We start from the raw sequence: 57,671 nt of genomic DNA on the forward strand, positions 1-57,671 counted from the left end.
CCGCGGCGCACGATCTGCACGCTGCGTTCGTCGATCGGCAATCCCCATTCGATGTCCGGAAACGCGGTCGGCGCATCGGCTTCGAGGCAGTACCACTGCACCGAGGCGCCCATCGTCATGCCGTCCGCCGTGTCGGGTGCCGACGGCTCGCCGTATTTCGAACGGGCCTCGCGCCCCATGCTCCACTCGGCACCGGCCAGCACGCCCAGCGTCGCATCGCCCGTACAGTCGGCGAAAAGGGGGCCGCGCACCACGATCTGGCGGTAGGTATCGACGTCGGTGGCCACGATCGACTCGATCGTGCGCGGCGTGCGCTTGTTGACCTTCGTGACCTTGTATCCCAGCAGCAGCGTGATACGCTCCTCGGCCAAGATCGCGCGGAGCTTCTTCTCGTCTTCGTAGACCTCGGGGGTACGGGCGTTGCCCTTCGTGGAGGGGCCGAACTCGTTGAGCAGATAACCCAGCGACGGGTAGGCGCCGATATTGAGCCGGCCGCCCAGCCCTACGCGCACCTCCGACGAGTTGTTGCCGCCCAACACCTTGCGGTCCTGGATCAGCGCCACGCGCAACCCCTGCCGCGCCGCCGCGATGGCGGCGCACATGCCGGCCACGCCGCCGCCCGCGACGACGAAATCGAACGTCCCCCGCTCTTCGGGTTCGGCGGGCAGGCCGAGCAGGTTGTTGCGCAGCCGGAAGACCGTTTCGAGCGAATCGTCGGGCGCCACGTCGTGCAGCGTGAAGAGGATGGCGTCGCAACGCGCGTCGAATCCCGCCAGATCGTGCAGCGCGACTTGGTGGACGCCCTCCGTAAGGTAGGTCGTACCGCCCGCCTGCCAATGCCATTCGGGATCGCCCGTACCGAAGAGCGTGTCGCAGTCGCGGCCGTCGATGCGCAGGCGGAAGGCGCCGGGGGCATGCTTCTCCTTGTCGGCCCAGTGGGCCGTCCAGTTCTTCGTCCGCACGAAGATGCGGTACTGGCCGCTCTGCGGAATTTCGATCTTCGTCACGGCGTCCTCGACCGGCGTACCCAGACCGTGTGCCAAGAGGTAGCTCGACCCCATCTGCTCCATGAACTGGGGATCGGCCGTCCAGCCGCCCTTGTGCCGGAAATAGGTTCCCGGGAGCAGTACGGAGTCGCGCGGCGTCAGCTCCGCGACGCCCGCAGCATGTTCCCTGCCCGCCTCGACCCGTTCGGGATGAATGCAGGCGGTAGATCCCCCGACGATCAGTTCGGGTTCGATCACCACGCTGCGACAGTCGTCGTCGCCGGCGATCATGCGCCGCAGCATCTCGAACGACTGCTCGCCCAGCCTGCGGGTGGATTGGGTGATGTAGGTGACCGAAGGTTTGTAGAGCGAGAAGATCTCGCTTTCGTCGAAGCCCACCAGCGCGAGGTCTTCGGGCGCCGAGAGGTTCAGTGCGTTGAGCGCCTGCAAGCCCAGCAGGGCCAGCGTATTGGTCGGCAGCAGGAACGCCTCCACGCCCCGCCGCACGGCGTCCTCGAAGATGCGCACCGTATCCTCCTGCGCATGGCCGTAGACCGTATAGTGGATCTGCGAATAGCCCTCCAATCCGTAGCGGCGCATGGCCTCGCAATAGCCCCGTTCGCGCTCCGAAAGGCTCGAAATACCCAGCGTGTAGGAGATCATCTCGATACGGCGGTAACCGTTCTCGTAGAGGTGTTCCACGCCCATCCGCCCGGCCCGCTCGTTGTCCAGCATCACGCGCCCGACATCGAGTCCCGCGATGTCGCGGTCGAGCAGCACGGTGGGAATGCCGGCGTCGAGCGCCTTGCGGAGCACCTCCTCGCTGCCCGAACAGGGCGCGACGATCAGCCCTTCGACGCCGTTGCCGATGAAGGTGTCGACGATGTTGTCGAGCTTCTCGGCATTTTCGTCCGAACTGCCGAACAATACCGTATAATTGTAGTTGTGCGCGATGTTCTCGATGTAGCGGGCGATATCGGCGAAGAACTGGTTGGCGATGTCCGACGTCACCATGCCGATCGTATAGAAGCGTCCGCTGCGCAGACTCGCCGCAGCCTTGTTGGGGCGGTACCCCAACCGTTTGGCCACCTCCGCGATGCGGCGGGCCGTATCCTTGTTGACGTTGCAGTCCAGATTCCCTTCGGCGTCGCGCTTGGCGTTCATCACCAGCGACACGAGCGAAATGGAGACGCCCGCCTCCCGGGCGACGTCGCGTATGGTTATTTTTCCCATGATTTCGGATTCGCAGTTTTAAGTCTTCGCAAATCTATGAAACGTTTTAATAAAATCCAAATATTCGATCGAAAAAATAAATTTCCCGTCCCGAATCGAAACGAATTCTCGTCTTTCCCCCTCTTTCTATCCTTGATTCACATGCAGGGAATCGAACTTTCTACCTCCCTGATTAAACGTTTCATATCATTAATATACAATGATCTATACACAACGTATAGATTCTGTTTCCCGCCTTCCGGAAGGTTCCGCGGCCCCGAACCGCTTCCGGTTCCCCGCCGGTCGATTTCGTTTACTTCCGATCAGAAAATGCGAAATCGAAGCCCGGCACACGCCGAATCTCAAAAAATAGTTAATTTTGAACGGATTTTTCCGGAAACGACCCTCCGGAAACCTCCCGCCCGCTTTCGGAACGGACATGAAGACAACCGCATCGTGGGGATCATCCGCCACCGTGCAGCGAAGAAAAGGGGGCTGAGGCCGGACGAGTAACCTTCCCGTACGGACGACGAAAAGGGCTTACGGAATCCGCAAGCCCTTTCAACCATACGCCAGCCGGAGACGCCCCGTCTACTCGCCCAACACGGAGAAGATGAACGCCGCCGTCTTGCGGGTGACCTCCTCGTGGTAGTCGGACTTCCCGTAATTGAAGAAGCCGTGGCGGGCGTCGTCGTAGAGAACGATCTCGGCACGTCCGTCCGCCGCACGAACCGCATCGCAAAACAGCTGCGACTGCTTCCACGAGATCGTGCGGTCGGCCCGGCCGTGGAACAGCGCGACGGCGGGCGGATCGGCCCCAATCCGGTTCACGGGCGAAAAGTCCCGCAGCTCCCCGTCGGAGAAGGGCGCCAGATAGGGCGTCCCCTCTTCCGGAAAACGCGAGCCGTCGATCCGGCGCGTCAGGTCGTAAATCCCGTTGTATCCCACGAAAAAACGGCAACCTGCCTGCGACAGCGCCTCGTCGGCCGCCAGCGGCGTTCCAGCCGACGCCGCGACGTAACCGAACCGCAGCGTATCCAGCCCCAGTTCGCCGGCGCATGCCGCCACGAGGTCTCGGGCCGCCTGCAACTCCTCCAATCCCGCGCTGAAATCGGCCCCGTCGCCGACGAGCGAGTAGACGATCCGTACGCCCGCGATCCCCTGCGAAGCCAGATAGGCCGACTGGCGGCGGAAGGCGCCGATGCCGCATGTTCGCCAGCTGCCGCCGGGAACGTAGACGACGAACGGCCGGGGCCCGCCGGCATCGCCCCGCTCGGGCAGGTCGATCTCCAATACGAGCGTCCGGTCGCCGCGGGTTGCGAAGGTATACGACCGCGTAGTGAAGCCGTCGTAAGTCAGGTCGGCGCAATAGAGTTCGGGATCGGCAGCATACGCGCCCGCACAGAGGAGCGTCGCGGCGAAAGTCAGTAATAATGTTCTCATCATCTGCTTTTCGGATTAAACGCGAACTCGGACTATCGCTTGTCGCCCGTGAAATTCGGGTTCGGCTCCGGCATGGAAGCGCCGACCGACTCGCGCCACGCGTGCAGCATCTTACGCAGCTTCTTCACCACGCCGGGCTTCTCGGCCGACAGGTCGTGCTGCTCGCCGAGATCGGTTTTCAGATCGAACAGCTGGACGGTTCCGTTCTCGAAATACTCCAGCAATTTGTAATCGCCGTACCGAATCGCACCGCCGGGGCTCTGCATACCGTGATTGCTGTAATGGGGGAAGTGCCAGTAGAGCGCACGCTTCTCGATCTTCCCGCCTTCGAGCAACGGTACGATGCTCTCGCCCTCGCAGACCTTCTCCTTCGGGACATCGACCGAAGCCATGTCCAGCAGCGTATAGTAGAAGTCGTTGCTGATGACCGGCACGTCGCACTCCGTCCCCGCGCGGCCGACGCCCGGATAGCAGACGATCATCGGCACGCGGATGCCGCCCTCGTACATCCACCCTTTGGCGCCGCGCAGCGGCAGACTCGACGTGGCATAGGCCCTGTCGAGCGCATCCTTGGCGATCCTGCGGTCGGGACGGCCGAAGTTGGCGCCTGCCATGCCGCCATTGTCCGAATAGAAAATCACGATCGTGTTGTCCGCGATGCCGAGCTCTTCGAGCTTCCGGCGGATGACGCCCAGGCTCTCGTCCATCGCTTCGACCATGGCTGCGAACTCGATATTGTCCTGATGCTGCTTGATCTTGACGGTGCGCTGCGGCAGGACGCGGTAGCCCTGGTAGGCTTTGGTGTGCACCAGCGAATCCAACTCCCCGCGCGTCAGCGGATCGGGATCGTCGGGATTGCCTTCGAGAATATAGGGATCGCCCTCGTAGTGCATCGTCGCCAGCTTCCTGCGGTACTTCTCGACCAGATCCTTCCGCCCCTGGATGGGATCGTGAACCGCGAAATGCGACATGTAGAGGAAGAACGGGCCGTCCTTGTGCTCCTCGATGTATTTGGTAGCCTCGCGCGTCATCACGTCGGTCAGATATTCGCCCTCCTCGCCTTCGTAGCCGTTCAGCCGGAACGGTGCGTAGTAACCCTGTGGCCAGCCTTCGTTATACCCCAACGGAATATGCTCGTCGAACCCGTGCGCCAACGGATTGGAATCGCCCTTGCCGAGGTGCCACTTGCCGATGATCGCCGTCGCGTAACCGTTGTCGCGCAAAGTCTCGGCCACGGTGATCTCCTCGAAGGGAAGGTGTTGCTCGACAGGAGCGTTGAGCAGACGCTGGAAGGGCCAGTTCTTACGGCCGGGCAACCAGTCGGTGAGGCGGATGCTCGCCGGATAACGCCCCGTCATGAGGCTCGCCCGCGTCGGCGAAGAGACGTGGCAGGCCGCATAGGCGTTCGTAAAACGCACTCCCTCCTCGGCCAGCCGGTCGATATTGGGCGTTTCATGGAACCGGCTGCCGAAACAACCGATGTCGCTCCAACCGAGGTCGTCCACGAGGAAAAAGAGAATATTGGGCTTCTTCGGCGCCTCGCTGCCGTTCCTGCCCTCGGCCGAAGCGGCCTCCGTGCCCGCGAGCGTACCGGCCAGCGTGCCGGCGCTCAACAGGGCCAGATTTCTGAATCTATCCTTACCGCACATTTGTCTATGAGATTGTTAAAGAGGTTTTTCAGGATTGTTTTTCAAGGTCGGGTAGCTGCCGCTTTCGAAGTTCCATACCGAAACGTCCCAGTCCGTGAAGGCTTCGGCCGACGGGGCGGCTACCTGCATCTCGGCCTGGCTCAGCGCCTTCACGCGCGAAACGTCGTCGGGCGACGTGCCGTTCTGACCCAGATCGTTACCGTTACCGGAAAGGTAGTAACATCCCGACACGTTCGTGCCGTTGTTCTTCGCACCGCCGTTGATCGCGCCGCCGGTCGTACCGAGCGCCGTGCCCGACGCATCCTTCTGGGCGCGGCCCGCATTGTAGCAGTTGACGATCTTGGAGCCCGCGGCACTCTTGTTGCCGACCAGCGTTCCGCTGTTGGCGGCCGTATAGGTGACCGTTCCCTTGTTGTAGGTATTCGACACGACTGCACTGCCGCCTACCCAGCCGACGATGCCACCGGTATTGTTGCCGTTGGCGGGACTGCACGAAACGGTTCCCAGATTGAAACACTCGTCGATCACGCCGCTGCTGCCGCCCGCTACGCCGCCCGTTCGGCCGTTGCCGGCGGTGGCAGCCAGCGCGCCGTAGTTTCCGCATCTGCGCAGCTGGATGTTGCCGTTGCCGACGTTGCCCGCGACACCGCCGGTATTGCCGATGAACGAAATATCGCCGTAATTGTAGCACTCCGCAACGATGGTCGGCCGCTCCTCGCTGCCGCCGGACATATTGCCGATCACGCCGCCGACGTTGTTGACCAGCGTATTGCTTGCGCTGTAAACCACGATTTTGCCGTAGTTCACGCACTTGTCGATCGACACGTCCGTGCCGCCGACCTCACCGATCACGCCGCCGCTGTTGCCCGCGCCGTTGGCTCCGGTGGAGATCGTCACCCGCACATGGGCGTAGTTCCGGCAGTTCGAAACGACGGTATTGCCCGTCACGTTCGCCGCGATACCGCCGACGAAGCCGGCCGTCGCCGTAATGTCGAACCCTGCGTCGGAGTCGTTGTCCGAAGGCGTCGAACCGGCGCCCTTGACCGTGATGTTCCTGAGCGCCGCTGCGACGGCCGGCGTCGTCCCGTCCTCCGAGGCCGCGACGCCGCCGACATAGCCGAAGAGTCCCTGTCCGGCCGCGGTGGCTGCGATCTTCAAGCCGGTGATCGCGAAATTGCGGCCGTCGTAGTTGCCGCTGAACTTCTTATCGGAAGTGCCGATCGCCGTCCAGCTGCCGCCCAGCGCGATATCGGCCGTCTGCACGAAATAGATGCCCGCATAGGACTCGCCCGCATTGACCGACGACGCCAGCGCTTCGATATCCGATCTCTTCCCGATCGCGATCGGGCGCTCCTCGCTTTCGCCACCGAAACAGCCGAACGCGGGATTCCATCGCTCGACATAGCTGATCTGGCCGTTGCTGAGCGTGAACAGGGCATTGATCTCCACCGATCCCACCCTTTTCAGTTCGTACTCCCCGTTGGGAATCTCCTCCATGTAGTACACGGTCGTAAGGTCGGTGCCGACCTCCACCTCCACGTCGTTCAGGATCACGCTCTCGCCGCCGCCGACAGGTGCGTATTCGAGCGTCGTATTGCCGTCGTTACCGAGCAGCGTGGTCATGCCCGCGAATTCGATCCGGTGGCGTTCTCCCTGTTTCTGCTGGTTGATCGTCAGTTCCGCCTTCACGGTCGGATCGTCGACATAGACCACCGTCAGCTTCGCCTGACGGCTCTCGGTCGATTCGTTCTCGGACACGGAGAGCACCACGGCGCCGTCGCCCTCGACGTCGGCCGCAGGCGCAGTCTTGGCGATCCAACCCTCGCCGCCCGACACGACGGTCAGTTCGGCGCGCCAGTTCACGTTGGAGACGATCTGCACCGTATAGGCCTCGGCGCCCGTCCACGGCAGCGACACGCTGCCGACAGGCTCCATGACGATCGTCGGCTCCGAGCCCATCTGCTCGACCGTCACCGTGCCGGAAAGCGTCCGGGAATCGCGCTCCGAAGTGCCGGTCACGGCGATCGTGGTCGAACGCCTGCCCGGCGTATCCTTCTCCGTGAGCGTGAAGACGATGTTGCCGTTACCCTTGCCGCTGGCCGACGTGATCGTCAGCCAGTCGGCCTGTTCGTCGGTCTTGGCCGCTGTCCACGACACGTCGTGCGACGCCACCACGGTGATCGTATTGTTCTGCGAGGCGTAATTGTTCTTGATGACGGGCTGCTCGGGCAGCGTGAACGTCGGGATGAAGGCGTCGTCGCCGGTATCGTCGTCCGAGCAGCTCCACGCGAGCGATGCCGCACAGACGAGCAGTACGGCTGAAATAAGTTTCGGAAAAGATCTGAGACTTTTCATATCGTCTGAAGTTTTGGGTATTGGTTACTTGAATGTAGGCGTTTCGATGAACTGCGTCTGCATGTTCATCAGCTGTTCCCAGTTCTGGGCAGTCAGTTTCGTGCCGTTGAACACGAAGTTGTCGAAGACGATGTTGCGGAACGGGTGGTCGGGCGACGAACAATAGAGATAGTTCTTGTAGCCGTTGTCCCTTTGGCGGACGTTCCAGTTCCTGAGCGTCAGTCCGTCGACGGTCGAGACATAACCGGCCTGCGGCGACACGCGCAGGACGACCGGCACGGGCGTCTCGGTGACGACGTCCTCGATGAGATAGTTCTCCAAGTAATTGTCGTTGTTTTCGTACTCGTAGCGATTCCCCACGAATCCGAGGACACCACGGTTGAACTGGTTGTTGTTCCAGTCGGCATGCAGGATGTCAACGCGGCGGACCGTCACGTCCTTCGCGTCGGCGTCGTTCCATGCCATCTGGATGATATTGCCGTTGGTGAGCTGCCAGCAGACGATATCTTCGAAGGTGATCCCGTCGCGGTAAACCTTGATGCTGTCGTCGTTGGCCCAGATGAAGCAGTTTTTCACCGTCGAATAATGAAACACCGAGATACCATCGCAGTTGTAGGTCCACGCGCCGATCGTCTTCACCCACTCCACACGGTTGTTGGTCGTAATCAGGCGTACCGAGAAATGGGTGAAGTCGGCGATCGTGATCCCCTCGACGACCATTCCGTTGCTGTCACCCGTAGCTTCGATGCTGTGGGAGGCACGGTAGGGAAGGCGTGCAGCCGAAAGCGTACCGCGCCCGAAGATTCTCACGCCGGGGTTGTTCTCCACGACGAGGGTGCCGTAGACGTAGGCGTCGCCCGGGATGTAGATGTTCTTGACGTGTGCCGGCACGATGTACTTGCCGATGTCGTGCACGCCCCGGGCGAAATAGATCCCCGACCGGTCGGCCGGCAGGGCGGCCATGTCGGCCGCCGTCGCGTTTTCGACGCGCCGATAGGCGGCATCGTCGGACTTCGGGGCATCCTTTTCGAGCGGGTTGGCGAAGATCATCAATCCGTTCCGATAGCCCTCCGCGCCGACCTCCACCGAGTATTGTCCGGGTTCGGTCAGGGTGAAGGTCACGGACTGGCCCGAGAGCGAAGGCGACACGTGCTTGCGGCTCGGGTAGACGGCCACCGACGACGACATCGGCACCCGCGACGGATCGAGAATCCGCGCCGTCACCGTCACCTCGCCGTCGAACGAGAAGTTCGCCCAGCTGATCGTGCGGCCGGCCACCAGTTCGAGCGCCGTGCGGTCGCTGCCGATCATCCCCTTCGAGGGATCGTATACGGGACAGGTGCTCTGGAAAACCATGCACTCCTTCTCCACCCCGTTCTGGGAAAGCGTCACCTCCCACACCGTCGAAACGTTCACGTCGGGCGAGTCGGCCAAATGGTTGTACACGACGAACGAAACGTCGTCCGGTTCCTCGGGTTCCTCCGGATCGGTCTGCTGCGGAGGGTTCCACAGCGGTTCGTAGGTCGACGAGTTGGAGCATCCGATCCCTGAACACAACAGGCACAGAGAGGCCCACAACAGAAATGTGAAATTGGACAATCGCATATATCGGTCAGTGTTATAAGGTTATTACTTAATCGTAGGACGATCGGCCTCGAAGACGATACCGCGGTCGCGGAAGACCAGCGTATCGAGCACCTCGCACCGCTGCCCGTTCTCCCGTTCGTAAAAATAATTCAGGTAGACGGCATCGCGCGGCGTGGGATTTTCGGGAGTTCCGCCCCAGCTGTCGCCATTCTCCTTGTAGGAACCCGTGCCCGACACCTCAATGGCCGAAGCGGGCGTCGAAGCGACGGTCATGCGGCGGGTCTGCTCGTCGACCGAAAGCGCCAGCGTCCAGCGTTCGGCGCCGACCGACAGTTCCGTTTCGAGCGAGGTCAGCGACGTGGTGGTCAGCTTCACGACCTCGTCCTGCTCGACGAACTCCTCGCGGTAGGTAACGCACTCCTCCTCGATGACGGCGCCGCTGCGGTCGCGCACGATGAGCGCACCGCGGCGAAGCCACGACCCGTGCCACGGATTGACGTACTTGACACCGAACAGGGCGAAATGCATCGGTTTCTCGCTCCAATCCTCCGAGACGTGGATATCGGCCGAATCCTCCTTCCCGTCGACCGGTTTGCCGTAGAGAATATTCTCGGTATCGGGCGATCCCGTAATCCGGATCGGGATCACGTAAGCGCCGGTCAGCGCCTTCGGGTCCTCGAAGAAGGCGTCGGTGAGCTGCACCTCGATCAGACCGCTGAACGACCCCTTGGGGATGATCGCGCGGGACGACGGCGTGAGCACGTAATACTCCTCGGGCAGCGCCTCCACCTTCGCGTCGCCGCGGTAGAAATAGTCGGGCACCAGCGCGGGGTCGATTTCGAAATCGACCCGCCAGTCCTGCTTGTTGCTGTTGTAATATCCCCCGACGCAGACGCCCATGTTGAACTTATGCTGCCGGTCGAGCGAATTGTCGATGCGGTCGTTGCCCAGCGACAGCGTTCTGACCGGATACTGATAGGGCATGTAGATCGTCTGCCGCTCGAAATCGTCGAAAGCGATCGACTCGTTCGTGCAGGAAGCCAACAGCGATCCGGCGGCGGCCAATGCCATAATTGCTTTTTTCATAAGCTATGCGATGTTTTAATTGTTACCATCCTCGGTTCTGTTCGAGCCCCTTCATCTGTTCGTCGTAGGGGATCGGCCCGTAGATCATATAATCCATGAAGACGCGGGACTCGACCTCGAATGCGGTCTTGCCTCCGTCGCGCGTACCCGTTGCGGCCCGCATCATGGCCTGTTCGTCCTTCCAGCGGCGGACATCCCAGAAACGCTGGTTCTCGAAGGCCAGTTCCAGCCGGCGCTCGTTGCGGATCAGTCTGCGCATATCGGCCTGCGTAGCCACCGTAGGCAGGTACTGGTCGGGAGTAATGCCTCCCGTCGAACGGATCCGGGCGATCACGTCGCGCGCGGAGTAGCCCACGGTACCCTGTCCGTCGGGACCCCACGCCTCGTTGGCCGCCTCGGCGAAGATCAGGTAGACCTCGGTCATGCGCAGCAGCGTGTGGAAGTGGCGGGTAGTCACGACCGATCCCGTAGTATGATTCACGCTGGGGTTCATCAGTTTCTTCATGTAATAACCCGTGGTCGTCGAACTCGACGGCTTGCGGTCGATCCCGTCGACGTCGCCGTCGACCGTATTGATGACATTGTCCTTGAACAGGCTCCCGTTGCGGATCAGGTACTCGTCCAGCCGCGGGTCGCGTCCGGCGTACGGGTCGTCGGGATCAGACGGGTTTCCGGGGACGTAGGGAACGCCGTTTCGATAGGGAAACGCATCGGCGAAATCCTGCGTAGGGTTCATGCGGCCGTTGCCGAGCAACGAGGGCGGAAAACACGTCGTCTCCCAGTCGCGACCGGTATAGTAGTCCTTGCGCCACACGATCTCCCGGCTGGTGTCGTCGAGCCAGAACTTGATGCGGCTCTTGTCGATGGCGTCGATGCCGCCCGACGCATCGATCAGCTCGGCGGCGGCGACGGCCGCCGCCTCCCATTTCGCCGCATCGTTGTCGGGATTGAAGGCCGGACTTGCGGCCTGCAACAGCAGACGGGCCTTCAACGCCATGGCGATGCGACCGCACAGGCGATTGGCGAAGCGCGCTCCGTAGACCCGATCCTCTTCGGGTTTCTCGCTGTTGTTTTTGTACTCGTAGGGGAGATGATCGATGGCGAATTGCAAATCTTCGAGCACGAGCGCCACGCAGCGTTCATACGTGTCGCGCGGAAAATCGAGATCGCCCTCCTCGACGTCGATCGGGTGCATGATCATGGGCACGCCGAGCAGACGGCCCGTATTGACGCCGACACCGGAGTGTGCCGTCAGCAGTTCCATGTAGTAGTAGGCGCGCAGTCCGCGGGCCTCGGCCGTGAGCCGTTCGCGGAACGCTTCGCACAGCCATGCGTCGGAGTACGACCACTCCACCCGATCGACGAGTTCATCTAAAAACAGGTTGCAGTAGCCGATGGCCGTGTAGGCCGACGACCACTTGTCGAACGGATTGTTCGTGGAGCTCCACTCGCCGCTGACGATATTGCGGAAAGCATTGCCCGACGAGGTGTTCCACACGGCGTTGTCCGTCGCCACGTCCGTCATGACGCTGATCTGGTTGGCGTTCGGGACGGAGGCGTAGGCGTTGAGCAGAACCCCCTCCGCACGCTGGATGTAGGTCAGCAGTTCGTCGCCCTTGTAGCTGTTGTCGTCGTCGGGATCGAGGAAATCGTTGCAGCCCGCCGCCGACAGCAGGGCGAAAGTCAGAAACAGGTGATATAGCTTTTTCATAGTAACGATCTTGATTTTGCGGTCAGAATTTCAGTTTCACTCCGAGGTGTACCCATGCGTACTGGAACTCGCTGCCCACGTTCAGGATCATCCGATCCCGCGAAGGCGAGAGCAGCAGGATGTCGGTGGCGCGCGCATAGATCGTCACGTCTTTCAGGCGCAGCGTCTTCATCAGCTTGTCGCCCAAATGGTAAGAGAGCTGGACAGCCGGAATCGAGAAGTAGTTCTGCCGGGCGAGCCAGAACGTCGACGTCTTGCCGTAATTGTGCGTCGTCCCCGACGAGCTGGCCGTCAGACGCGGATAGGTCGCCGTAGCGCGCGTATCGATCCCGAGGCTGGGATCGTAGGCCCAGCGGCCGATCAGGTGTACCGGATACTTGGCGTTGGGCCCGTAGACCGCATAGTACGCGTCGCTCCGATAGTCTTTGGTCGCCCCCGTCTGGGCGCTCATGTAGGCGAACAGTTCGAAATTGCGCCACGTGAGGGTGACTTTGAGTCCGTAGGCGAACCGGGCGTGCGTATTGCCGATCACGGTGAAGTCCTCGTCGTCGATGCGCATGTCGCCGTTGACGTCGCGATACTTGATGTCGCCTGCCTGCACCGTTCCGTAGGTGGGACGGGCGATCGCGCCGCCGGCGTTCATCAGGTCGATCTCCTCCTGCGTATAGAACCCGTCGGCTTGCAGGCCCCAGATCGCATCGGTCGGCCGGCCCGCCCGGCTGAGGTAGCTCAGGTGCTCGGGATAGTCGATCTCCGAATATTTGACATATCGGGGCTTGTACCAGATCATGTCGGCGCCCACTTCGAGCCCGAAATCGCCGAAGTGCCGGCGATAGGTGATCCGAGCTTCGATACCGCTCTGGCGGCGGCTGTTGTAATTCTCGTTCGGAATGAACACACTACTGCCGAGCACGCCGGGCAGCTGCGAGGTACGCCGCGTAATCTCGTCGAAACGCAGCGAGTTGAAATAGTTGACCTCACCCGAGAGTGCATGGCGGAAGAGCGAGAACTCCATGCCGACGTTGACGTCGTGCCGCTGCACCCACGAAATGGCGGGATTACCCCGCTGGAGCGTCATCAGAGCGTTCTGGCCGGTTCCGTCGCCGTAGTTGTAGTTGGCACCCGGATCGTAAATATCCGTGTCGATGTAGTTCGACATGCCCGAATCGGATTTCGTATTGGCATACGAAACCTTGATTTTCAAATAATTCAACCAACGGCTTCCGCGCAGGAACTCCTCCTCGGAGACGATCCACCCCAGACCTCCGCCCTGCGCGTAGCCCCAACGGTTGCCGCGCGACAGGAAGGTCGAACCGATATAGGCGCCGCTGTACTCCGCCACGTACTTGTCGGCGAAGGCGTAGTTCACGCGGCCGCCGAAATTCACCGATTTCTCGGCGTGCGTGGCCCCGCTCTCCTTGTAGTGGTGCATGGTCGACATCAGCACGGCGCTGAGCTGGTGACGGCCGGAGAAGGTCCGGTCGTACGACAGCGCGTTGTTCCACCCCAGACGGCGGTAGAAACCCGTGTCGGTCATGGTCTGGCTGCCCACGAAATCGTTCGAGCCGTAGATGTTGGCGATCCGAATGGTGCCGTCGTCGCCGAACGCGGGTTCGTAGGAGGCGTAGCTGTTATTCTGCGTGGTGGTGTACTTGTTGTAGTTGTCCGTACCGAAATAGGTTTTGAACGACAAGCCCTCGGTCAGCCACGAGAAATCGACGTCGATGCCCACGTTGATATGTGCCATGCGGTCCATCGTGTTGGCGTAACCGCCCAGATAGAGGTCGCCGTAGGGATTGCGCAGGTAGTTGGGATTATTGTTGTTGTTACCGCCCACCAGATATTTGCCGCCGATCACCGAGCGTTGCAGCTCCGCGTCTTCCAGTGCCGTCTTGGTGTATTCGTCTTCCATATCCAGCCGGTCGACGGGGATCAGGAACGGATAGGAGTTCACCGGATTCTCGGTCGACAGCCGCCAGAAATTGCCGTTCTTCCAGTTCGGCCCGTGGTAGGAGTTGAAGATCGCGGCGGCATCGAGCGACACCTTGATATATTTGTTGATGTTCACGTCGACGTTGCCCCGGACATTGAACCGGTTGGTGCGCTGCTTGTCCGATTCGCCCATCGAGACGATGGATTTCGTGTTGTAGAACCCTGCGTTCAGATAATACTGTGCCACGCGGCTGCCGCCGATGAACTCGGCCGAGACACGATTCTGCGGCTTGAAACCACGCAGGAACTCGCTGCTGTAATAGTCCTGATCGGGATATTTGACCGGATCCACGCCCGCCCGCGCATTCTCGATATCCTGATAGCTGTACATCGGATTGCCGCCGTCATTGCGCAGCGCTTCGTTGTAGAGGATCATGTAATCCGCCGCACGCAGGTATTCGGGTTGTGCCTTGGGAATGCCGAACGACGTTTCGTAGGAGAAATTCATGATGCGCTTGTGGGCTTCGCCCCGCCGCGTCTTGATCAGGATGATGCCCTTGTCGGCATACGAACCGTAGAGGAGCCGCGACGCGGCATCTTTGAGAACCGTGATCCGCTCGACCTCATCGGCGTTGAGCATGTCGCTCAGCGAGGCCACCGAATTCGAACCGTCGCGCACCAGACCGTCGATCAGAATGGTGTAACCCATGCCGCGGACGTCCTTCGCGCCGAACACGCCGAATCCTTCGGCCTGCAACACGCCGTCCAGACCGTAGTCGCTGAGTTTATCCTTATAGCGGTCCATATCGATGTCGTTGACCGCACCGACCACGCGGCGGTCGGTCAGTGTCCCGAACGGCAGTTCGACCCGGTCGGCGCTGCCGCTGCGATACGGCGAAGCTTCGAGTGCGATCGCCTGTCCGGCGGCCAGATCGGGCAGATAGACCTCCTTCGGTTCGTACCCCTCGGCCTCGATCAGAATGTAATCGGCCGCACCGCTCTTCACGCTGAATGCGCCGTCGGCGTCCGTACGGGCGAAATAGGCGCCCTCCATAGCCGTAACCAGCGCTCCGGCGACAGGAATCCCGGACGAATCGACCACCTGCCCCGACACGACGGAAATCTCCTGCTTCGCCTTTTTCGGCTTTTTCTGGGCCGACAGTTCCGACGTGAACCCGGCGAGCAGCAGCAGAAATACGAGTATGTATGTTCGTTTATTCATAATGGATTCATTTAGTTTGGGATTCTGGGAATGTTACCAACCCGGATTCTGTTCGAAACCCTCGTACTGCTCCACGTCGCTGCGGCGGAACGGGAACCAATAGTGCTTGTCGTCGAACTGCGCGGTGAATAGCTCCACCTCGCGGTAGAAGGTGTGCTCCTTGTCGAATTCGGCCTTGTAGCGGATCTTGTACTTGTCCAGATGCGCCACGTACCAACGCCGTATATCGTGCCAGCGGTGCCCCTCGAACGCCAGTTCGACGGAACGCTCGTTGCGGATCCGCTCACGGAACGTAGCGGCGTCGGCCGTGAATTTCGGCAACACGTCGGGCAGCGACTCGCTGCCGTAGGTCTGCAACTCGGAGGGCAGAGTGACATTTTCGGCAATCGGCAGCTTCACGCGGCGGCGAACCGTGTTGACCGCCTCGACTGCGGTCAGCCCGTTCGCGAAATCGGGCGCCGTATTCGGCCCCCAAACCTCGTTCACCGCTTCGGCGAAGGTCAGGTAGACCTCCGGCAAGCGGATGAACGGGCAGGAGAAGCGGAAATTGTTCCAGGCCGTATTGTCCGATTCGCGGTTATTGACCATATAGGGCGTGAATTTGCGGATCAGATAACCCGACAGCGAAGCGTTGCCGTCGCGGTCGAGACCGGGGTTCGGACTCGAATAGAGCTGCGTATAAGCGCTGGCGTCCGAAGCACTCGACACCCACTTGACCCCGTCGGTCAGGATCGTCTTCATCAGACGCGGATCGCGGTTGGCCCAGGGCAGCTTTTCGTCGAAATCGCCGGCCGGCAGATCGGGATCGTCAATCGGATAGCCCGTCGCCGTCTCGTAGAGGTTCACGAAGTTGGCCGTCGGGAACGTGCATACGTTGTTGCCGCCGAAACGACCGCTGGTGTGGACGCGGCCGATTCCGTTGATTACCTGGTTCTGACCGCCGCGGCTGTTGTGAATCTTCTGGAAAATGGTCTCCGAGGAGTAGACCACGTTCGTACCGGGGCGGGTATCGGTGAAGATATGGTCGTAATCCTCCCACGGCACGAGCGAATAGACGCCGGAGGCGATCACCTCGTAGGCGGCTTCGGCCGCCTGCCGGCACAGCTCCTCGTCGTACACCGCGCCGCGCCCCTCCATCCGGGAGGTGAGCGGGCTGGCCGCATAGAGCAGCGCACGGGCCATGAGCGCATAGGCCGCGCCGCGCGTGACGCGTCCCGTATTGACTTCGGGATTGTCCCACCTGTCAGGCAGGTTCTGCGCAGCCAGTCCGAGGTCTTCAACCACGTTCATCAGCGTCTCCCTGTACGAAAGGCGCGACAGTTTCAGATTGTCGCCGGCGCCCAGCAGCACCTTCACGTAAGGGATTCCGCCCCAGAACCGGGCCACTTCGAAATGGTTCCACGCCCGGAAGAAATAGATCTGTCCCAGCAGCAGCTTCCGCTCCTGGTCGGTGGCGTCGACCAGCAGATCGAAGTTTTCGAGCCCCTCGTTGCAGCGGCGGATATTGCGCCACGCCTGATGCCACAGTCCTGCGTGCGAGAGCGAACCGCTGGCGTTGACCATATCCATGAAGGGATTGTGGTCGCGGTTGCTGTAAATCCACATGTAATCGCCCCGGGTCAGCGCGTACGAAACGGGAAAGGTCTGGTTGCAGTAGGTATCGTCGCCGAAATCGAAGCTCGACGTCCACGGACTCGAACCCGTCACGTAATAGGAGATCAGCCCCTTGCCGTAGAGTTCGTCGAGATACCCCTGGAAATTGCGGTAGTTGCCGAAGACGATCTTCTCGTCGACGTTCGAATCGGGGGTCTTTTCGAGATAGTCTTCGCACGAAGCCAGAAGCAGGGCTCCCAGAGAGCACACACCCCATGCGATATTCCTGAATGTATTCAATTTTTTCATCTTTTTGGCCTTTTGCACAGTTAGAATTCGATCTTCACCCCGAACGTGTACCGTTTGGTGAGCGGGTACTTCATCACATTGTCGTTGGTGCGCGTACCGCCCGTTTCACGGTCTTCGTTCAGGTGCGAGAAGAGCCAGAGGTTGTTGCCCGATATGTAGAACCGCAACGAGGTGATTCCCGCCTTGCGCAGCCGCTCCGCCGTGAGGGTGTAGGCCAGTTCGGCGTTCTTGATACGCCACTGCGTGCCGTCGACCATGTTGAAGCTGCCCGAATGGACGCTCGCGCCGGAGCCCTTGTACACGGGATGATGATAGGTTCCGCCCTCCTGCGACCCCGGAAGCCACATGTCGCCCATGATGCTCGTGTCGAGTACGGTATAGTAATGCGGCGACGAGAATTCGCCCGCGCTTCTGACCAGCGTACAGTTGCGTGTACCGTAGAACTGCACCGAGAGACTGATGCCCTTCCACTCCGCGCCGACGGTGAAATTCATCGTATACTGCGGACGGTTGGGATAACCGTAGGGAACGATGTCGTTCGTATCGATCACGCCGTCGCCGTTGTAGTCGATCAGCTGGAGCATACCGACGTTGTTCCCCGACGTATTCTCGACCGCTGCCCCCGTATACATCTGGTCCCACGAGGTGATTACGCCGCTGTGGAGATAGGAGGTCTGCTGGCCGATCTGGTAACCGGCCTTCTTCTGGTATGCCGGCGTGAACTCGGGATCCTCCATGTAGACGATCTCGTCCTTTCCGTGCGAGAACATCGCCGTCGCGTAGTATTTGAGGCCGAACTTGGTCGAGTTGTTGTAGCGCATTTCGAGCTCCCAGCCGCGCTCCTTCGTCTTGCCGATATTGGCGGCCACGGGATCTGCACCGAACCAGGGCGGAATGTTGCGCTGGCTGGCGCTCATGAAGATGTCGTAGCGGCGCCCCCAGTAGTAGTCGAAGGTCAGCGACAGCGTATTCTTGAAGAAGGAGGCCTCCACGGCGAAATCGTTCTTCACGGCCGTCTCCCACTTGGCGTCGGGATTGCCGATGTTGGTGATGTGGAACCCCGAATACTCGGGCCGCGAAGCGCTCGGACTACCCAGCCACGCTGTCGAGGTGGCCTTGCTCCACTGCGTCATGTAGAGCCAGCGGTTGATTCCCGAATCGCTGCCGACCTTTCCCCACGAGTAGCGGAACTTGAAGAGGTCGACGAACCGTTTGAGTTCGCTGCGGCGGAAGAAGGGCTCCTCGGAGAGTATCCAGCCGACGGCCGCCGACGGGAAGAACCCGAACTTGTTGCCTTTGGCGAATTTCTCGGAGCCGTTGTAGGCCGCATTGAACTCGAACAGGTACCTGTTGTCGAAGTCGTAGGTCGCACGCCCGGCCCACTCCTCGCGGTAGCTCGGGAAGGCGGAGCCCGCCGCATTCTCGATGCGCTTGAACAGGATCAGCCCCGACACTTTGTGGAGCCCGAACGTGCGGTTGTAGTTGAACTGCGCCTGGTACATCAGGTTCTTCGACATCTTGGGCGAGCCGCCGCTCGACCAGATGTTTTCGGTCGAAAGCGTATATTTGCCGAGCACGTAGTCGAAGCCGTATTTCGAGTTCGTATAGTCCGAGGGATAGTTGATCGTCTCCTCGCCGGTTTTCCAGTCGATGTATTTGGTAATGGGGCGCGAGGCCGTGATGTTGGGCCCGATGCTCCAGTAGTAGTTCTGGAAATTGGCCATCGCGCGGAACGAAAGCCCCTTCGTCACGAAATCGAGTTTCTGGTTGAGCGTGAACGAGGTGTTGATGTCCATGCGCGTATGCCGTTCGAGACCGCTGAAATTGAAATACTCCACGGGGTTGTACATCGCGTATCCCGATTCGTTGTTGGCGAACGTCCCGTCCTCGTAGCGCACCGGATACTGGTCGGGACCCTTGGAGTAGATGCCGGGCCACAGGTAGGCCGGCGTGGCGGTCGTCGTGCGCTCGATGCCCCACGCGCCGTCGATATCCACGCTGATCGTCGTGGTGGCTGTGGGCTGGAAATCGAGGTTCGTACGGAAGTTGAAGCGCTTGTAGTCGTTCTTCGGGACATAGCCCTGGCCGAAGTCCTGACCTTTGAGCACGTCGCCGTCGTACACGTAGGCCAGCGAGCCGTAGTACTTGACGAATTTCGTACCGCCCCGCACGTCGAGTGCATAGCGCTGCGACCACGAATGCTTGCGCAGCATCTCGCTCTGCCAGTCGACATTGGGATAGAGGTAGGGGTTGTCGCCGTCGCGGTAGCGGCGCAGGATCTCGGTCGGCGTATATTCGCTCCAGAGGTCTCCGTTCATCGAGACCTGATTCTCGATGGCCTGGTTCCGGTACCACAGTCCGGTATACGAATCGGCGTTCTTGGGCAGTTTCGACGACATTTTCAGCGTGACGTTGGCCGATGCCGAGAAGGTCGGGCTGCCCTCCTTGCCGCGTTTGGTGGTGATGAGGATCACGCCGTTGCCGCCCCGCACGCCGAACACGGCCGTCGCCGAAGCGTCTTTCAGCACCGAGATGTTCTCGACTTCGCCCAAATCGATGTCGTTCATGCCGCGTTCGATGCCGTCGATGAGCACCAGCGGCGAAGCGTCGTTCCAGGTCGAAACCGTGCGGATGAAGATCTCCGCATCGTCCTGTCCCGGTTTGCCGGAGTAGTTGAGCGTGACGAGGCCCGGCACCAGACCGGTCAGGGCACTCGAAACGTTCGTCACGCCACCGGCCTTCATCAGTTCGTCGCCTTTCACCTGCGAAATGGCTCCGGTGACGCTCTGCTTGGTCTGTTTGCCGTATCCCACGACGACCACGTCGGAAAGCACCGTCGAGGTCTCCTGCAACGTGATGTTCAGCGGGGATTTCGTCGTAGCGTCGATCGGAACCTCGACGCTCTGCAACCCCACGTACGAGAAGACGAGAATTTCGCCGGGGGCCACGTCGATGACATACTGACCGTCGAAATCGGTCGAGATGCCTCGCATCGTCCCCTTCACGACAGCCACTGCCCCGATTACCGGTCCGGACGAGTCGCAGACGCGTCCTGAAATCCGCATCTGTTGGGCGAAAACCGACTGCGACACGAAAGCCAGCGCCACGGCAAAAAGCAATGACCTGATTGGTAGTTGTCTATTCATCTGTTTCTATTTGGTTGGTTTATAGGTTGATTCATCCTCCGACGGATGCCGCCTAGATCGCCGTATTCCGACGGCCCGCAGCCCGTTACCCGAACGTCCGCGCCGTCCGCCGGCGGCCGACCCGAAGTACGCATCGGGCCGGTCGCCGGATCGCACGACCCGCATTCTGCCGGAAAATTCCGCCCACGATTTTGCGCAAACCTTTGCGCACAGTTTCACAGGAAATCCGTACGCCGACGAGTCCGGCCATGGGCGAAAAATCCCGACATGCGCTTCATAGCTTCCCCCGACTATTTACGCGCATAGACCAATATCCCGTCCATGACGACGTTGGCGTGTTCCACCGGATTGAGCCAGCGAATCTTCATCGTATGGTCTCCTTCGGGAAGTTCGTAGTTCCAGTAGATGTCGAAACGGCGCCGCGCGAAATCGGCAGGCATCTCCACGATCTCCTTCCGCCCGTCGATCTCGACTTCGAGACGGGCGACATAGTCGTTCATCCCCTTCTTGGCACGCACGCGCCCCGTACACACGACACCCGATCCGTTGAATTCGTGGACGAACTGCTTCTTGAAGTTGCGATAGGTGTCGGTCTTCTTGTAGACCAGACGAAGGCCCTCGAAACTCTGTTCGAAACGCACCGGCTGCGGGGTCTGCACACGGATGGCCACGTCGTCGGCACCGACTTTGCCGCCGCCCCGCTCGATCATCCGGAGTGCCTGACCGAAACTCATTTCATAAGCCCTGTCGAGCGAAATATCGGTGTGGGCGAAATCGATCTCCTCCACCTCGCGCAGCGGCTTCATCCACTTCTCGGGAATGTTGCTGTAACCGAGCATCGTCCCCAGGATACCGGCCGCCGTAGCGGGATTGCAGTCGGAATCGGCGCCGCAGCGCGTCGAGACTTCGAGTGTGCGATCCATGTCGCCCGCGCCGTAGAGCAGCCCCATGACCACATAGGCCGAGTTGACGGAAGCCTCGATGTTGAACGGGTCTTTCACTCCCTTCGGACAGGTGATCTCGTCGCACCATTTCTCTTCGATGAGCTTCCACGTGGTTTTCCAGTCGGCATTCTCCTTCGACCAGCGGATCGCGTCCGAGACGCACTGGTGATAGGTACTCTCGGCCGGAATCGTTTTCAGGGCTTCGGTGACGATATATTCGATGTCGTCCGAGACGAACGCCAGCGCATACATGGCCGCCACGTAGACGCCGCCGTACCAGCCGTTGCCGTAGGTCATGATGTGGCCGATGCCGTCGCACACTTCGGCGGCAGAATTGGGCATACCGGGCGACATGAGTCCCGCGAAGTCGGCTTCGATCTGGAAATCGAGGTCGTCGGCGTGCGGATTATTCTTCCAGTGCCCGCTTTCGGGTGCTTTCATTCCGTTGAGAATATTGTAACGCGCCGCCTGATTGGCATGCCACAGCTTGTAGGAGGCATAGGCGAAGGCACTGGCCATCGAGTCGACGGGCACGTCGAGTCCGTACTTGTCGTAAACCTCGACGAAGGTCAGATCCATGTAGACGTCGTCGTACAGGCCGGGCTCGTTGTCGTACCACCATTTGATATAGTTGTCGGGCCACGGGATCTCGTACTCGTCGGGAATGATCGTCCCGTTGTACTTGAATTCGGTCGGACCCCCGTAGGTGCAGCCGAAAGTCTGTCCGGCCCAACCGCCCTTGATCTTGTCCAGCAGCACTTCTCTGGACAGCGTTACGGTATCGGCCGTCGCGCCGCCGCAACCGGTCGCCAGCAGCACGACGGCCGCCAACGACGCAAACATCGAGTTTTTCCAGTTCATTTTCATATCGTAGTGAGATTTTGGTTATCGGTTCGTTTTCAACAGCCGTTTTCCCGCCCGCATGGCCCGAGCAGGTCCGGCACTACGCGCGGCTCAACGAAAACAGCGATTTCGTGCCCGCGATCAGTTGCCGCCCGAAAGGATAATCAGCCCCAACCCCGCGATGAAGAAGAGGAACATCACGCCCAGCAGCGTATTGACCGAGCGGTCGGCGCCCTTGAACTCTTTCCAGATGAAGACGCCCCAGACCGCGGCGATCATCGGAGCGCCCTGCCCCAGCGCATACGATATCGCGGCACCGGCCTTGCCGGCCGCGATGTAGCTGAACGCCGTGCCGAGACACCAGACGGCGCCGCCCAGCATCCCGACCAGATGCGTCGTGCCGCTGCCGGTGAAATACTCCCGATAGGAGACGGGCGCACCGACGAACGGCCGCTTCATCACATAGGTATTGAAGACGAAGTTGCTCAGCAGCACGCCGGCCGAAAGGATGAACAGCGCGCTGTAAGGCGTCAGCATGCCGGCCGTGGGGTTCTCAAAATGGTCGAGATCCATCGCCGCGGCGACGAACCGGTAGAAAAACGACATCAGTACGCCGGCCACCATCGCCAGCACGATGCCCTTGCGGCTGTTCGAGTTGCCGCCCGCACCCTTCTGCATTCGTCCCGAAGCGATGCCGTTGCAGACGATCGCCGCCACGATCAGCGCCACGCCGACGAACAGAATCACAGGATCGCCTTTCGGCGCACCCGCATAGTTGATGATCACGCCGAGAACCAGCGCGAGGCCCACGCCCAGCGGGAATGCGACGGCCATGCCGGCCAGCGCGGTCGAGGCGGAGAGCAGGATATTCGATGCGTTGAAGATCACGCCGCCCAACAGTGCGCTCGCGATATTGGCTCCGGAGGCCTGTCCCAGATCTTGCAGGAACGGCCGGCCTTCGGAACCGAAGCTCCCCATCGTCAGCGAAAGGATCAGCGCGAAGAGGAACATGCCGATCACATAGTCCCAGTAGAAGAGTTCGTAACGCCAGGTTTTGGCGGCCATTTTCTGGGTGTTGCCCCAGGAGCCCCAGCACAACATCGTCACGAAACAGAAGACGACGGCCAGTGCGTAACTGTCGACAATAAACATAGGTTGAAGTTTTAGTTGGTGTTTCAGTTGGTTTTTCTTCGTTTTCTCGCCTCGTCATAACCCGAACTGCGTCCGGCTTCGCTTTCGGCTTATCGAAAAAGCCGGTAACGATTACGGTTCGGGGCGATCGAGCGAATCGAGTTCGGCACGCGTCGGGATCGAGCTTTGCGCACCCATCCGGGCCACGGAGATCGCCGAGGCGCACGTGGCGAAACGGACGGCCTCGACCAGCGTCCGCCCCTCGGCCAGCCCCACGCACAGCGCACCGTTGAACACGTCGCCGGCCGCGGTAGTGTCCACGGCGTCGACCCTGTGCGCCGGAATACGCTCCGACACCTCGCCGGAGCGGACGAGCGCCCCCAGCGAACCCAGCGTAACGACGACGTTGCGGACGCCGCGCGCCAGCAGCACGTCGGCCGCACGCTCAGCGCCCTCCCAGCCGTCGACAACCACGCCGGTCAACAACTGGCTCTCGCTGCGATTGGGGGTGATCATGTAGAGCCCCGACAGCAACCCGTCCGACAGAACGGCAGCCGGAGCGGGATTGAGGATCACCTTCGTCCCCGCCTCGCGGGCGATCGCGGCAGCGTATTCGACAGCGGGCATCGGAATCTCCAACTGCATGAGCAGGTACTCCGAACGGCGGATCGCATCCGCCACCGCATCGATGTCGGCGGGAGTCAGCCGGTCATTGGCGCCCGGAGCCACCACGATGCAGTTCTCGCCCGCGGCGTCGACCGTGATAAGCGCCATTCCCGACGGGGCGGCCCCGTCCTTTATAATATAGGAGATGTCGATGCCGTCCCGCGCGTAGGATTCGAGCGAACGCTGCCCGAACATGTCGTCGCCGATCTTGGCCACGAACTTCACGCCGCCGCCGATCCGGGCGACCGCCACGGCCTGATTGGCCCCCTTGCCGCCGGCATTCATCATGAATGTCCCGCCCAGCACCGTTTCGCCCGGGTCGGGAATACGATTCGTTTTTATCAGCAGATCCGTGTTCGAACTGCCGATCACCATGATTTTTTCCATCCTGAAGAATTATAAGTTCACTTGTTGAAGTAGTCTTTTTCCGCGCGACGCAAACGTTTGTGCAAATATACGCTATTTAGTCAGAAAAAAAACAGATTTCGTCTTTTTTTATGAAAAAATCCTATCTTTGTGCCAGAAAATCGATCTTCACACCCCGAAACAGGCCTTTCACCGATGCGAAAAGAGACTCTGATAACGTTGTCCCGACGAACCGGATTTTCCGTTTCGACGGTCTCCCGCGTGCTCAACGGCAAAGCCAACAAGTACAGGATCAGCGAGAAAACCGTCAAGCTCATCACCGAAGAGGCCAACAGTCGAAATTACAAGCCGAGTCTGCTGGCCAAAGGTTTGCGCACGCAGAAAACCAACACGATCGGACTGCTCGTGCCGGGGATCGACAACCCCTACTTCGCCAACATCGCCAGCACCGTCATCAGCGAAACGAGCCGGCTCGGCTACACGACCGTGCTGGTCGACACGATGGGCGCCCCCGACCTCGAACGGGCCGGTGTCGAATCGCTCGTATCGCGCATGGTCGACGGCATCATCGTCGTGCCGAGCGGGCAGGAACCCGACGCGCTGGAATCGATCGACCGCAACCGCACGCCGGTGGTGCTCATCGACCGCTATTTCGAACCGACGGCGCTCCCCTACGTCACGACGAACAACTACGAAGGCGGGCTCAACGCCACGAAATATCTCATCGGATTCGGCCATAGGGACATCCTATGTATCAGGGGAGTACCCCACTCGATGCCCGCACGCGAACGCGAGCGGGGCTATCTCGACGCACTGCGCGAGGCGGGATTGGAGGATCGCGCCCGCATCGCGGGCAACGACTTCTCGATCCAGAACGGGTATCTCGAAACGAAGTTCGCGCTGAGCGGATCGGCACGCCCCACGGCGATCTTCGCCATGAGCAACACCATCCTGCTGGGGACGATCAAGGCAATCAAGGAGTCGGGACTTCGGATTCCCGACGACATCTCGGTCGTCTCGTTCGACAACTACACCTACCTCGACTACCTCGATCCGGCCATCACGCGCGTGAGCCAGCGCATCAGCGAAATGGGTGCCCTGGCCGTAAAGATCCTCCTGCAACGGATCGAAGGCACGGGCAACGACGATGCGAAGATCCAGCTCTCGCCGCAGCTCATCGTCTGCAACTCGGTCGCGCACGCACACGGCGAGAAATAGGCAATCCAATCATTTTCAACCTAATATGAAACGAATTATCTTTCTGGCATCGCTTTTTCTGTTTGCGCATACGTTTGCGCTCGCACAAACGCGGAAAGACGGCGACAAGCCCGACCTCAACCGGGGGCGCACGCTCTACACTGTGGGTTACGTGCATCTGGACACGCAGTGGAACTGGGACTATACCAAGACGATCGACGTCTTCCTCAAACGCACGCTCGAACGCAACTTCGACCTGTTCGAAAAGTACCCCGACTACATCTTCACCTTCACGGGGGCACGCCGCTACCGCATGATGAAGGAGTACTACCCCGACCTCTACGCCAAGATGCTCGGCTACGTGCGCCAGGGGCGGTGGATCGCCGGAGGCTCCTGCGTCGAGGAGAGCGAGGTGAACGTCTCCTCGTCCGAGTCGATGATCCGCGAAGTCCTCTACGGCAACGCCTACTACGAGCGGGAATTCGGCTATCGCAGCATCGACTACATGCTGCCCGACTGCTTCGGCTTCGTCGCCTCGATGCCGAGCGTACTGGCCCATGCGGGCATCGAAGGATTCTCCACGCAGAAACTCACGTGGCGCTCGGCCGCCGGCATCCCGTTCAACGTAGGCTTCTGGCAGGGCCCCGACGGCAAAGGCGTCGTGGCGGCGCTCAACGCGACGAAATACGCCGGACGCATCCCCGAGCGGCTCGACCGCGACTCGGCGTGGATCGCGCGCATCGACGCCAACATCGCCCGACACGGCCTCCACTTCGACTACCGCTACTACGGCGTCGGCGACCGGGGCGGCTCGCCGCGTCCCGACGACGTGAAAAACGCGGTCGGATCGATCGGCAACCCCGACAGTGAGATCGACGTCCGCCTCACCTCGTCGCAGCAGATGTTCGAAGACCTCACGCCGGCCCTGAAACGAAAACTTCCGGTCTACGCGGGCGACCTGCTGCTCATCGAGCACAGCGCCGGAAGCACGACCTCGCAGGTCTTCATGAAGCGGATGAACCGCAAGAACGAACTGCTGGCCAAAGCCGCCGAACAGGTCGCGGCCGGTGCCGACGCCGCGGGAATCGCCCGCTACCCGTTCGAGAAGATCAATCCGGCGTGGGAACTCATCCTCGGCAGCCAGATGCACGACATCCTGCCCGGCACGGCGATCCCGCAAGCCTACGAATATTCGTGGAACGACGAGTTCGTGGCGGCCAACCTGCTGGCCTCCACGCTCGAAAACGCGGTGAGCCGGATGGCCGCACGCATGGATACGCGCACGGCAGGACACCCCCTCGTGGTCTACAACCCCGTGGCGGCCGAGCGGGACGACATCGCCGAGGCGACGCTGGCGCTGCCGGCCGATACGCGGTCGGTGATCGTCCGCGACGCCGACGGCAACATCCTGCCGTCGCAGATCGTATCGCGCGAGGGCAATCGGATCGGGTTCGTCTTCGGCTGCCGCATGAAGCCGATGAGCATGGAGGTATTCGATGTGGAGCCTTCTGCCGAACCCGAACAGGCTCCGGCGGAGTTGAAGGTCGACGGACGCACGCTCGAAAACGCCTGTTACCGCGTGGTGATCGCCCGTAACGGCGACATCGAATCGATCTTCGACAAGCGGCTCGGCCGCCAATTGCTGACGGCGCCCGCACGCCTCGAATTCCTGCACGAAAGCCCTCGCCAGTGGCCGGCCTGGAACATGGACTGGAAAGACCGCCGCCAGGCGCCCGTGGCGTTCATGGACGAGAACGCCGCCGTGCGCATCGTCGAGCGGGGACCCGTGCGCGCGACGCTGGAAGTGAGCCGTCAGGGCCGGGATTCGCGCATCGTGCAACGCATATCGCTCGCAGCGGGCGAAGCCGGCCGACGCATCGAGGTCGACAACCGCATCGACTGGCAGTCGACGGGCGTAAGCCTGAAAGCCGCCTTCCCGCTGGCGGCGGCGAACCCCGAAGCCTCCTACTCGCTCAACACGGCCGTGGTCGAACGCGGCAACAACGACTCGCTGAAATTCGAGGTTCCCTCGCGCGAATGGTTCGACCTGACCGACCGCAGCGGCCGTTTCGGCGTCTCAGTGCTCGAAGACTGCCGCTACGGTTCGGACAAGCCCGACGACAATACGCTGCGTCTGACGCTCATGTATACGCCCGAAGCCAACGTTCCGCGCTTCACCTACCAGGCGACGCAGGACTTCGGCATCCACGACGTCAAATACGCGCTCTACGGCCACGAAGGCGGCTGGGACAACGGCACGCCGTGGCAGGCCAAGTTCCTCAACCAACCTCTGCTGACCTTCGCAACCGAACGGCACGACGGAGACCGAGGCCGCCGGATCGCGTTGGCCGTACCCTCCACCGGACAGATCGACATCATGGCCTTCAAGAAGATGGAGGAGGGCCCTTACTACGTCGTCCGCGTCAACGAACTCTTCGGCAAGGCGTGCGACGGTGCGACGATCGAATTCCCGTCGGCAGTCGCGGAGGCCTTCGAAGTCGACGGACAGGAACGGCGCATCGGCAAAGCGACCGTCCGGAACGGAAAACTGACCTTCGACATCGGCAAGTTCGGCATCCGGTCGTTCGCCGTGCGATTCGCCGACACGTCCGCCCCGGCGAAACCTGTGCAGGAACAACTTCTGCTCGCATACGACGCCGATATTCTGAGCGATGATGCGGTCCGCAGCGACGGACGCATGGGACGCTCGGAGCAGACTCTGCCGGCAGAGATGCTTCCCGATACGATCACGAGCGAAGGGATCGATTTCGCGATCCGAGGCCGTGAAAAGGGGGCCGACAACGCCGTCGAATGCCGGGGCCAGCAGATCACGCTGCCGGCAGGCGACTACGACCGAATCTACCTGCTGGCAGCAGCCGAAGAGGAGGCCGCGGGATGCTTCGAGGTGGACGGTGCGGAGCAATGGCTCAACATCGCGAAATGGAAAGGATTCGTCGGACAACACTATGCGCAAACGATCGTGCCGGACAGCACCGCCTATAAGACGCTGGCCGTCGACAACCCCTACCTGCGCAAAGATCCGATCGCATGGTTCGCGTCGCACTGCCACGCACCGAAACGCAACATCGCCTACCAGTACTGTTACCTCTACAAATACGGCCTGGACATCGTCCCCGGAGCCAAAACGCTGACGCTGCCCGACAATCCCGGCATCAAGATCATGGCAGTGACGGTCACCAAAGAGGGGGTTCGCACCCTACCGCTGACCCCGCTCTACGACGATTTCGACGACTATCCGGTCTTCCGCTGGCGCAACCGGCCGAAATTCGACCTGAGCCACCGGTAGCGGCGCCCTCCCCTTCCGGCGGCATGCCGGCCGAAATCCACCCGCAAAGGCGTCATGCCGCGGATGCTCCGGCGGATTTACGGGATACACGTATACAAAAAGGTCTTACCGCCGGCGGTAAGACCTTTTTTGCCGCGGCCGTTGAAACGGGCGGACACACCAGTACAGCGATCGTGCACGCACGCGGACCGTCCGTGCGGGGTGCAATGAACGCCTGCGATCCGGCACGTATAACGCCGAATGGCGATCGTCCGGCGGAACGATTCCGTCCCGCATCGTCGAAGTCCCTGCCGCGAGGGCAGCGACCAAAACGAAAAAAGACCTGCAAGAAATGCAGGCCTTCGACTACTCGTGGACCCAGAGGGGCATGATCCCACGACCTTCGGATTATGAGTCCGCTGCTCTGACCGACTGAGCTATGGGTCCGTCCGATCGGGAAAACCCGACGATACGGTTGCAAAGATAAAAAAACAATTCCGAATTCACAATTCGCCGACCCGCATTTTGCACTTCGCGAATTCCGCATGCCCGACACCGAACCGCATCGTCGGGAAACCTCCGACAACCAGCGGCCCGACGGCAGAGGAAGAGTGCCCCGAAATTTCGATTCAGCTTTTCCTGCAAGAAACTATTTATCCCCACTGTTGCCGCCAGGCGGCGCCGAAGGCATCCGCCTGGCGGAAAGCTCGGTGAATCCCGCTGGCTTGCGCCTAAAACGCCACATGGACAAGCTCGCGCCGCGTTTTCGACGGCGCAGCCCCGCCCGTTCTTCTTTCCGATTTTCCGCAAGGCGGAGCGACTGTACGCTTTGGCTGTGTCGCCGACTCTGCGGGGTAGAACTCTGCGGAGCACGTCAAGATAGCGGGCCTCCGCGGGCGGAGGCAGTGGCCCGCGCGGCGCTAAGACGCTGCAATGTTGCCACAGAATGTGCGGGGTTCAGCAAGGCATAAACTTCGGCCCGCGCAGTGCCATGGCGCCGCAGAGTCCCGACAGGATGTGAGACGTGTACAGACCGCAAGTCCGAACAGTACAAGACAAGATATGCCCGAATGCAGCCGTCGGTGCAGGACGGAGGGGCGTCGCACAGCGACGCAGAAATTAAAGACACGAAACACGGCGGGTTATTTTTGCGGCCGGACATGAAATAAATCGCCGGCAGGGAACGAATTTGAAAATAATTTATTACCTTTGCCCCACGATTCAATTTTTCAACAAAAACAAAACGAAAATGAAAAAAGGTATTCACCCTGAGAATTATCGTTTGGTGGCATTCAAGGACATGTCGAATGACCACGTGTTTTTGTGTCGGTCCGCCGTTTCGACAAAAGAGACCATCGAAGTGAACGGCGAAACCTATCCCGTGTATAAGATGGAAATTTCCAACACCTCTCACCCGTTCTACACCGGTAAGATGAAGTTGGTAGACACCGCCGGTCGCGTCGATAAGTTTATGAGCCGCTACGCAAAACGCTACGATAAGAAGAACGCTGCGAAATAAGCATTCCGCACGTTACGACAAACGTCCTGCATCCTTACGGATCGCAGGACGTTCTCTTTTGTACCGTCGCCACCGGTCGAAACGGACGGCGAACGCCCCGCGGACGATTCGACCGCACCGAAAACAGAAGAGGAGCCGAAAGTCGGAAGGCAGGCAGAGCGAAAGCGAAAAGGCGGGAAGGGACGGCCCGACATGGCGGCGGACACAAAAACGAGAATGCGAACGTCCCGCGCTTCGACCGGCTGCATCCGACGACGACCGCACCGCTCTGAATGCCCGCCGCTCGAACGGCAATATTCCGATTCCGATAGCGGCAAAAACGGGTTCCGACCGGCCGGTCGGAACCCGTTCAAACGGTCGGGCCGTCGCTCAGAACGGCAGGTCGTCCACCTCGGCGGCGGCACCTCCTCCGAACGAACCGCCTTCGGCGGGAATGTCCGACGGCAGCGGCGCATCGGTCATCGGAACCGGCGGTTGCTGCTGCTTGGGCTGCACGCGCCAGGCGCGGATGTCGGTGTACCAGCGGCCGTTGTATTCGCGCGACTCGATGTTGACCGACACGAGGAAGGTCTCTCCTTCGCGCAGTTTGGCCACGTCGCTCTCCTTGTTGAAAAACGTCACGCAGATTTTGCGGGAGAACTGCCCGCCGTCGTTGTAGTCGAAGACAACGTCCTGACGCTGCCATTCGCCCCGAGCGGAAGTACCCCGCGTCACGGGCATGATCTTATATACGACTCCTTCGAATTCCATAATATCATCAATAAATCGGTTGAAAACAATGATCGAAAAAAGTGTCTCCCGAAGAGACACTTTTTCCGTATGACACGCCGACGGCGATTACTTCTTCGCCGGCTCGGCCACCTTCGTGCTGTCGGCCGGAGCGGGTTCCACGTAAGGTTTCACGTCGACCACCTCCACGCTGAATTCGAGCGCTTCGTTGGCCCCGATGTCGCGGCCCGCGCCGCGCTCGCCGTAGGCCAGCTCCGCCGGAATCCACAACGTGATCTTACCGCCCTTGCCGACGAGCTTCATGCCTTCGGTCCAACCCTTGATGACGCGGTTGAGCGGGAACTCGGCCGGTTCGTTGCGCTCGTACGACGAGTCGAAGACCTTGCCCTTGCGGTTCTTGCCCTCGTAATTCACCACGACCACGTCGCGGTCGTCGACGGCGATCGTGTCGGCGTCGCCCGGACGCTCGATCTTGTAGAGCAGGCCCGATTCGGTCTTCTCGACACCCGACTTCTTGGCGATACCTTCCAGCCACTTCGCCGACGCCTCGGCGTTCTCGCGCGGACGGACGACCATGAAGTAGTTTTGCAAATAGCCCTGCACGATCATCTCGTCCATCTTGGCGACGCTGTCGCGCACGTTGGCCATCGCCTCGGTGATCCATACGATCTGTACGGGGATGTCGCTCGACTTGATATTGTTACCGATGTCGTTACCGAAAGCGTACGACACCGAGTCGCACTCGCCCGGCGTGAGGAACATCGGCTCCGCAGCGGGAAGCGTGTCTTTCAGCATACCCGTCGAATCGGCGGCGACAGCAGCCTGCATCGCCTTCTTCTGCTGGATGGCGAAGGCGCGTGCGCCGCGCTTGTTCATGAAGTAATCGCGCAGGATGTCGATGGCATCCTCGTGCTTCTGCTTCGACTTGTCGAGCGCGCCCTCCTTGATGCCCTTGTTCACCTCCTCGAAATTGAAGGGGATGTCGCTCATCTCGTACTGCATTCCGTAGCCGATATTGGCTCCCAATGCATACGACAGCGAGTCGAATTTCGACAGACTGCCCATTTTCAACGTCTTGTTGCCGCCGCAGGAGCAGAGCAACACGGCACCCGCGAGCGCCGCAACCGATAACAGTTTTTTCATTTGCGTATCAAAGTTTTTATAAAGTTTCATAGTGCACAAGCATACAAAGATATACAAATTAATCGATATTCGTGCGTCCGTCGGCGGCAAATCGCAGTTTTTCCCGCAAAATCCGCCTAACGGCCGCCGGACTTTCCTCCGGCGGGCGCATCGGCCTGCACGTCGAGCAGTTCGGCTTCGTAATAGAGCGTCTCGTTGGCCCCCACTCCCAACGTCCGGTCGCCCTCGGCACCGTAGGCCAGCGCGGCAGGAACCCACAATTTCACGGCACCGCCGCTGCCCAGCAGCTTCAACCCCTCGCGCAACCCCGCGGGAAGCGAATCAAGGCGCGTGCGCAACGTATCGCCACGCTCGTAGGAGGAGTAAATCTCCCCGCCGTCGCGCCGCAACGCCTTGATGCGAACGGCGATGCGGGCCGTGTCGGAGGCGATCGTCCGTTTGAGGTCGCCGTCGCGCGTAACGTCGTACCGCAAGCCCGATTCGCTGCTCTTGAACCCCTGACCCGAAGTCACGTCGTCCAGAAACCGCCGCTCCTGCTCGCGGATCTTCTCGGGCACGGCATAGTTCACATAACGCAGGTAGAAGGTCTGCGCCTCCTCCATGGTCATCGACTGCCGGCCGGCAAAATAATCCGCGATTCCCTTGCAGACGGCCGCGGCATTCAGCGTCGAATCCATTTTCAGCAGGTTGGCACCCACGTTGAGACCGATGACATAAGCCACCGAATCGGTATCGGTGTGTAATTTCACCCCGCCGCCGCTTTTGGAACAACCGCTCCACAACGTCAGCATCAGGATCGGAAGGATCGTAAATCGTTTCATATCGTTGGTCGTTTTAATTCTTTACCGCAGGCATCGTGGCACGGATCAGCAGCGCCCCGAGCAGGGCCGAGGCGAGCGATCCCAACAGGATGGCGATCTTGCCCTGATTGACGAAGAACTCCTCGTCGAAAGCCAGCGCGTCGACGAAGATCGACATCGTGAAACCGATACCGCCCAGGCAGGCCACGGCCAGCAGCATCCGCCACGAAACGCCGCCCGGCATCTCGGCAAGCCCCGACTTGACGGCCGCCCAGCTCGTGAGGAGGATTCCAAGCGGCTTGCCCACGAGCAGTCCCAAGAAAATGCCCATGCCGACGGCTCCGCCCTCAGAAGAATAGCGGAAAATATCGAGGTATTCCAGATCGATGCGCACCCCCGCGTTGGCCAACGCGAAGATCGGCATGATGATGAACGTGACGTACGGCGCGAGCAGATCTTCCAGACGGTAACTCATGCCGATCGAGTTGTAGGAGAGGTCCTTCATGCGTTGCAGGTAATAACGCTGCTCGGCGTCGGGAAAACGTTCGTCCTCCTCGCGCACCCGTTCCAGCGACCGGGTGAAGTTGCGCAGCTGGCGAAAGAAATAGGGCTTGCTGTAACGCGGGCGCATGGGAATGATCATCGCCATCGCCACGCCCGACAGCGTAGCGTGGATGCCCGAATAATAGAAAAGTCCCCACACCACGAAGGCCGGGATCAGGAAATAAGAGATCCGCGTCTCGCCCAGACGGTTGAGTCCGTAAAGCCCTGCCATGATGGCCAGTGCGAGGAACAGAAAGCCCCATTTCACCGCACCGCCGTAGAAGACGGCGATTACTAGGATCGCACCCAGGTCGTCGACGACGGCCAGCGCCGTGAGGAAAATTTTGAGCGAGACGGGCACACGATCGCCCATGAGCGACAGGATGCCGATGGCGAAGGCGATGTCGGTGGCCGTGGGTATTCCCCAGCCGTGCGCCGCCGGCGTACCGTGGTTGAAGGCCAGATAGATCAGCGCCGGCGCGAGCATACCGCCCGCCGCGGCCATGACCGGCAGGATCGCCTTGCGCGCCGTCGAAAGTTCACCGCAGACGATCTCACGTTTGATTTCGAGCCCCACGACGAAGAAGAAAATCACCATCAATCCGTCGTTGATGAGCTTTTCGACGTTCATGTCGCGCGGGAAGACCAGATCGACCACATGGTCGGGGCTCTCGATCAGCAGCGACAGGTCGGTGCTCAGCACATGTTCGTAGTACATCGCCGTCGAGGGCAGATTGGCCAGCAGCATCGCCGCCGCCACGCAGAGCATCAGCACCGCGCCGCCCGCCCACGGCACGCGCATGAAACGCCGGCGCCGTTCGTCGAGCCGGTGCCGCTTGCGCACCCAGCTGTACCGCGAGAAGAGTTCGGCATGATCCTGAGGTGTACGTTGATCGCTCATAATTCGGATTTAAGGGTCAGTCCGCAAAGTTTGTAGAGGATGCGCGCACCCGTCGAGGCGTCGATCGAACTCCCGGGACGGGGAACGACCTCCACTACGTCGAAACCGATGATCCGGCGCCCCGAACGCACCGTCTCGTGCAGCAGGTAGACGGCCTGATTGAAGGTCAGCCCGCCTGCGACGGGCGTACCGGTATGGGGGCAGTATTCGACCGACAGGCCGTCGATGTCGAAGCTGACATAGACCCGTTCGGGCAGTTCGGCCACGATGCGGCGGCAGGTCGCACCCCATGTTTCGCCTTCGAAGGCTGCCGCGGAGAGCTGCGTGTCGTCGAACATGCGGATGCGTTCCGAAGAGCGTGCCAGTTCCGCCTCGGCGTCGCAATAATCGCGCACGCCGACCTCGACGATCCGCTCCGCCTGCGGCACGTCGCGCAGCACGTTGTACATGATCGACGCATGGGAGTATTCGAACCCTTCGTAGGCCCTGCGCAGGTCGCAGTGGGCGTCGATATGCAGAATCCCGAACCCTTCGCCCCGCTCGCCGAGCGCCTGCACCAGTCCGTAGGGAGTCGAGTGGTCGCCGCCGACCAGGCCGACGAGCTTGCCTTGCGCCAGCCACGCACGGGCCTGCGCACGGATATTTTCGTTCATCTGCACGCAGCCTTCGTTCACGCGGCGGATTTTGCGGCAGACCGCATCGTCGGCGACCGCCCCACCCTCTTCGAGGTGGCGGATCACCCGCTCGGCGTCCGAGCGCAGCCGTTGCGAAGTCTCCAACAGCGAGTAGTCGATGTCGGCCGTGGCGATGCCGCGCCGCCACGCGCCGGGCGACAGAGCGTCGTAGAGGTCGAGCTGCATCGAGGCTTCGATAATGGCGTCGGGCGCCTCCGACGTCCCCGTACCGTAGGAAACCGTAACGTCCCACGGCGCCGAAATCAGCACCAGCCTCGCCTCGTCGGGCGTGAAAGGCAGGCCGAAATAGGCCCCGTTGTCGAGCCCTACCCCATTGGGGTCGAATGTATCGAGTGTATTCATATCAAATCGTCATATCGCATCCGGAGGTACCAGCGCACCGCAGCGGGACATCCGCAGGCTCCGCGAACCGGCAGGGTGTTTGCGACGTATCTCCGCAAAGATACGAAAAGTCGAGCGCAGAAGCAAGCGCCAGCTTGATTATGCCGAGACGAAGTATCCAAGACGGAGTCAAAGATACGAAACCTTTCAAATTTTCCTACCTTTGTCCCGATTATACATGGTGAAAAGTGAAAATCGTCATCGATAACGCCATCCCGTTTCTCGAAGGGGTCCTCGAACCCTACGCCGAGATACGTTATCTTCCGGGCAGGGAGATAGCGGCGCGCGACGTGCGCGACGCCGACGCGCTGATCGTCCGCACCCGCACGCGCTGCGACGCGGCGCTGCTCGACGGTTCGCGGGTGCGGTTCATCGCCACGGCGACCATCGGATTCGACCATATCGACCTCGACTACTGCCGGCGCCGGCAGATCGGCGTAGCAACGGCCGCAGGCTGCAACGCCCGCGGCGTATTGCAATGGATCGCAGCCGTACTGCATCACCTCTCGCAGCGCGACGGGTGGCATCCGGCCGAAAAGACGCTGGGAGTGGTCGGCGCGGGACACGTCGGGGAGCTGGTACGCCGGTACGCCGCATCGTGGGGATTCCGCGTGCTGACCTGCGATCCGCCGCGTGCCGCACGCGAAGGCGGCGGCGACTTCGTCCCGTTGGAGGAGGTGGCGCGGCACTGCGACCTCGTCACGTTCCACACGCCGCTCGATGCCACGACGCGCCGCATGGCCGACGAAGCCCTCCTCCGCCGGTTGAAACCGAAGGCCGTGGTCATCAACTCGTCGCGCGGCGAGGTGGTCGACGGCGACGCGCTGCTCCGCAGCGGCCGTCCCTATATCCTCGACGTCTGGGAACACGAACCCGACATCGACCGCCGGCTGCTGGCGGGGGCGATCCTCGCCACACCCCACATCGCAGGTTATTCGGCGCAGGGCAAGGCCAACGCCACGGCCATGGCCGTCGGGGCCGTCGCCCGCCGTTTCGCGCTGCCGCTCGAAGGGTGGTACCCCGCCGTCGCGCCGTCGCATCCCCGCCCGATCGGCTGGAACGAGTTGGCCGCGACCATCGGCGCACGCTACGACATCGCCGCCGAGAGCGACACGCTCAAACGCCACCCCGAACGATTCGAGGCGTTGCGCAACGGCTACTCCTACCGAGAGGAGTATTTCTGAGCCGGTGATCGGAAACCGCCGCCTTCGCCGCGAACGCCCTCGTCCCGCCGGAAGGAGACGGCGATGCGGACACCCCGCGCGGAACGAGGACGAAGGTCCCGCCCGCGCGGCGGCCGCCGGCAAATTGTCGATCGTCCGTTGTCGATTGTGAAAATATACCTATATTTGCACCGTTAATTCATCGGTACATGCTGTACGGCAAACTCATCAAACCCCTGCTCTTCTCCCTGCCTCCCGAACAGGCCCATCACATCGTGACGGCAACCCTTTCGCTGCTCGGCAAGGTACCCGGCGGACGGTGGTTGCTGCACAAACTCTATGCGACGGAAGACCCGTCGCTCGAACGCGAAGTCTTCGGCATCCGTTTCAAGAATCCCGTAGGAATGGCCGCCGGATTCGACCGTTACGGCCACATCTACCGCGAACTGTCGGCCATGGGTTTCGGATTCGTCGAGGTGGGAAGCATCACCCCCAAGCGTCAGCCGGGCAATCCCAAGCCGCGCATCTTCCGGCTCGACGCGGCCCGCGCGCTGCTCAACCGCGTAGGCATTTGCAGCCACGGTCTCGACCGCGCCGTGGCGCACCTGCGACAGCCGCGCGGAGAGGCGATCGTCGGCTGCAATATCGGCAAGAACACGGCCACGCCCTGCGACCAGGCGCCGGCCGACTACCTCAAATGCTTCCGCAACCTCTACCAGTACGCCGACTATTTCACGATCAACGTCGCCTGCGATCCGGGGCAGAAGGCAGCATCGTACCAGACGCGCGAAAACATCACGAAGATTCTGGAACCGCTCTTCGAATTCCGCCGCGGGCAGAACCAGTACCGCCCCATCCTGCTGAAAGTCTCGCCCGACCTCTCGGACGAGACGATCGACCTGATGACCGACATCATGCTCGACACGCCGCTCGACGGCATGGTAGCCGTCAACGCCACCGTCTCGCGCGAAGGAGTCGACCGGCTCGAAGCGACGCGCATCGGCGCCGGCGTCGTGAGCGGACAGCCGCTCACGCAGCGGGCACTGGAAGTCGTGCGCCGCATCCACACCCGTTCGCAGGGAACCTACCCGATTATCGGCGTCGGCGGTCTGATGACACCCGACGACGTGCGGGCCATGCTCGACGCAGGGGCTGCGCTGGTACAGATCTACACCGGCTACATCTACAACGGCCCGGGCTACGTGCGCGAAATCTGCCGCGCACTGCTCGAAAAGAAGGCCGCAGAAAACTGATACGCTCCATGAAAGCCACGATCATCACCATCGGCGACGAAATCCTCATCGGACAGATCGTCGACACCAACTCCGCATCCATCGCCCGCCACCTCAACGCGGCGGGCATCGTCGTTGCCGAAAAGGAATCGGTCGGCGACGACCGCGATGCCATCGTCGCCGCGCTCCGCCGCGCCATGGACGGCAGCGACGTGACGATCCTCACCGGCGGCCTCGGTCCCACGAAGGACGACATCACCAAACGTACGCTCGCCGAGCTGTTCGGCTGCGAGCTGGTGCGCGACGAACGGGTCGCCCGGCACGTGCGCCGGATGCTCGAAAGCCGGGGCATCGCCTACAACGACCTCAACCGGGGACAGTCGCTCGTTCCCGCCTGCTGCACGGTGCTGTTCAACGCCCACGGCACGGCGCCGGGGATGTGGTTCGAACGCGACGGCCGTGTCGTGGTCTCGCTGCCGGGCGTGCCGTTCGAAATGGAACACCTCATGCAGGACGAAGTGATGCCGCGTCTCAAAGCCCGCTTCGCCCTGCGGCAGATCGTACACCGCACGCTCATCACCTCGGGACTGGCCGAGTCGATGCTCGCCGAACGGATCGCCGGCTGGGAGGCCGCCCTGCCGCCCTACCTGCATCTGGCCTACCTCCCCTCGCCCGACAAGGTGCGGCTACGGCTGTCGGCCTACGAGGTCGAAGGCGAAGAGGTGGCGCACGAAATCGAAGCGCAGTTCGAAAAGCTGCGCACGATCATTCCCGAATATATCCTCGGCTACGAAACGGCCACGATCCAGTCGGTCGTCCACGACCTGCTCACGCAGCGCCACCTGACGCTCGCCACGGCCGAAAGCTGTACGGGAGGCGCCATCGCCGCCCGGTTCACAGCCATGCCCGGCGCCTCGGCCTACTTCCGATGCGGCGTGGTCAGCTACACCGTCGAGGCGAAACACGACCTGCTGGGCGTAAGCCTCGACGACATCGACCGCTACGGCGTGGTGAGCGAACCCGTCGTCCGCGCCATGGCCGAAGGAATGCGGCGCACGGCGCACGCCGACTATGCAGTGGCTACCACCGGCGTCGCAGGCCCCGCGGGCGGCACGCCCGAATGTCCGGTCGGAACGGTCTGGATGGCCGTGGCGGGCCCGCAGGGAACCGTCGCCGTCTGCCGGCAGTCGGGCAGCGACCGCGGCCAGATCATCGATCGTGCGTCGGGACAGGCCATCGCCCTGCTGCGCGACGAGATTCTGCGGCAGGATACACCCCGAAACGAATAGACCCATGCACGAAGATCCCCGAAAGGCCCCGCTGCCGGACGATCCGGCGGCTCACTCCGACGCGGTCGGCCGTCCCGTCGACGCATCCTCCCGCATCGCCTTTACGACCTCCGACGGGCAGCCGGTCGAAGTGCCGTTGCTGACGCTCGTCCCGATTCCCCGACTCACGATCGACGAGGCGACCGTCGGCTTCGACATGGAAGTACGATCCGACGGCTCGACCGCCGTCAACGGGCGCTGCCGCACCTCGGAGGACGATCCGAAAAGACGACGGTAACTACTCGCAGCCGGCCCGATTACGGCGGAAAGGGCGGCCGGATTCGATGCCGCGCGGGGCTTGGGCCCTCGCAGACACCGCCCGCGGCGGGCCTCTCCGCAGACTCCGCCCCGCAAATACGACAGCAGTCGGTCCTTACGCCGGAATTCCGCCGCTCTCAGGATGACATAACAGAATTTTTAATTCCCCGTTTTAAACTTGCGAAGCGTCGCTTTTCCCCGCGACTTTGCATATCTTTACGAAAAACAAACGATCCCACAGGATGAAACGCTGCAAAATCACCATTCTCAAAACCACCCTCGACGAAGAACTGGCCAAAGAGTACGCCGCCCCCGGCTTCACCCGCTGCCCGATGATGCGCGAAGGGCAGGTCTTCTACGCCGATTACGCCAAACCCGAAGGCTTCTGCGACGAAGCGTGGAAAGCGGTCTACCAGTACGTTTTCGCCCTGTCGCACGGAGCGGGCGTCTTCTACTACGGCGACTGGATCGATCGGGAGGGCGTGGCGATCTGCTCCTGCAACGACGGTCTGCGGCCGGTCATCATGAAGATCGAACGCACCGACGAGGAGTCGCACATCGACTATGAACCGGTCGAACGATAGCTCCCGAACCGTCGCGGAGCTGCGTGACGAACTGTTGGGGTTCACGCATCCGTCCGCCGTGCGGCGCATCGCCTCCGCCGTACGTTCGGCCGACGAAGTGCAGGCACTCTACGCTCTGCTTTCCGCCGGCGAGGAGCCGCTCGCCTACCGGGCTGCGTGGACGCTGTGCCACCTCGCCCCGACATGGGACGCCGTGCTCCGCGACCGCTACGACGAACTGGTCGCCGCGGCGCTCGACTGCCCGCACGCGGGACGCCGGCGGCTGCTGCTCGCGCTTCTCTACCGGCAACCGCAGCCGGAGCCGCTGCGGGTCGACTTTCTGGATTTCTGCCTCGATGCGATGACCGATCCCGCGCAGCCGCACGCCGTGCGCATGTACTGCATGAAGCTCGCCTGCGAAATGTGCCGCACCCAGAAAGACCTGCTGCACGAATTCCGGACGCTGGTCGAGCTGCTGGAACCCGATCTCCTGCCGCCGTCGCTGCGCGCCGTGCGCCGCAACGTACTGGCCGCGCTCGACCGCAACCGCCCGCTGCCGCGGAGGTGAACGATCGACACGTCGTCCGGCAATGTCGAGCCCGTTCCGCAAGCAAACGGGGCCCACGTTCCGCGGATCACCGTGATCTTCACCTGCACAACAAAAACCCCTCCTTTCACAAGGAGGGGTTCGGCAAGGTTCGTCGATACGGCCCAATGGCCTGTCCGGCGAACCGGCGCTACTTCGCGTAGGCTACGGCGCGCGTTTCGCGGATCACGGTGATCTTCACCTGACCCGGATAGGTCATTTCGTCCTGAATCTTCTTGGCGATGTCGCGCGACAATCCTTCGGACTCCTGGTCGGAGAGTTTATCGGCGCCGACGATCACGCGCAGCTCGCGGCCCGCCTGAATGGCATAGGTCTTCTGCACGCCCGGATACGAGAGGGCGATCTCCTCCATCTCCTTGAGCCGCTTGATATAGGACTCCACCACCTCGCGGCGGGCGCCGGGACGGGCGCCCGAAATGGCGTCGCACACCTGAATGATCGGAGCTACGATCGATGTCATCTCCACCTCGTCGTGGTGCGCTCCGATCGCATTGCAGACATCGGGCTTCTCCTTGTATTTCTCGGCGAGCTTCATGCCGATGATTGCGTGCGGCAGTTCGGGTTCGTCGTCGGGCACCTTGCCGATGTCGTGCAGCAGACCGGCACGGCGTGCGATCTTGGGGTTCAACCCCAGTTCGGAGGCCATGATACCGGCCAGATTGGCCGTTTCGCGGGCGTGCTGCAACAGGTTTTGCCCGTAGGACGAACGGTACTTCATCTTGCCGATCAGGCGGATCAGTTCGGGATGCAGGCCGTGGATGCCCAGATCGATGGCCGTGCGCTTGCCGACCTCGACGATCTCCTCCTCGATCTGCTTCTGCACCTTGGCGACCACCTCCTCGATGCGGGCGGGATGGATTCGGCCGTCGGTGACGAGCTGATGCAGCGCCAGACGGGCGATCTCGCGGCGCACGGGGTCGAAGCCGCTCAGGATGATCGCTTCGGGCGTGTCGTCGACGATGATCTCGATGCCGGTAGCCGCTTCCAGCGCACGGATGTTGCGCCCCTCGCGGCCGATGATGCGGCCCTTGACCTCGTCGCTCTCAATATTGAAGACCGTCACGGCGTTCTCGATGGCCGTCTCGGTGGCCACGCGCTGAATCGAGGTGACGATGATCCGCTTGGCCTCCTTCGTGGCCGTCAGCTTGGCCTCCTCGATCGTCTCGTTGATGTAGGCGGCCGCATCGCTTTTGGCTTCGGCCTTCATGTTCTCGATCAGGATGTTCTTGGCATCCTCCGAACTCATGCCCGAAATCTGTTCCAGACGCGCGTTCTGCTCCTTCATCAGGCGGTCGATCTCCTCGGTCTTATGTTCCAGCAGCTGCCGCTGCGCTTCCATCTGCTCTTTGAGCCGTTCGTTCTCGCGCAGGCGGTTCTCCAATTCACGTTGCTGATTCAGCAGGTTGGCCTCGATCTGCTTGGCGCGCTGCTCGCTCTGCGCGAGCTTCTGGTTGCGCTCGTTGACCTGACGGTCGTAGTCGCTTTTGAGCTGAATGAATTTCTCCTTGGCTTGGAGAATCCGCTCCTTCTTTATCATTTCGCCTTCGGCCTCCGCCTCTTTGAGGGCGGCTTCACGCTGCGCGCGGATGGTATTCTTGGTGATAAACCGGGTCACCAGAACATAGATACCGACGCACACAACGGCCGAAACGACGCTCGATAATACAATGGCAATCATGGTTTCGAGTTGTGTTAGTTAATATAGTTAATTAATAGGTATACATATAAAAAACCGCATAGGATTCCTTGCTCTTGTTTGACGAATCTGCCGATAAGTCATGTGTGGGGGCTTCGGGTTCGCAATCTTCCAACGGCACCCCGGAGGATGCACCCCGAAGGGTCAAGGCCTGATTTTGAGACATTCGCGTAAGTTGACCCCAATGTAATAAGTGTTCAGTTTCGCAAAGCTAGAAGGAATCTATGCGGGTAGATTATTTCTGTGTATGTTAAAGAACGCAATCCGTCATCAAACGTTTCATTTCAAGAACGGTGCCCGACCTGCGATTATTGTCCGCGCCGGAGCGCCCGTCTCTCTCTTTTCTTTCTGCCGACGCATCGGACCTCGACGTCCGACGCCTCTTCATTCACCGATCCCGCGCCCGTCAGCGCAACGCATCGAGATAGCTCTCCAACTCTCCGCCCAGCGCGGCGAGCGTCTTCACCTCCTCGTCGCCGACCTCGCGGCTCTGCGCCAGCGCCAGCTTCGCCACCGCGATCTGGAAAGCGGCCATCGCCAGACAATCTTCCTTCGAAAACCCCTTGAAGTGCGCCTGTTCGATGCGCGTGACGTATGCGTTGATCTCGCGCTCGGCAAGGCGATACAACTCCTCCTTCTCGCCGTCGATCGCCAGCGGATAGGGTTTCCCGATGATTTTTACCGTTATGTTCTGCTTGGCCATTCGCTACGGTTTCGTTACTCCTGCTGCCGGTTCAACAACGCAATGCACCTGTCTACCTCCCGCACTAAACGGTTGACACGCGCCCGCGCCCGTTCCCGATTCCGACCGCCGCCGGCAAGCCCTTCGGCCAGCCGCACGCACGACAGCTCCTCTTCGAGCGAACGCACCCGCTCCTGCAACGTCCTGTTCTCCTTGCGCAGGGCGTCGCCCTCGGTCTTCATCCGATCGCACAGTCCGCGCAGCTTGGCGTGTTCCGCCATCAGCCGCCGCACCTGCGCCGCGAGGTTCGCTATGATCTCCTGAGCCGCCATGAACGATCGTCGTTACAACATTAACATCCCAAAGGTAAAAATTTTTACGGAAAAACGAAAGAACGGCCGAAGATATTTTTCGGCCGGCACGACGGCCGAAACCGCCGGCTGCTTCGGAATGCCCTCTGCACTACCGTTTTCGCCGTTCGGTCAGTTCGCCGTAGAGGTCGTACTCCTCGGCTGCCGTGATGCGTGCCTCGTAGAAACAGCCGCGCCGAAGCCGGCGGCCGCCGGCGGGAATCAGCAGTTCCTGGTCGACCTCGGGCGAATCGTACTGCGTGCGGCAGACGTAATAGTCGCCCTGCCGCGCGTCGACCACCACGCGCTCGGTACGCCCCACGCGGCGGAGGTTGTTGTCGAGCGAAATCGCCTTCTGCCGCTCCATGATCCGCTCCACGCGCCGCCGCTTCACCTCGTCGGGCACATCGTCCTTCAAATGCAGCGCCGAATAGGTACCCTCCTCCTCGGAATAGGCGAAGACGCCCAGCCGGTCGAAACGCACGTCGTCGACGAATTGCAACAGCTCCGCGAAATCGGCCTCCGTCTCGCCCGGATAGCCCACGAGCAGCGTCGTACGCAGAGCGATGTCGGGCACAGCCGCACGCAGCCGTTCGACGAGCCGATAGGCGTCGGCCTTGGTGTGGCGGCGTTTCATGGCCTTCAACTGCGCATCGGAGATATGTTGGAAGGGAATGTCGAGGTATTTGCAGATTTTAGGCTCGTGCGCCATGACCTCGATCACGTCGTCGGGGAACCCCGTCGGATAGGCGTAATGCAGGCGGATCCACTCGATACCCCCGATGCGGCACAGCTCCGTGAGCAGATCCGCCAGCCGGCGGCGGCCGTAGAGATCGACCCCGTAATAGGTCGTGTCCTGCGCGATGACCATCAGTTCGCGCACGCCGCCGGCGGCCAGCCGCCGCGCCTCGTCGAGCACCTGCTCCATCGGCACCGAGACGTGCGGCCCGCGGATGAGCGGAATGGCGCAGTAACCGCACTTCCAGTCGCACCCCTCGCCGATTTTGAGGTAGGCGTAGTGACGCGGCGTCGTGAGCCGCCGCTCCGTGGCCAGATCCGACCGCCACTCGCCGCCCAGCGCCCGCACGACGCCCTCCCAGTCCTTCACGCCGAAGAACTCGTCCACCTCGGGCAGTTCGGGGCGCAGCTCGTCGGCATACCGCTCCGAAAGACATCCCACTACGAACAGCCGGTCGATCCGACCGGCCTGCTTGGCCGCGGCGGCGCGCAGGATCATGTCGATCGACTCCTGCTTGGCGTCGCCGATGAAGCCGCAGGTGTTGACCACTACCACACGGGCATCCGTACGGTCGCTGTCCGCCGCGACGGTATAGCCCGCCGCAGCCAATTGCGCCATCAGGTGCTCCGAGTCGACCGTATTCTTCGAGCAGCCGAGCGTTATGACGTTGATCTTCTTCATCCCGTGCGCCTTATTTCGTCTCGTCGCCGAAGAGCGCCTCGACGAACGCACGGCGGTCGAAGAGCTGCAACTGGTCGATGCGCTCGCCCACGCCGATGTAACGCACCGGAATACGGAACTGGTCGCTGATACCGATCACCACGCCGCCCTTGGCCGTGCCGTCGAGCTTGGTGATCGCCAGCGACGTGACCTGCGTGGCCTGCGTGAACTGCCGGGCCTGCTCGAAGGCGTTCTGACCGGTCGAACCGTCCAGCACGAGCATCACTTCGTGCGGCGCACCGGGGATGACCTTCGCCATGACGTTGCGGATCTTGGTCAGCTCGTTCATCAGCCCCACCTTGTTGTGCAGACGCCCCGCCGTGTCGATGAGCACCACGTCGGCCCCGTTCGCAACGGCCGAGCGGAGCGTATCGTAAGCCACCGACGCGGGATCGGAGCCCATCTCCTGACGGATCATCGTCGCACCGGCCCGCTCGGCCCAGACGGCCAGCTGGTCGATCGCCGCGGCACGGAACGTATCGGCCGCGCCGATGTAGACCTTGCGGCCCGCAGCGGTCAGCTTGGCCGCCAGCTTGCCGATGGTCGTCGTCTTGCCTGCGCCGTTGACCCCCACGACCATCAGCACGTAGGGCGTCCCTTCGGGCAGTTCCAGCCCGAAATCCTTGGTCGAAGCGTGCGACTGCTCCATCAGCGCCGCGATCTCGTCGCGCAGGATGCCGCGCAATTCGGCCGCGTTCATGTACTTGTCGCGCGCGACGCGCTCCTCGATGCGGCGGATGATCTTGACGGTCGTCTCGACCCCCACGTCGGAGGTGATGAGCACCTCCTCCAAATCGTCCAGCACCTCGGCGTCGACCGTCGAGCGGCCCGCTACGGCACGCGCCAGTTTCGAGAAAAGGCCCGTCTTGGTGCGTTCCAGTCCGGCGTTCAACTCCTCGCGCCGCTGTTCGGGCTGTGCTTCGACAGCCGCCCCGGCGGCAGTATCGGCCGGCGTATCCTGTTTCTTTCTGAACAGATCGAAAAATCCCATAACAAAATCGGTTTTAGCCGGACGACGGGCGGACTCCTGCACGGCTGCATCGCACCACGGTTCCGCCCCGCCGGCATTTATTCTTGCGACAAAGATAATAACTATTCGCAAAATTAGTTATATTTGTAAAGCGTATAATCGCGGTTCCGACCCGCAGAGGCGATGCCGGACGGTGCGAACGGCGGCCGGAACATCGCACCGGGAGACGGCGAAACCTCCCCGCAAGGCCCGCCGGATGCAGAAAACTGTTGAAAATCAAATGTAAACCCATGAAGAAAGGACTTATTTCCCTCCTGTTTCTCCTGTCGTGCGGCGTCTGGGACGCAGCGGCACAGGATCTGATCGTCAAGAAGGACGGCACGAACGTCGAAGCCAAAGTGCTCGAAATCGGCGAAAAGGACATCAAATACAAGAAGGCGTCGCACCTCGACGGCCCGACCTATCTGGTGTCGGTCGCGAACGTCGTCTACATCCGCTTCGAGGACGGTTCGACCGACATCTTCTCGCAGGAGGATTACGACCGTCTGGCGGCCGAGGCGAAGAATCCCGCACCGCAGAAACAGTCGAAGCGATCCGCGCCGAGCGCTTTCGCGGGACGTTACCAGCCGGGCGACTATTTCGACGAGAACGGCGTGCGGGGCATCGTCATCGAGGTCGACGCCGAAGGGCACGGCATCGTGATGTCGATCGCGCAGGCCAATCTGCGCTGGTGCGAATTCAAGAAGAGCGACGCCGTGCGGCTGGGCCTCGACGACCAACACGACGGAGCGGTCAACCAGGCCGCCTTCGCCCGCATGGCCGACGAGGGAAAAGTCCGGTGGGAGGACTATCCCGCCTTCAAATGGTGCCGCGACCTCGGCGAAGGGTGGTATCTGCCCGCGATCAACGAGGTGCTGCGCATCGGCCATCTCTACAACAACGGCCGCATAAAGTTCGACCGCAAGGCCCGCGAACAGTTCAACAACCGTCTGAAAGAGCACGGCGGAGTGAAGATGGACCGGCTGATGTACTATTTCTCCTCGACCGAAGGCGACGACGCATGGACGGCCATGACGACCCACATGGGGATCGAGCCGCCCTTCGTCGAACAGACGTCGAAGAACATTTCGTTCCTCGTCCGGGCCATGCACAAATTCTGAGGCCGGACGGCTCTTCCCGCCGGCGGAATTCCGACGCCACTCCCAACCTCACCCCTGTCGCGACGGTTTGCGGCAGGGGTGAATCGTTGAATTTCATTCTTCGTTTTCCCGCCCCGGCATAGCCTGAACAAGTCCGGCTCTGCGCCCGGCTTAACGAAAACGTTCACATTCGTGCTCCTTTTCTCGCCTCGGCAAAGCCCGAACAAGTCCGGCTCTGCGCTCGGCTTAACGAAAAGGTTCGATGCCACACGAAACCCCACGTACCTGCTCGGCACGCGCAAATGACGACACGAACCGCCTCTCCATACTGATGTACAAGTACACCTCCGGCCGCGTTCAGCGTACCGGCAGTTCGCCGCCGGCGGCAGGTACAGCACCAATTTCGGCGAGTTGGAGCCCGCCGCGTGGGGCGGCGAACCGCCGATATCGTCCCGCGATGCCGCCGGCAACGAACCCCAACCTCGTCCTCTCCGGGCGCCTCACGACACACGACCTGCCGAACGAACTCCGCCCGCACCGCCATCCCTCACACGCCTAAAACCTCCGCCCGCCCGTCCGGACGTCCCGGCGACAGCCGGCATCCAGCGTCCGCCCCGCCGCAGCCCGTCCGTACAAAAACACAAAAGGCACCCCTTGTCGAGATGCCTTTTGTGTTAAGGGCCGATGCCCTTAACCACGAATACCGTCGGAACGGTTTATTTCTTCTCTGCGAAGAACTCCTTTACATGGTCGTTGGGAATGATACCCTCCTTGAACATATAGGCGCCGGTCTTCTCCGACTTGACCATTTTGATGCACTTGGTAAACTGCTTGCCCGTGCCGGTTTTCAGGGTTGCGACTACTTTCTTTGCCATAACGCTCGATTATTTGATTTCACGGTGTAACGTCACCCGCTTCAGATAGGGATTGTACTTCTTACGTTCCAGACGGTCGGGGGTGTTTTTCTTGTTTTTGGTAGTGATGTAACGAGACATGCCCGCAACACCGCTCTCCTTCTGTTCGGTGCATTCGAGGATGACCTGAACGCGATTGCCTTTCTTAGCCATTTGTCAATACGGTTTAGTAAATCTTCTTGGGGCAGGCAGCTTCGCGCAGAGCCACTGCGAGACCCTTCTTGTTAATTGTTTTCATACCGGCAGCCGACACCTTGAGGGTGATCCAGCGGCCCTCTTCCTCTGACCAGAAACGCTTGGTCTTCAAATTCGGACTGAATTTGCGCTTGGTCTTGCGGTTCGAGTGAGAGACATTGTTGCCGATCACCGCGACCTTGCCTGTAATTTCGCAAACTTTCATTGTTGATAATGTTTTTGTTCCGCCACAATTGGCCTGCAAAGATAGAAAAAAAATCCGAGAGTCGGGCACTTCGCCCGAAAAAAACGTTCCGAACGACGGCACAAACAGCGGATTCGGATGCCGGCGGCCGATCCTCGCGGCGGTATCCGATCCTTCGGCGAACGACGATTCCGGCTCTGCGAACCGCGGCCTCCGGCGTGCGAAGTCCCGCCGCAAGCTTTTCTCCGCACGCCGAAACCGCACCGAACTTACGGCTCCTCCCGCTCGTCCCCGATCATCGGACCGTTGCCGGCGCATCATAAGCCCGACTTATAGCTCCATAAAAAGATATGAATGAAAAACAGAACCGCGTATCGAATAATTCGCTATCTTTGTACAAAAGAAAATTTAATACATTAAACGATACAACTATGATCAGCAAAAAAATGCAGGAGGCGATCAACGCCCAGATCAATGCCGAACTCTGGTCGGCATATCTCTATCTCTCGATGTCGATGGACGCGGCGGACAAAGGGTTCAAAGGTTCCGCACACTGGTTCGTACACCAGTTCAAGGAGGAGCAGGGGCACGCCGAGAAGCTGGCGGGCTATCTCCAATCGCAGAACGCCAAGGTCGTGCTGGCTCCCATCGCCGCCGTGCAGACCGAATGGCCGTCGGTCGTGGCGATGTTCGAGGACACGCTCGCCCACGAACAGAAGGTGACGGCGATGATCCACGATCTGTGCAAGCTGGCCGCCGCCGAGCAGGATTTCGCAACGGCGAACATGCTGCAATGGTTCGTCAACGAGCAGGTCGAGGAGGAAGATACGGCCCGCGGTATTCTTGAAGGCTTCAAAGCCATCGAAGGCGAGAAGGTGGGCGTCTACATGCTCGACCAGAAACTCGGCGCACGCTAAACGCGCAGTCGAACGTTTTCACTAAGCCGAGCGCAGAGCCGAACGCAGTTCGAGTTATGCCGAGGCGAGAAAACGAAGAACGAAGTTCAACGACTTCTCCGCACCGCACCGACCCTGTGTCGGTGCGGTGCTTCGTTTTCAGGGGAAGGCAAGCCGGACGGCGCCTGCACGTTCCCGCGAAACCGCACCCGCGCAGGAAGCGAAAAAGGAGCGCCGCCCCGACGGCGGCACTCCCCGTAAAACCGGATTGCGGCGGAAAGCTACTCCTTCACGCAGCGCAGCGACATGCCCTGCGAACGCTTGTCTTTGCTGACTTTGAGCATTCGCTTGCTATCGATGATGAACATATACTGACCGTAAAGATCGGGATAGAGTTCCAAATTGTCCGAAGCCTTGCCCTTCGTTCCGATCCACAAGCCGCTGTAAGGATTGGCCTCGGTATAATCCAACCCTCCGGAAGCGTAGGCGCGCGTACCGGTCGTGGGGAACCACTGTCCCTCCTGCTCGAAACCGCGATTGGCTTCGTCCCACTTCCCTACGGTATAGACGAGCCATGCGTAGGGCGTATTGCCGTCGGCGTCGCAGACCGGAACCTTATAGCCCACGGGGCAGGGATCGTAGATCGTCTTCTTCCGGCTCTCGCCGCCCCAGTAGTCGTCGTTCGACACGTCGACCCAGTCGCCGGTCTTATAGTCGTTCTCGACGATCTCTTCGCCGTACTCGTCCTCCACGCCCGTATGCTTGTAGGTCATCGCATAGAATACCGCCGGATTCTGGATCGATTTCTCGATCGTCCCGTGGAACTCCGCCGTCAGACCGAACTTCGGCAACACACGGTTGTCGATGCCGTAGACCTCAGGCTCGCCGTCGACCTCGTAGGTGTAATCCTCGTTCATGATCGTAAAAGCCGTCGTACCGGGGAACGGATCTTTGCGCCCCCACTGGTAGAGCAGCCCGTGCGAATCGAAACTGCCGCGCTCGACGGTCAGCGCACCCAGATTGCGGTCCATGAAACTCCACGTCGTCCCCGACGCATTGGGAGCCGTCGTGAAGAGCGACGCCGACGGATCGTAATCGACGATCCACAGATGCCAGCTCCACAGGATCGTTCCCGACTCGTCGACGGCCGCCACGACGGCATTGCCGCTCTTGTCGGCGGTCTCGACGATGATCTTCTTCTCGTCGGCGGCGTAGGCTACCCGCGTAACGAGACCCTGCGCGCTCTGCCAAACCAGTTCGGCACCCTCGGCCGCACCGATCGATTCGGTGGAGGAGTTGCCTTTGTAAGCGGCATCGAAGACCGACGCCGACTTCGGGGCGACGATATAGCAGTTGGCGCAGCCCGCCGCACTCAGGTCGGTGAACGTCTGAGCCCCCTGCGTCACCCGCACCTCGCGGGTGATGCTCCGTTCGCCTTCGCCCGCAGTGACCGTAACCGTCGCCGTCGGACGCGCAGCCAGCGCATCGTTCGCATCGGCCGACACCGTGAATTTGCCTTCGGCGAGCGTAACCTCGCACCACGTCTCATTCGACAACGCCGTCCAGCTGCCGAGATTAGTCGACACGGCCACCTCGACGCTCCCCCCCCCGACCGGCAGGGAGATCTCGGTATCGGGCGTCAACGTCAATTCGGGATCGGGCATCGGCGCATCGTCGTCGCTGCACGATGCGAAAAGCATTGCGGAACCCGCCAACAACGCTGCCGCACCTCTCATGAACCTAAGTTTTTCCATCGGGATAAAATTTATGAAATTCGCTGCACTATCGCAGTGTGGGCGAATATACGAAATATATATCGTAAAACCATATCGCCGAAGGGAGGACGCGACACGTCCGAAGGGAGAGCAAACGGCTCTTTCGCGGGGTTTTAATGTCGATTTCGACGGGAAAAATTCATTTTTCTGCGTTTTTATAATAAATTTGCATACTATTCGTTAAAAAACAGTACGGCAATAACATCTAAAAAAACATAACATCCATGAGTGAAGTCATCAATATCAAGGAACTCAACGAACGCATCGAGCGGGAGTCGGTCTTCGTCGACACGCTGCGCGCCGAGATGAGCAAGGTGATCGTCGGTCAGACCCATCTGATCGACACGCTGCTGATCGGTCTGCTGTCGAACGGCCACATCCTCCTGGAAGGCGTGCCGGGTCTTGCCAAGACGCTGGCGATTACGACGCTCGCAAAGGCCGTCGACGCCGATTTCGCCCGCATCCAGTTCACGCCCGACCTGTTGCCGGCCGACCTGATCGGTACGCTCATCTACTCGCAGAAGAGCGAGGAGTTCATGGTGCGCAAAGGCCCCGTCTTCGCCAACTTCGTACTGGCCGACGAGATCAACCGTTCGCCGGCGAAGGTGCAGTCGGCGCTGCTCGAAGCGATGCAGGAGCGCCAGGTGACCATCGGCGACGACACCTACAAGCTGCCCGAGCCCTTCCTGGTTCTGGCCACGCAGAACCCCCTCGAACAGGAGGGAACCTACCCGCTGCCCGAAGCGCAGGTCGACCGATTCATGCTCAAAGCCAAAATCTCCTACCCCACGAAGCAGGAGGAGCGCGACATCGTGCGGATGAACCTCTCGGGCGAAGGGCTTCCCTCGCCGCACAAGGTGATCGCACCCGAAGACATCGTCAAGGCGCGCCGCGTGGTGGAGGACGTCTACATGGACGAGAAGATCGAGAAATACATCGTCGACATCATCTTCGCCACGCGCGAACCGGTCGAATACAACCTCCAGAAGTTGCAGACGCTGATCGCCTACGGCGGATCGCCCCGTGCCTCGATCTCGCTGGCCAAGGCCGCCCGCGCCTACGCCTTCATCCGCCGCCGCGGCTACGTGATTCCCGAAGACGTGCGCGCCGTCTGCCACGACGTACTGCGCCACCGTATCGGGCTGACCTACGAAGCCGAGGCCGAAAACATCACCACCGAGGAGATCATCACCGACATCCTGAACAACGTAATCGTCCCGTAACACGATGATCGAGAACGAAAACGATATTCTGCGACGGGTCCGCAAAATCGAGATCAAGACACGCGGCCTGTCGAACGAGATCTTCGCCGGAAAGTACCACACGGCTTTCCGCGGACGGGGCATGTCGTTTTCCGAAGTGAGGGAGTACCGTGCCGGCGACGACGTGCGCGACATCGACTGGAACGTCACGGCGCGTTCGCGCTCGCCCCACATCAAGGTCTACGAGGAGGAGCGCGAGCTGACGATGATGCTCATGGTCGACGTCTCGGCCTCGCGCATGTTCGGGTCGACCCACTTCCTCAAAAAGAACATTCTGACCGAAATCGCCGCCGTCGTGGCCTTCTCGGCCGCCCAGAACAACGACAAGGTGGGCTGCATCTTCTTCTCCGACCGCGTGGAGAAGTACATCCCGCCCAAGAAGGGGCGCAGCCACATCCTGATGATTATCCGCGAGCTGATCAGCTTCCGGCCCCGGTCGACGGGCACGGCGCTGTCGGAGGCGGTGCGTTTCCTGACGGCCGTGATGAAGAAGCGCTGCACGGCGTTCCTGCTCTCGGATTTCCTCGATCCGGCACGCGACGGCGAGGAGTTCGCCAACGCCCTGAAAATCGCCGGCAGCAAACACGACCTGGTGGGGATCCGCGTCTTCGATCCGCGCGAAGCCGAACTGCCCGACGTGGGCATCGCCGAGTTGCAGGACGCCGAGACGGGGCGCAAGGTCTGGGTCGACACTTCGTCGGCGGCCGTGCGCGACCATTACGCCCGCGCATGGCGGCAGCGCAGCGAGGCGATCGACTCGCTACTCAAACACAACCGCATCGACACGGCGACGATCTCGACCGATGAAGACTACGTGGTGGAACTCATCAAACTCTTCAAGCAACGATGAAACGACCGGCATTCCTCACAGCGGCCGCGGCCGCCCTGCTCGCTGCGGCGACGGCCTCCGCCCAGACCCCGACGGTCGAGGCGCGCATCGTCCCCGACAGCATCGGCATCGGCGACACCTTCACGCTCGAAATCGACGTCGAGCGCGACCAGGTGCAGGTGACCGAATTCCCGCTCTACGAAAACGACGACAAGCTCGAAGTGGTGCAGTCGCTTCCCGTCGACACGCTCTCGCGGGAGGGCCGGCGGCTCCGGCTGCGCAAACGCTACGTCATGCAGGCCTTCTCCGAAGGACGTTACAATTTGGGGCGTCCCGGCGTGCTCTATGCCGACAAGAACATCGTCGACACGCTCTACACCTCCGATTCGCTGCGGCTCGACGTGGGAACGTTCCAGATCGACACCGCCAAGCAGACGATCTACGACCTCAAACCGCAGCGGACGCTGCCGCTGCGCGCCGAGGAGATCACAGGATACCTTTTCGGCGGGTTGTTCCTGCTGCTGAACCTCGCGGCGCTGCTCTTCGCGCTGCGTTATCACCTGTCCAAGCGCGGCAAACACCTGAGCGACCTCTTCAAACCCGCGCCGCCCGCACCGCCCCACGTCGAGGCGATCCGCGCGCTCGAAGGGCTTCACAACCAGAAATTGTGGCAGAACAACAAACACAAGGCCTACTATTCGGGGCTGACCGACATCCTGCGCCGCTATCTGGCGGGGCGTTACGGCATCGGCGCCTTGGAGATGACCTCCGACGAGATCATCGATGCGGTACGTCCGCTCGACCTGCCCCGCAAGAGCGCCATGGAGCTCACGGCGCTGCTGCGCGAAGCCGATCTGGTGAAATTCGCCAAGGCGACGCCCGAAGCCGCACGCAACGAAGAGGCTTACCAGTGGGCCTACTACTTCGTCGAGGAGACCAAACCCGTCGAGGAACAACCTTCGGCCGAAGCGGAGGAGCCGCTCGACCTGACGCCTAAAAACGACAGCCATGCGTAGAATTTTCATCCTACTCGTTCTCGCGCTGCTGGCCGTCGACGCCGCGGCACAGCAGTACCCCGAACGCCGGCAGGTGCGCAAGGGCAACCGCGCCTACGAAAAGGGCAACTATCAGGACGCCGCCGGACGCTACATGCGTGCGCTGGGCGCCGACCCTTCGTCGTTCGAAGCGCAGTACAACCTGGGCAACGCCCTTCACCGGCAGGAGATGTACGACCAGGCGGCACAGGTACAGCAACAGGCCGCCGCCGATTCGCTGGCAGCGCCCGTCGATCGTGCGCAGGCCTTCTACAATCTGGGCAACACGCAGTTCCGGCAGCAGAAATACGCCGAAGCGCTCGAAAGCTACAAGAACTCGCTGCGCCTGAACCCCGACGATCCGCAGGCCAAGTTCAACTACGCCTACGTCAAGAAACTGCTCGACGATCAGAACCAGCAGAATCAGGACAACAAAGACAACAAGGACAATAAAGATAACAAGGACGATCAAAACCAGGACCAGCAGAACGGCCAAAACCAGCAGAATCCGCAGGAGGGCCAGAACGATCCGCAGGAGGGTGACGGGCAAGGCGACGACCAGCAGCAGGACGGCCGGCCCGACAAGGAGCAGGAGGGCGAGGGCCGACCCCAGCCGGCCGGCATTTCGCCTTCCGAACAGGAGCGGATGCTCGACGCCATCCAGGCGCAGGAGGACAGGACGCAGGAGAAGCTCAAAGAGAAGGCCGGCGCCGTGGTACGGTTGAAGAAAAACTGGTAAAAACACGTAAGAACCAAGAAACGGGGATCGGCGCAGGCGGCGTTCCGCACGCAGAAGCAGCCATTCGTCGGGAGCGGTCGTACCGCCCCGTGCCGGAACGGCTCCGGCGACCGCCGATTACCGATTATCGTTAACTGTCGATTGAAATGACGTTTCATAATCCACATCTGCTGTGGCTGCTCACGCTGCTCCTGCCGGCGGCAGGCTATTACCTCTACCGGTTGCGGAAGGGCGGAGCGGCGTTGCGCATCTCGTCGGTAGCGGGCGTGCTCAAAGCGCCGCGTACCGTTCGCTACTACCTGCGCCATGCCCCCTTCGTGCTGCGCATGGCGGCGCTGGCGACGCTCGTAGTGGCATTGGCGCGCCCCCAGTCGGCGGAACAGAACACCCGCACCAATACCGACGGTATCGACATCATGCTGGCGCTCGACGTATCGGGATCGATGTTGGCGCGCGACTTCCGCCCCGACCGCCTCGAAGCGGCCAAGGAGGTGGCCGGATCGTTCATCTCCGACCGCTACGGCGACCGGATCGGACTGGTGGTCTTCGCGGGCGAAGCCTTCACGCAGAGCCCGCTGACCGCCGACCAGTCGACGCTGCTCACGTTGCTGGGGCGCGTGCGCAGCGGGTTGATCGAGGACGGCACGGCCATCGGCAACGGACTGGCGACAGCCATCAACCGCCTGCGCGAGAGCGATGCCAAATCGAAGGTCATCATCCTGCTGACCGACGGCGTGAACAACCGCGGCGAGATCGCTCCGGTCATGGCGGCCGAAATCGCCAAGGAGCAGGGCATCCGGGTCTACACGATCGGAGTCGGATCGCGCGGTACGGCCCCCACGCCCGCGATCGACATGTTCGGCAACATGACCTTCGTGCAGGCCAAGGTCGAAATCGACGAAAAGACCCTCCAAGAGATCGCCGACGCCACCGGCGGCCGCTACTTCCGCGCCACGGACAACGAGAAGCTGCGCGCGATCTACGACGAGATCAACCGCCTCGAAAAGAGCAAAGTCGAGGTAGCCGACTTCACGACCTACACCGAAGAGTACCTGCGGTGGGTATTGGCGGCGCTGGCGCTGCTCGCCGTGGAATTTCTGATTCGCACCCTGATTCTTAAACGCATTCCGTAATGTTTCGTTTCGCACATCCCGAATACCTCTACCTGCTGCTGGCCGCGCCCGCACTCGTCGCCCTCTTCGCATGGGCGCTCTACGACCGCCGGCGGCGGCTGGCCCGCTTCGGAGACCCGGCGACGGTAGCCACGCTTATGCCCGACGCCTCGACGGGCCGCATGAAACTGAAATTCATCCTCTTCACGACGGCCGTCATCCTCGTGATCCTCGCCGCCGCACGGCCGCAGTTCGGCTCGAAGCTGCGCGAACAGAAGAGCGAGGGCATCGAGATGATGCTCGCGGTGGACATCTCCAATTCGATGCTGGCCGAAGATTTCGAACCCAACCGCCTCGAACGAACGAAATACGCGATCAACAAGCTATTCGACGGACTGGAACAGGATCGCGTCGGGGTGATCGTCTTCGCAGGCGACGCCACCGTACAGCTGCCGATCACCTCCGACTACCGCATGGCCAAAGCCTTCGCCAAACGGATTTCGCCCTCGATGGCCTCCGTGCAGGGAACGTCGATCGGCAAGGCGCTGTCGCTGGCCGAGATGTCCTTTTCGAGCGGCAGCGGCGATTCGCGCGTCATCATCCTCATCACCGACGGCGAGGATCACGAGGGCAACGTGATGCAGGCCGCCGAACGGGCCGCCGAGCAGGGTATCCGGATCTTCACGATCGGCATCGGCACGCCCGAAGGCGCCCCGATCGAGATCGGCGGGGAGTTCATCAAGGACGAAAAGGGCGACATGGTGGTCTCGAAACTCGACGAGAAGATGTTGCAGGAGATCGCCCGGATCACCGGCGGGGCCTACATCCGCGCCACCAAGCAGTCGATCGGGCTGGACGAGATCGTACGCGCGATCAACGACATGGAGCAGTCGGAACTGTCGACCGTCCGTTTCGAAGAGTACAACGAACAGTTCCAGTACCTCATCGCGGTCGCCTTCGCGCTGCTGCTCGTCGAATTCTGGCTGCTCGACCGCCGCAATCCGCTGCTGGCGCGTTTCAACATCTTCCGCGAGCAACGCACCGACACCGACAACTACAATCCCTATAACCGATGAAAAAGCCCTTTCTGCTTCTCTCGCTCCTGCTGACCTTCGGCCTGCACGCCGACTGCGCGGCATGGGGAACGGTCGGCCATCGCGCGATCGCCGAAGTAGCCCAACGCCACCTCACCCCGAAGGCCAAAGCGGCCATCGAACGATACACCGGCGGCACGCCGCTCGCAGAATACGCCGTTTTCATGGACGAAGTGGCCGCCGACCCGCGCTACAAGGAACCTTTCCGCGGCTGGCACGCCTCGATCGCCGACGCGGAGTGCAACTCCCCCGCCGAAGTGCGGGAGAAATACCGCAAGGGACGCGACGGCGTGACCGGAGCGGAGACGCTGACCGCAGCATTGAAGAACTACCGTGAACTGGACGATTCGGTGGTACTCACCTATATTAAATGTATCGTACACATGGTCGCCGATTTCCACTGTCCGGCACACGTGCGGTACACCGACGCCCACAACGAAGGGAAGTTCGACGTGACCTTCTTCGGCAAACCCAAAACGCTGCACAGCGTCTGGGATTCGGGCGTCATCGCCCGAATCCATCCGGGATGGAGTTACGAACATTATGCCGACTACCTCGACAACGCCTCCAAGCGCGAAATCCGGCGAATGACCGAAGGATCGTACCGCCAGTGGTTCGAAGACGCCGCACGCGACGTACGCCCCTCGATCGACTGGGTAGCGCCGGGCGACACGCTGGGCGAGGAGTTCATGGCAAAAGCCGCACCGCTGGCCGAGCAGCAGCTCCGCAAGGCGTCGTACCGGTTGGCCGCAGCCCTCAACCGGATTTTCGGAGAGTGACTCTCCCCTGCGGTGCCACGGGCGTCTACCACCCCA

The 57,671-nt window shown here is 61.2% G+C and carries 45 protein-coding genes and 1 tRNA gene (1 of these 46 cut by a window edge); 18 read left to right on the plus strand and 28 right to left on the minus strand.

Annotated features, from left to right (window positions below; genetic code table 11):
* The 13 genes from FMF02_RS03760 to rbsK all read right to left on the minus strand — a co-directional run.
* Positions 1-2,219: the 5' portion of an FAD-dependent oxidoreductase gene (locus FMF02_RS03760; protein ID WP_141412255.1), read on the minus strand. It extends 676 nt beyond the left edge of the window; only the first 2,219 of its 2,895 coding nucleotides appear in the window; the start codon lies at positions 2,217-2,219; its stop codon lies beyond the left edge, outside the window.
* Between the two features lie 570 nt (positions 2,220-2,789).
* Complete coding sequence (locus FMF02_RS03765) at positions 2,790-3,644, minus strand: alpha/beta hydrolase (protein WP_141412256.1); 855 nt, start codon at positions 3,642-3,644, stop codon at positions 2,790-2,792.
* 29 nt (positions 3,645-3,673) lie between these two features.
* Entirely contained in the window at positions 3,674-5,290 is a 1,617-nt protein-coding gene (locus FMF02_RS03770) for a sulfatase (protein WP_141412257.1), read from the minus strand.
* Positions 5,291-5,305: 15 nt separating this feature from the next.
* Positions 5,306-7,645, minus strand: a complete 2,340-nt coding sequence (locus FMF02_RS03775; RefSeq protein WP_141412258.1) for a BACON domain-containing protein — start codon at positions 7,643-7,645, stop codon at positions 5,306-5,308.
* Between the two features lie 24 nt (positions 7,646-7,669).
* Positions 7,670-9,250 (minus strand): hypothetical protein, encoded by a 1,581-nt coding sequence (locus FMF02_RS03780; protein ID WP_141412259.1) that lies wholly within the window; start codon positions 9,248-9,250, stop codon positions 7,670-7,672.
* A gap of 24 nt (positions 9,251-9,274) precedes the next feature.
* Entirely contained in the window at positions 9,275-10,318 is a 1,044-nt protein-coding gene (locus tag FMF02_RS03785; protein ID WP_141412260.1) for a DUF5627 domain-containing protein, read from the minus strand.
* A 22-nt stretch (positions 10,319-10,340) separates the two neighbouring features.
* Positions 10,341-12,029, minus strand: coding sequence for a RagB/SusD family nutrient uptake outer membrane protein (locus tag FMF02_RS03790; RefSeq protein WP_141412261.1), 1,689 nt, complete (start codon positions 12,027-12,029; stop codon positions 10,341-10,343).
* 22 nt (positions 12,030-12,051) lie between these two features.
* Positions 12,052-15,183, minus strand: coding sequence for a SusC/RagA family TonB-linked outer membrane protein (locus FMF02_RS03795; RefSeq protein ID WP_141412262.1), 3,132 nt, complete (start codon positions 15,181-15,183; stop codon positions 12,052-12,054).
* 33 nt (positions 15,184-15,216) lie between these two features.
* Positions 15,217-17,085, minus strand: a complete 1,869-nt coding sequence (locus FMF02_RS03800; protein WP_141412263.1) for a RagB/SusD family nutrient uptake outer membrane protein — start codon at positions 17,083-17,085, stop codon at positions 15,217-15,219.
* Positions 17,086-17,105: 20 nt separating this feature from the next.
* Entirely contained in the window at positions 17,106-20,231 is a 3,126-nt protein-coding gene (locus tag FMF02_RS03805; protein ID WP_244611625.1) for a SusC/RagA family TonB-linked outer membrane protein, read from the minus strand.
* Between the two features lie 290 nt (positions 20,232-20,521).
* Entirely contained in the window at positions 20,522-22,042 is a 1,521-nt protein-coding gene (locus tag FMF02_RS03810; protein ID WP_019131539.1) for an ADP-ribosylglycohydrolase family protein, read from the minus strand.
* 117 nt (positions 22,043-22,159) lie between these two features.
* Positions 22,160-23,170 (minus strand): GRP family sugar transporter, encoded by a 1,011-nt coding sequence (locus FMF02_RS03815; protein WP_141412264.1) that lies wholly within the window; start codon positions 23,168-23,170, stop codon positions 22,160-22,162.
* Positions 23,171-23,281: 111 nt separating this feature from the next.
* The gene (gene rbsK, locus FMF02_RS03820) at positions 23,282-24,202 is read right to left on the minus strand and encodes a ribokinase (protein WP_019131541.1); all 921 of its coding nucleotides are present in this window, start codon (positions 24,200-24,202) and stop codon (positions 23,282-23,284) included.
* Positions 24,203-24,376: 174 nt separating this feature from the next.
* Here rbsK and FMF02_RS03825 point away from each other — a divergent pair, with 174 nt between their 5' ends.
* Together FMF02_RS03825 and FMF02_RS03830 are read left to right on the plus strand one after the other, a co-directional pair.
* Positions 24,377-25,399, plus strand: a complete 1,023-nt coding sequence (locus FMF02_RS03825; RefSeq protein WP_141412265.1) for a LacI family DNA-binding transcriptional regulator — start codon at positions 24,377-24,379, stop codon at positions 25,397-25,399.
* A 25-nt stretch (positions 25,400-25,424) separates the two neighbouring features.
* Positions 25,425-28,685, plus strand: a complete 3,261-nt coding sequence (locus FMF02_RS03830) for a beta-sandwich domain-containing protein (protein ID WP_141412266.1) — start codon at positions 25,425-25,427, stop codon at positions 28,683-28,685.
* Positions 28,686-29,037: 352 nt separating this feature from the next.
* Here FMF02_RS03830 and FMF02_RS03835 read toward each other — a convergent pair.
* A tRNA-Ile gene (locus tag FMF02_RS03835) sits at positions 29,038-29,111 on the minus strand.
* An 802-nt stretch (positions 29,112-29,913) separates the two neighbouring features.
* Between FMF02_RS03835 and FMF02_RS03840 the strand changes: the two genes are divergently transcribed.
* Positions 29,914-30,183, plus strand: coding sequence for a type B 50S ribosomal protein L31 (locus tag FMF02_RS03840; RefSeq protein ID WP_022307565.1), 270 nt, complete (start codon positions 29,914-29,916; stop codon positions 30,181-30,183).
* 369 nt (positions 30,184-30,552) lie between these two features.
* Here FMF02_RS03840 and FMF02_RS03845 read toward each other — a convergent pair whose 3' ends face one another.
* From FMF02_RS03845 to FMF02_RS03865, 5 genes are all read right to left on the minus strand, one after another.
* The gene (locus FMF02_RS03845) at positions 30,553-30,933 is read right to left on the minus strand and encodes a DUF3127 domain-containing protein (RefSeq protein WP_019131546.1); all 381 of its coding nucleotides are present in this window, start codon (positions 30,931-30,933) and stop codon (positions 30,553-30,555) included.
* Positions 30,934-31,020: 87 nt separating this feature from the next.
* Positions 31,021-32,055 carry an FKBP-type peptidyl-prolyl cis-trans isomerase gene (locus FMF02_RS03850; RefSeq protein WP_019131547.1) on the minus strand — a complete coding sequence of 345 codons (1,035 nt, stop codon included), beginning with the start codon at positions 32,053-32,055 and terminating at the stop codon, positions 31,021-31,023.
* 116 nt (positions 32,056-32,171) lie between these two features.
* On the minus strand, positions 32,172-32,876 hold the full coding sequence (locus FMF02_RS03855) for an FKBP-type peptidyl-prolyl cis-trans isomerase N-terminal domain-containing protein (RefSeq protein ID WP_019131548.1): 705 nt from the start codon (positions 32,874-32,876) through the stop codon (positions 32,172-32,174).
* 13 nt (positions 32,877-32,889) lie between these two features.
* Positions 32,890-34,299: a Na+/H+ antiporter NhaA gene (gene nhaA, locus FMF02_RS03860; RefSeq protein WP_019131549.1), complete on the minus strand. Its 1,410-nt coding sequence runs from the start codon at positions 34,297-34,299 to the stop codon at positions 32,890-32,892.
* On the minus strand, positions 34,296-35,336 hold the full coding sequence (locus tag FMF02_RS03865; RefSeq protein WP_019131550.1) for an agmatinase family protein: 1,041 nt from the start codon (positions 35,334-35,336) through the stop codon (positions 34,296-34,298). The genes nhaA and FMF02_RS03865 overlap by 4 nt, the downstream gene beginning before the upstream one ends.
* Before the next feature lie 227 nt (positions 35,337-35,563).
* Here FMF02_RS03865 and FMF02_RS03870 point away from each other — a divergent pair, with 227 nt between their 5' ends.
* The 6 genes from FMF02_RS03870 to FMF02_RS03895 all read left to right on the plus strand — a co-directional run bounded on the left by FMF02_RS03870 (position 35,564) and on the right by FMF02_RS03895 (position 40,487).
* On the plus strand, positions 35,564-36,559 hold the full coding sequence (locus tag FMF02_RS03870; RefSeq protein WP_141412267.1) for a 4-phosphoerythronate dehydrogenase: 996 nt from the start codon (positions 35,564-35,566) through the stop codon (positions 36,557-36,559).
* Between the two features lie 188 nt (positions 36,560-36,747).
* A complete protein-coding gene (locus tag FMF02_RS03875; protein ID WP_019131552.1) occupies positions 36,748-37,791 on the plus strand; it encodes a quinone-dependent dihydroorotate dehydrogenase in 1,044 nt (347 codons plus the stop codon).
* Positions 37,792-37,799: 8 nt separating this feature from the next.
* Positions 37,800-39,059, plus strand: a complete 1,260-nt coding sequence (locus tag FMF02_RS03880; protein ID WP_141412268.1) for a competence/damage-inducible protein A — start codon at positions 37,800-37,802, stop codon at positions 39,057-39,059.
* Between the two features lie 4 nt (positions 39,060-39,063).
* Positions 39,064-39,336, plus strand: a complete 273-nt coding sequence (locus FMF02_RS03885) for a DUF2589 domain-containing protein (protein WP_141412269.1) — start codon at positions 39,064-39,066, stop codon at positions 39,334-39,336.
* Positions 39,337-39,598: 262 nt separating this feature from the next.
* Positions 39,599-39,940, plus strand: coding sequence for a TIGR04076 family protein (locus FMF02_RS03890; protein ID WP_019131555.1), 342 nt, complete (start codon positions 39,599-39,601; stop codon positions 39,938-39,940).
* Positions 39,921-40,487: a HEAT-like fold family protein gene (locus FMF02_RS03895; protein ID WP_141412270.1), complete on the plus strand. Its 567-nt coding sequence runs from the start codon at positions 39,921-39,923 to the stop codon at positions 40,485-40,487. Before FMF02_RS03890 ends, FMF02_RS03895 begins: the two co-directional genes overlap by 20 nt.
* Before the next feature lie 169 nt (positions 40,488-40,656).
* Here FMF02_RS03895 and rny read toward each other — a convergent pair whose 3' ends face one another.
* The 5 genes from rny to ftsY all read right to left on the minus strand — a co-directional run bounded on the left by rny (position 40,657) and on the right by ftsY (position 45,704).
* A complete protein-coding gene (gene rny, locus FMF02_RS03900; RefSeq protein WP_019131557.1) occupies positions 40,657-42,204 on the minus strand; it encodes a ribonuclease Y in 1,548 nt (515 codons plus the stop codon).
* Positions 42,205-42,628: 424 nt separating this feature from the next.
* Positions 42,629-42,925, minus strand: a complete 297-nt coding sequence (locus FMF02_RS03905; protein WP_019131558.1) for a cell division protein ZapA — start codon at positions 42,923-42,925, stop codon at positions 42,629-42,631.
* Positions 42,926-42,939: 14 nt separating this feature from the next.
* Entirely contained in the window at positions 42,940-43,236 is a 297-nt protein-coding gene (locus FMF02_RS03910) for a hypothetical protein (RefSeq protein ID WP_019131559.1), read from the minus strand.
* A gap of 130 nt (positions 43,237-43,366) precedes the next feature.
* On the minus strand, positions 43,367-44,674 hold the full coding sequence (gene rimO / locus FMF02_RS03915) for a 30S ribosomal protein S12 methylthiotransferase RimO (protein WP_141412271.1): 1,308 nt from the start codon (positions 44,672-44,674) through the stop codon (positions 43,367-43,369).
* A 10-nt stretch (positions 44,675-44,684) separates the two neighbouring features.
* Complete coding sequence (ftsY, locus tag FMF02_RS03920; protein ID WP_019131561.1) at positions 44,685-45,704, minus strand: signal recognition particle-docking protein FtsY; 1,020 nt, start codon at positions 45,702-45,704, stop codon at positions 44,685-44,687.
* Positions 45,705-45,973: 269 nt separating this feature from the next.
* On the opposite strand from ftsY, the gene FMF02_RS03925 reads away from it, so the two are divergent.
* Positions 45,974-46,843, plus strand: coding sequence for a hypothetical protein (locus tag FMF02_RS03925; protein ID WP_141412272.1), 870 nt, complete (start codon positions 45,974-45,976; stop codon positions 46,841-46,843).
* A 695-nt stretch (positions 46,844-47,538) separates the two neighbouring features.
* On the opposite strand, the gene FMF02_RS03930 is transcribed toward FMF02_RS03925, so the two are convergent.
* The 3 genes from FMF02_RS03930 to rpmB are packed head-to-tail and all read right to left on the minus strand — an operon-like array spanning position 47,539 to position 48,136.
* Positions 47,539-47,697, minus strand: coding sequence for a DUF4295 domain-containing protein (locus FMF02_RS03930; RefSeq protein ID WP_019131563.1), 159 nt, complete (start codon positions 47,695-47,697; stop codon positions 47,539-47,541).
* A gap of 9 nt (positions 47,698-47,706) precedes the next feature.
* A complete protein-coding gene (gene rpmG / locus FMF02_RS03935) occupies positions 47,707-47,889 on the minus strand; it encodes a 50S ribosomal protein L33 (RefSeq protein WP_019131564.1) in 183 nt (60 codons plus the stop codon).
* Between the two features lie 13 nt (positions 47,890-47,902).
* The gene (gene rpmB / locus FMF02_RS03940) at positions 47,903-48,136 is read right to left on the minus strand and encodes a 50S ribosomal protein L28 (RefSeq protein ID WP_019131565.1); all 234 of its coding nucleotides are present in this window, start codon (positions 48,134-48,136) and stop codon (positions 47,903-47,905) included.
* 410 nt (positions 48,137-48,546) lie between these two features.
* Between rpmB and FMF02_RS03945 the strand changes: the two genes are divergently transcribed.
* Positions 48,547-49,032, plus strand: coding sequence for a ferritin (locus FMF02_RS03945; RefSeq protein ID WP_019131566.1), 486 nt, complete (start codon positions 48,547-48,549; stop codon positions 49,030-49,032).
* Positions 49,033-49,292: 260 nt separating this feature from the next.
* On the opposite strand, the gene FMF02_RS03950 is transcribed toward FMF02_RS03945, so the two are convergent.
* Positions 49,293-50,765 carry a BACON domain-containing protein gene (locus FMF02_RS03950; protein WP_244611626.1) on the minus strand — a complete coding sequence of 491 codons (1,473 nt, stop codon included), beginning with the start codon at positions 50,763-50,765 and terminating at the stop codon, positions 49,293-49,295.
* A 245-nt stretch (positions 50,766-51,010) separates the two neighbouring features.
* Between FMF02_RS03950 and FMF02_RS03955 the strand changes: the two genes are divergently transcribed.
* The 7 genes from FMF02_RS03955 (at position 51,011) to FMF02_RS03985 (ending at position 57,635) form a co-directional block, all read left to right on the plus strand.
* A complete protein-coding gene (locus tag FMF02_RS03955) occupies positions 51,011-52,009 on the plus strand; it encodes an AAA family ATPase (RefSeq protein ID WP_141412273.1) in 999 nt (332 codons plus the stop codon).
* A 4-nt stretch (positions 52,010-52,013) separates the two neighbouring features.
* A complete protein-coding gene (locus FMF02_RS03960) occupies positions 52,014-52,898 on the plus strand; it encodes a DUF58 domain-containing protein (protein ID WP_141412274.1) in 885 nt (294 codons plus the stop codon).
* Positions 52,895-53,893, plus strand: coding sequence for a hypothetical protein (locus FMF02_RS03965; RefSeq protein WP_019131570.1), 999 nt, complete (start codon positions 52,895-52,897; stop codon positions 53,891-53,893). Before FMF02_RS03960 ends, FMF02_RS03965 begins: the two co-directional genes overlap by 4 nt.
* Positions 53,886-54,650 (plus strand): tetratricopeptide repeat protein, encoded by a 765-nt coding sequence (locus FMF02_RS03970; protein ID WP_019131571.1) that lies wholly within the window; start codon positions 53,886-53,888, stop codon positions 54,648-54,650. The genes FMF02_RS03965 and FMF02_RS03970 overlap by 8 nt, the downstream gene beginning before the upstream one ends.
* Positions 54,651-54,796: 146 nt before the next feature.
* On the plus strand, positions 54,797-55,783 hold the full coding sequence (locus FMF02_RS03975) for a vWA domain-containing protein (protein ID WP_141412275.1): 987 nt from the start codon (positions 54,797-54,799) through the stop codon (positions 55,781-55,783).
* Positions 55,783-56,838 (plus strand): VWA domain-containing protein, encoded by a 1,056-nt coding sequence (locus FMF02_RS03980; RefSeq protein ID WP_141412276.1) that lies wholly within the window; start codon positions 55,783-55,785, stop codon positions 56,836-56,838. Before FMF02_RS03975 ends, FMF02_RS03980 begins: the two co-directional genes overlap by 1 nt.
* The gene (locus FMF02_RS03985; RefSeq protein ID WP_141412277.1) at positions 56,835-57,635 is read left to right on the plus strand and encodes a S1/P1 nuclease; all 801 of its coding nucleotides are present in this window, start codon (positions 56,835-56,837) and stop codon (positions 57,633-57,635) included. The genes FMF02_RS03980 and FMF02_RS03985 overlap by 4 nt, the downstream gene beginning before the upstream one ends.
* The last annotated feature ends 36 nt before the right edge of the window (positions 57,636-57,671 follow it).

It is taken from the genome of Alistipes communis, assembly GCF_006542665.1.
In the GTDB taxonomy this organism is placed as follows: domain Bacteria; phylum Bacteroidota; class Bacteroidia; order Bacteroidales; family Rikenellaceae; genus Alistipes; species Alistipes communis.

What these genes read in the sequence shown, in the direction of transcription:
- FMF02_RS03775 (WP_141412258.1), bottom strand. Translation starts at nt 7,645, where the DNA reads ATGAAAAGTCTCAGATCTTTTCCGAAACTTATTTCAGCCGTACTGCTC.
- FMF02_RS03865 (WP_019131550.1), bottom strand. Translation starts at nt 35,336, where the DNA reads ATGAATACACTCGATACATTCGACCCCAATGGGGTAGGGCTCGACAAC.
- FMF02_RS03855 (WP_019131548.1), bottom strand. Translation starts at nt 32,876, where the DNA reads ATGAAACGATTTACGATCCTTCCGATCCTGATGCTGACGTTGTGGAGC.
- nhaA (WP_019131549.1), bottom strand. Translation starts at nt 34,299, where the DNA reads ATGAGCGATCAACGTACACCTCAGGATCATGCCGAACTCTTCTCGCGG.
- FMF02_RS03810 (WP_019131539.1), bottom strand. Translation starts at nt 22,042, where the DNA reads ATGAAAATGAACTGGAAAAACTCGATGTTTGCGTCGTTGGCGGCCGTC.
- FMF02_RS03770 (WP_141412257.1), bottom strand. Translation starts at nt 5,290, where the DNA reads ATGTGCGGTAAGGATAGATTCAGAAATCTGGCCCTGTTGAGCGCCGGC.
- FMF02_RS03960 (WP_141412274.1), top strand. Translation starts at nt 52,014, where the DNA reads ATGATCGAGAACGAAAACGATATTCTGCGACGGGTCCGCAAAATCGAG.
- FMF02_RS03790 (WP_141412261.1), bottom strand. Translation starts at nt 12,029, where the DNA reads ATGAAAAAGCTATATCACCTGTTTCTGACTTTCGCCCTGCTGTCGGCG.
- FMF02_RS03785 (WP_141412260.1), bottom strand. Translation starts at nt 10,318, where the DNA reads ATGAAAAAAGCAATTATGGCATTGGCCGCCGCCGGATCGCTGTTGGCT.
- FMF02_RS03890 (WP_019131555.1), top strand. Translation starts at nt 39,599, where the DNA reads ATGAAACGCTGCAAAATCACCATTCTCAAAACCACCCTCGACGAAGAA.
- FMF02_RS03955 (WP_141412273.1), top strand. Translation starts at nt 51,011, where the DNA reads ATGAGTGAAGTCATCAATATCAAGGAACTCAACGAACGCATCGAGCGG.
- FMF02_RS03880 (WP_141412268.1), top strand. Translation starts at nt 37,800, where the DNA reads ATGAAAGCCACGATCATCACCATCGGCGACGAAATCCTCATCGGACAG.
- FMF02_RS03845 (WP_019131546.1), bottom strand. Translation starts at nt 30,933, where the DNA reads ATGGAATTCGAAGGAGTCGTATATAAGATCATGCCCGTGACGCGGGGT.
- FMF02_RS03980 (WP_141412276.1), top strand. Translation starts at nt 55,783, where the DNA reads ATGTTTCGTTTCGCACATCCCGAATACCTCTACCTGCTGCTGGCCGCG.
- FMF02_RS03975 (WP_141412275.1), top strand. Translation starts at nt 54,797, where the DNA reads ATGACGTTTCATAATCCACATCTGCTGTGGCTGCTCACGCTGCTCCTG.
- rpmG (WP_019131564.1), bottom strand. Translation starts at nt 47,889, where the DNA reads ATGGCTAAGAAAGGCAATCGCGTTCAGGTCATCCTCGAATGCACCGAA.
- FMF02_RS03840 (WP_022307565.1), top strand. Translation starts at nt 29,914, where the DNA reads ATGAAAAAAGGTATTCACCCTGAGAATTATCGTTTGGTGGCATTCAAG.
- FMF02_RS03945 (WP_019131566.1), top strand. Translation starts at nt 48,547, where the DNA reads ATGATCAGCAAAAAAATGCAGGAGGCGATCAACGCCCAGATCAATGCC.
- FMF02_RS03950 (WP_244611626.1), bottom strand. Translation starts at nt 50,765, where the DNA reads ATGGAAAAACTTAGGTTCATGAGAGGTGCGGCAGCGTTGTTGGCGGGT.
- rbsK (WP_019131541.1), bottom strand. Translation starts at nt 24,202, where the DNA reads ATGGAAAAAATCATGGTGATCGGCAGTTCGAACACGGATCTGCTGATA.
- FMF02_RS03930 (WP_019131563.1), bottom strand. Translation starts at nt 47,697, where the DNA reads ATGGCAAAGAAAGTAGTCGCAACCCTGAAAACCGGCACGGGCAAGCAG.
- FMF02_RS03875 (WP_019131552.1), top strand. Translation starts at nt 36,748, where the DNA reads ATGCTGTACGGCAAACTCATCAAACCCCTGCTCTTCTCCCTGCCTCCC.
- FMF02_RS03885 (WP_141412269.1), top strand. Translation starts at nt 39,064, where the DNA reads ATGCACGAAGATCCCCGAAAGGCCCCGCTGCCGGACGATCCGGCGGCT.
- FMF02_RS03985 (WP_141412277.1), top strand. Translation starts at nt 56,835, where the DNA reads ATGAAAAAGCCCTTTCTGCTTCTCTCGCTCCTGCTGACCTTCGGCCTG.
- rpmB (WP_019131565.1), bottom strand. Translation starts at nt 48,136, where the DNA reads ATGAAAGTTTGCGAAATTACAGGCAAGGTCGCGGTGATCGGCAACAAT.
- FMF02_RS03970 (WP_019131571.1), top strand. Translation starts at nt 53,886, where the DNA reads ATGCGTAGAATTTTCATCCTACTCGTTCTCGCGCTGCTGGCCGTCGAC.
- FMF02_RS03830 (WP_141412266.1), top strand. Translation starts at nt 25,425, where the DNA reads ATGAAACGAATTATCTTTCTGGCATCGCTTTTTCTGTTTGCGCATACG.
- rny (WP_019131557.1), bottom strand. Translation starts at nt 42,204, where the DNA reads ATGATTGCCATTGTATTATCGAGCGTCGTTTCGGCCGTTGTGTGCGTC.
- FMF02_RS03905 (WP_019131558.1), bottom strand. Translation starts at nt 42,925, where the DNA reads ATGGCCAAGCAGAACATAACGGTAAAAATCATCGGGAAACCCTATCCG.
- rimO (WP_141412271.1), bottom strand. Translation starts at nt 44,674, where the DNA reads ATGAAGAAGATCAACGTCATAACGCTCGGCTGCTCGAAGAATACGGTC.
- FMF02_RS03925 (WP_141412272.1), top strand. Translation starts at nt 45,974, where the DNA reads ATGAAGAAAGGACTTATTTCCCTCCTGTTTCTCCTGTCGTGCGGCGTC.
- FMF02_RS03795 (WP_141412262.1), bottom strand. Translation starts at nt 15,183, where the DNA reads ATGAATAAACGAACATACATACTCGTATTTCTGCTGCTGCTCGCCGGG.
- FMF02_RS03895 (WP_141412270.1), top strand. Translation starts at nt 39,921, where the DNA reads ATGAACCGGTCGAACGATAGCTCCCGAACCGTCGCGGAGCTGCGTGAC.
- FMF02_RS03800 (WP_141412263.1), bottom strand. Translation starts at nt 17,085, where the DNA reads ATGAAAAAATTGAATACATTCAGGAATATCGCATGGGGTGTGTGCTCT.
- ftsY (WP_019131561.1), bottom strand. Translation starts at nt 45,704, where the DNA reads ATGGGATTTTTCGATCTGTTCAGAAAGAAACAGGATACGCCGGCCGAT.
- FMF02_RS03965 (WP_019131570.1), top strand. Translation starts at nt 52,895, where the DNA reads ATGAAACGACCGGCATTCCTCACAGCGGCCGCGGCCGCCCTGCTCGCT.
- FMF02_RS03910 (WP_019131559.1), bottom strand. Translation starts at nt 43,236, where the DNA reads ATGGCGGCTCAGGAGATCATAGCGAACCTCGCGGCGCAGGTGCGGCGG.
- FMF02_RS03850 (WP_019131547.1), bottom strand. Translation starts at nt 32,055, where the DNA reads ATGAAAAAACTGTTATCGGTTGCGGCGCTCGCGGGTGCCGTGTTGCTC.
- FMF02_RS03765 (WP_141412256.1), bottom strand. Translation starts at nt 3,644, where the DNA reads ATGATGAGAACATTATTACTGACTTTCGCCGCGACGCTCCTCTGTGCG.
- FMF02_RS03825 (WP_141412265.1), top strand. Translation starts at nt 24,377, where the DNA reads ATGCGAAAAGAGACTCTGATAACGTTGTCCCGACGAACCGGATTTTCC.
- FMF02_RS03780 (WP_141412259.1), bottom strand. Translation starts at nt 9,250, where the DNA reads ATGCGATTGTCCAATTTCACATTTCTGTTGTGGGCCTCTCTGTGCCTG.
- FMF02_RS03805 (WP_244611625.1), bottom strand. Translation starts at nt 20,231, where the DNA reads ATGAATAGACAACTACCAATCAGGTCATTGCTTTTTGCCGTGGCGCTG.
- FMF02_RS03815 (WP_141412264.1), bottom strand. Translation starts at nt 23,170, where the DNA reads ATGTTTATTGTCGACAGTTACGCACTGGCCGTCGTCTTCTGTTTCGTG.